The organism is Paenibacillus sp. OK060, assembly GCF_900101205.1.
In the GTDB taxonomy this organism is placed as follows: Bacteria; Bacillota; Bacilli; order Paenibacillales; family Paenibacillaceae; genus Paenibacillus; species Paenibacillus marchantiae.
The window spans coordinates 173,014-230,684 of record NZ_FNFR01000008.1 but is presented as its reverse complement, the minus strand read 5'-3'; the positions used below and the strand labels follow the sequence as shown (position 1 = coordinate 230,684).

The 57,671-nt window shown below is 47.3% G+C and carries 44 protein-coding genes; 32 read left to right on the top strand and 12 right to left on the bottom strand.

The genetic code is table 11. From position 1 onward, the window contains the following. Positions 1-154 precede the first annotated feature (154 nt). Positions 155-796: an NAD(P)-dependent oxidoreductase gene (locus BLS14_RS26335; protein ID WP_090954683.1), complete on the top strand. Its 642-nt coding sequence runs from the start codon at positions 155-157 to the stop codon at positions 794-796. Positions 797-892: 96 nt separating this feature from the next. Here the strand turns inward: BLS14_RS26335 and BLS14_RS26330 are convergent, their stop codons facing one another. The 3 genes from BLS14_RS26330 to BLS14_RS26320 form a co-directional block, all read right to left on the bottom strand. Further along, positions 893-1,402 (bottom strand): hypothetical protein, encoded by a 510-nt coding sequence (locus BLS14_RS26330; RefSeq protein ID WP_064635715.1) that lies wholly within the window; start codon positions 1,400-1,402, stop codon positions 893-895. Positions 1,403-1,889: 487 nt separating this feature from the next. Continuing rightward, the gene (locus BLS14_RS26325) at positions 1,890-2,870 is read right to left on the bottom strand and encodes a glycoside hydrolase family 53 protein (protein WP_231952713.1); all 981 of its coding nucleotides are present in this window, start codon (positions 2,868-2,870) and stop codon (positions 1,890-1,892) included. 417 nt (positions 2,871-3,287) lie between these two features. Next, the gene (locus BLS14_RS26320; protein WP_072735535.1) at positions 3,288-3,515 is read right to left on the bottom strand and encodes a hypothetical protein; all 228 of its coding nucleotides are present in this window, start codon (positions 3,513-3,515) and stop codon (positions 3,288-3,290) included. 247 nt (positions 3,516-3,762) lie between these two features. On the opposite strand from BLS14_RS26320, the gene ppk1 reads away from it, so the two are divergent. Continuing rightward, the gene (gene ppk1 / locus BLS14_RS26315) at positions 3,763-5,844 is read left to right on the top strand and encodes a polyphosphate kinase 1 (RefSeq protein ID WP_063566111.1); all 2,082 of its coding nucleotides are present in this window, start codon (positions 3,763-3,765) and stop codon (positions 5,842-5,844) included. Here the strand turns inward: ppk1 and BLS14_RS26310 are convergent. Further along, complete coding sequence (locus BLS14_RS26310; protein ID WP_090954681.1) at positions 5,804-7,330, bottom strand: Ppx/GppA phosphatase family protein; 1,527 nt, start codon at positions 7,328-7,330, stop codon at positions 5,804-5,806. The two genes, ppk1 and BLS14_RS26310, sit on opposite strands and share 41 nt — an antisense overlap. A 26-nt stretch (positions 7,331-7,356) precedes the next feature. Further along, positions 7,357-7,611, bottom strand: coding sequence for a hypothetical protein (locus BLS14_RS26305; RefSeq protein ID WP_063566109.1), 255 nt, complete (start codon positions 7,609-7,611; stop codon positions 7,357-7,359). 236 nt (positions 7,612-7,847) lie between these two features. Between BLS14_RS26305 and BLS14_RS26300 the strand changes: the two genes are divergently transcribed. Both BLS14_RS26300 and BLS14_RS26295 read left to right on the top strand, forming a co-directional pair. After that, positions 7,848-8,507, top strand: coding sequence for a YheC/YheD family protein (locus BLS14_RS26300; RefSeq protein WP_090954680.1), 660 nt, complete (start codon positions 7,848-7,850; stop codon positions 8,505-8,507). Positions 8,508-8,862: 355 nt separating this feature from the next. After that, a complete protein-coding gene (locus tag BLS14_RS26295; protein ID WP_024632651.1) occupies positions 8,863-9,006 on the top strand; it encodes a sporulation histidine kinase inhibitor Sda in 144 nt (47 codons plus the stop codon). Between the two features lie 21 nt (positions 9,007-9,027). On the opposite strand, the gene BLS14_RS32360 is transcribed toward BLS14_RS26295, so the two are convergent. After that, the gene (locus BLS14_RS32360) at positions 9,028-9,279 is read right to left on the bottom strand and encodes a hypothetical protein (protein ID WP_072735483.1); all 252 of its coding nucleotides are present in this window, start codon (positions 9,277-9,279) and stop codon (positions 9,028-9,030) included. 84 nt (positions 9,280-9,363) lie between these two features. Then, a complete protein-coding gene (locus tag BLS14_RS26290) occupies positions 9,364-10,338 on the bottom strand; it encodes an NAD(P)/FAD-dependent oxidoreductase (RefSeq protein ID WP_211754064.1) in 975 nt (324 codons plus the stop codon). A gap of 534 nt (positions 10,339-10,872) precedes the next feature. Here BLS14_RS26290 and BLS14_RS26285 point away from each other — a divergent pair. Continuing rightward, a complete protein-coding gene (locus tag BLS14_RS26285) occupies positions 10,873-12,066 on the top strand; it encodes an NAD(P)/FAD-dependent oxidoreductase (protein ID WP_024632649.1) in 1,194 nt (397 codons plus the stop codon). Next, positions 12,063-12,317 (top strand): hypothetical protein, encoded by a 255-nt coding sequence (locus BLS14_RS26280; RefSeq protein ID WP_024632648.1) that lies wholly within the window; start codon positions 12,063-12,065, stop codon positions 12,315-12,317. The genes BLS14_RS26285 and BLS14_RS26280 overlap by 4 nt, the downstream gene beginning before the upstream one ends. 133 nt (positions 12,318-12,450) lie before the next feature. On the opposite strand, the gene hemQ is transcribed toward BLS14_RS26280, so the two are convergent. Further along, a complete protein-coding gene (gene hemQ / locus BLS14_RS26275; RefSeq protein WP_063566107.1) occupies positions 12,451-13,197 on the bottom strand; it encodes a hydrogen peroxide-dependent heme synthase in 747 nt (248 codons plus the stop codon). A 230-nt stretch (positions 13,198-13,427) separates the two neighbouring features. Between hemQ and BLS14_RS26270 the strand changes: the two genes are divergently transcribed. From BLS14_RS26270 to BLS14_RS26250, 5 genes are all read left to right on the top strand, one after another. After that, positions 13,428-13,721 carry a YuiB family protein gene (locus tag BLS14_RS26270; RefSeq protein WP_053783239.1) on the top strand — a complete coding sequence of 98 codons (294 nt, stop codon included), beginning with the start codon at positions 13,428-13,430 and terminating at the stop codon, positions 13,719-13,721. 355 nt (positions 13,722-14,076) lie between these two features. Continuing rightward, complete coding sequence (locus tag BLS14_RS26265; protein ID WP_063566106.1) at positions 14,077-15,612, top strand: replication initiation and membrane attachment family protein; 1,536 nt, start codon at positions 14,077-14,079, stop codon at positions 15,610-15,612. Between the two features lie 86 nt (positions 15,613-15,698). Then, on the top strand, positions 15,699-16,670 hold the full coding sequence (locus BLS14_RS26260) for a helix-turn-helix transcriptional regulator (protein WP_090954677.1): 972 nt from the start codon (positions 15,699-15,701) through the stop codon (positions 16,668-16,670). Between the two features lie 95 nt (positions 16,671-16,765). After that, the gene (locus BLS14_RS26255) at positions 16,766-17,284 is read left to right on the top strand and encodes a DinB family protein (RefSeq protein ID WP_079696667.1); all 519 of its coding nucleotides are present in this window, start codon (positions 16,766-16,768) and stop codon (positions 17,282-17,284) included. Beyond that, entirely contained in the window at positions 17,285-17,941 is a 657-nt protein-coding gene (locus BLS14_RS26250; protein ID WP_090954675.1) for a hypothetical protein, read from the top strand. It begins immediately after the preceding gene. An 88-nt stretch (positions 17,942-18,029) separates the two neighbouring features. Here BLS14_RS26250 and BLS14_RS26245 read toward each other — a convergent pair whose 3' ends face one another. Further along, positions 18,030-20,786: an endo-beta-N-acetylglucosaminidase gene (locus tag BLS14_RS26245; protein ID WP_090954673.1), complete on the bottom strand. Its 2,757-nt coding sequence runs from the start codon at positions 20,784-20,786 to the stop codon at positions 18,030-18,032. Between the two features lie 211 nt (positions 20,787-20,997). On the opposite strand from BLS14_RS26245, the gene BLS14_RS26240 reads away from it, so the two are divergent. The 11 genes from BLS14_RS26240 to dnaI all read left to right on the top strand — a co-directional run bounded on the left by BLS14_RS26240 (position 20,998) and on the right by dnaI (position 42,280). Beyond that, the gene (locus BLS14_RS26240; RefSeq protein ID WP_063566101.1) at positions 20,998-22,827 is read left to right on the top strand and encodes a sensor histidine kinase; all 1,830 of its coding nucleotides are present in this window, start codon (positions 20,998-21,000) and stop codon (positions 22,825-22,827) included. Position 22,828: 1 nt separating this feature from the next. Beyond that, positions 22,829-24,343 carry a response regulator transcription factor gene (locus BLS14_RS26235; protein WP_072735478.1) on the top strand — a complete coding sequence of 505 codons (1,515 nt, stop codon included), beginning with the start codon at positions 22,829-22,831 and terminating at the stop codon, positions 24,341-24,343. Positions 24,344-24,624: 281 nt separating this feature from the next. Beyond that, on the top strand, positions 24,625-26,097 hold the full coding sequence (locus tag BLS14_RS26230) for an ABC transporter substrate-binding protein (protein WP_063566099.1): 1,473 nt from the start codon (positions 24,625-24,627) through the stop codon (positions 26,095-26,097). 75 nt (positions 26,098-26,172) lie between these two features. Further along, positions 26,173-27,102, top strand: a complete 930-nt coding sequence (locus BLS14_RS26225) for an ABC transporter permease (RefSeq protein WP_063566098.1) — start codon at positions 26,173-26,175, stop codon at positions 27,100-27,102. An 84-nt stretch (positions 27,103-27,186) separates the two neighbouring features. Continuing rightward, entirely contained in the window at positions 27,187-28,041 is an 855-nt protein-coding gene (locus BLS14_RS26220; RefSeq protein WP_205525065.1) for a carbohydrate ABC transporter permease, read from the top strand. A gap of 34 nt (positions 28,042-28,075) precedes the next feature. Then, positions 28,076-30,424: a glycoside hydrolase family 3 N-terminal domain-containing protein gene (locus BLS14_RS26215; protein ID WP_176854764.1), complete on the top strand. Its 2,349-nt coding sequence runs from the start codon at positions 28,076-28,078 to the stop codon at positions 30,422-30,424. 4 nt (positions 30,425-30,428) lie between these two features. Further along, positions 30,429-33,536 carry an alpha-mannosidase gene (locus BLS14_RS26210; protein WP_090954671.1) on the top strand — a complete coding sequence of 1,036 codons (3,108 nt, stop codon included), beginning with the start codon at positions 30,429-30,431 and terminating at the stop codon, positions 33,534-33,536. Positions 33,537-33,827: 291 nt separating this feature from the next. Beyond that, positions 33,828-35,147, top strand: coding sequence for a glycoside hydrolase family 125 protein (locus tag BLS14_RS26205; RefSeq protein ID WP_090954669.1), 1,320 nt, complete (start codon positions 33,828-33,830; stop codon positions 35,145-35,147). Then, positions 35,144-38,317 carry a beta-galactosidase gene (locus tag BLS14_RS26200; protein ID WP_090954667.1) on the top strand — a complete coding sequence of 1,058 codons (3,174 nt, stop codon included), beginning with the start codon at positions 35,144-35,146 and terminating at the stop codon, positions 38,315-38,317. The genes BLS14_RS26205 and BLS14_RS26200 overlap by 4 nt, the downstream gene beginning before the upstream one ends. Positions 38,318-38,321: 4 nt before the next feature. Then, positions 38,322-41,099 (top strand): alpha-mannosidase, encoded by a 2,778-nt coding sequence (locus BLS14_RS26195; RefSeq protein WP_090954666.1) that lies wholly within the window; start codon positions 38,322-38,324, stop codon positions 41,097-41,099. A gap of 230 nt (positions 41,100-41,329) precedes the next feature. Continuing rightward, positions 41,330-42,280: a primosomal protein DnaI gene (gene dnaI / locus BLS14_RS26190; protein ID WP_090954664.1), complete on the top strand. Its 951-nt coding sequence runs from the start codon at positions 41,330-41,332 to the stop codon at positions 42,278-42,280. Between the two features lie 116 nt (positions 42,281-42,396). Here the strand turns inward: dnaI and BLS14_RS26185 are convergent, their stop codons facing one another. Further along, a complete protein-coding gene (locus BLS14_RS26185) occupies positions 42,397-42,552 on the bottom strand; it encodes a YqzM family protein (RefSeq protein WP_090810527.1) in 156 nt (51 codons plus the stop codon). 263 nt (positions 42,553-42,815) lie between these two features. Between BLS14_RS26185 and trxA the strand changes: the two genes are divergently transcribed. Then, complete coding sequence (trxA, locus tag BLS14_RS26180; RefSeq protein ID WP_036605788.1) at positions 42,816-43,133, top strand: thioredoxin; 318 nt, start codon at positions 42,816-42,818, stop codon at positions 43,131-43,133. A gap of 350 nt (positions 43,134-43,483) precedes the next feature. After that, positions 43,484-45,574: an excinuclease ABC subunit UvrC gene (gene uvrC, locus BLS14_RS26175; RefSeq protein ID WP_079696661.1), complete on the top strand. Its 2,091-nt coding sequence runs from the start codon at positions 43,484-43,486 to the stop codon at positions 45,572-45,574. On the opposite strand, the gene BLS14_RS26170 is transcribed toward uvrC, so the two are convergent. After that, a complete protein-coding gene (locus BLS14_RS26170; protein ID WP_064635731.1) occupies positions 45,543-47,240 on the bottom strand; it encodes a CPBP family intramembrane glutamic endopeptidase in 1,698 nt (565 codons plus the stop codon). The genes uvrC and BLS14_RS26170 overlap by 32 nt on opposite strands. Positions 47,241-47,715: 475 nt before the next feature. Here BLS14_RS26170 and BLS14_RS26165 point away from each other — a divergent pair, with 475 nt between their 5' ends. After that, entirely contained in the window at positions 47,716-49,050 is a 1,335-nt protein-coding gene (locus tag BLS14_RS26165; RefSeq protein WP_063566174.1) for a TrkH family potassium uptake protein, read from the top strand. Between the two features lie 17 nt (positions 49,051-49,067). Continuing rightward, positions 49,068-49,739, top strand: coding sequence for a potassium channel family protein (locus tag BLS14_RS26160; protein ID WP_063566090.1), 672 nt, complete (start codon positions 49,068-49,070; stop codon positions 49,737-49,739). Positions 49,740-49,794: 55 nt separating this feature from the next. On the opposite strand, the gene BLS14_RS26155 is transcribed toward BLS14_RS26160, so the two are convergent. Next, positions 49,795-50,718, bottom strand: coding sequence for a LysR family transcriptional regulator (locus tag BLS14_RS26155; RefSeq protein WP_063566089.1), 924 nt, complete (start codon positions 50,716-50,718; stop codon positions 49,795-49,797). Positions 50,719-51,030: 312 nt separating this feature from the next. On the opposite strand from BLS14_RS26155, the gene BLS14_RS26150 reads away from it, so the two are divergent. From BLS14_RS26150 to BLS14_RS26125, 6 genes are all read left to right on the top strand, one after another. Beyond that, positions 51,031-51,699 carry a succinate dehydrogenase cytochrome b558 subunit gene (locus BLS14_RS26150; protein ID WP_063566173.1) on the top strand — a complete coding sequence of 223 codons (669 nt, stop codon included), beginning with the start codon at positions 51,031-51,033 and terminating at the stop codon, positions 51,697-51,699. 43 nt (positions 51,700-51,742) lie between these two features. After that, complete coding sequence (gene sdhA / locus BLS14_RS26145; protein ID WP_063566088.1) at positions 51,743-53,485, top strand: succinate dehydrogenase flavoprotein subunit; 1,743 nt, start codon at positions 51,743-51,745, stop codon at positions 53,483-53,485. Positions 53,486-53,951: 466 nt separating this feature from the next. Next, positions 53,952-54,716, top strand: coding sequence for a succinate dehydrogenase iron-sulfur subunit (sdhB, locus tag BLS14_RS26140; protein WP_063566087.1), 765 nt, complete (start codon positions 53,952-53,954; stop codon positions 54,714-54,716). 177 nt (positions 54,717-54,893) lie between these two features. Next, the gene (locus BLS14_RS26135; RefSeq protein ID WP_090954662.1) at positions 54,894-55,835 is read left to right on the top strand and encodes a metallophosphoesterase; all 942 of its coding nucleotides are present in this window, start codon (positions 54,894-54,896) and stop codon (positions 55,833-55,835) included. 39 nt (positions 55,836-55,874) lie between these two features. Continuing rightward, positions 55,875-56,609 (top strand): metallophosphoesterase family protein, encoded by a 735-nt coding sequence (locus tag BLS14_RS26130; protein WP_063566085.1) that lies wholly within the window; start codon positions 55,875-55,877, stop codon positions 56,607-56,609. A gap of 177 nt (positions 56,610-56,786) precedes the next feature. Continuing rightward, positions 56,787-57,419, top strand: coding sequence for a GNAT family N-acetyltransferase (locus BLS14_RS26125; RefSeq protein WP_090810516.1), 633 nt, complete (start codon positions 56,787-56,789; stop codon positions 57,417-57,419). The last annotated feature ends 252 nt before the right edge of the window (positions 57,420-57,671 follow it).

Genomic DNA, 57,671 nt, shown 5'->3' with positions numbered 1-57,671 from the left:
TTTTGCGTGGTGGCTTGGTATGTATTTTGGTTGTTCATATTAAGAGGGCACCTGGACGCTTTTTTATAGAGAGGTGAAGTTGACAAGTTATGTTGTAACTAATATAGTTACATTATGAAATTTAACAGAGCCTAATCACAAAGGAGAGATTATGATGAAGATTGGAATCATTGGCGCGACAGGCAAAGCAGGGAATTTGATTTTGAAAGAAGCGTTGGATAGAGGGCATGAAGTGACAGCGATCGTTCGTAATGCATCCAAAGTGGAAGATAAAAGTCTGAACGTACTTGAAAAAGATGTATTCGACCTCACGGCAGAGGATGCCAAATCATTCGACGTGATCGTCAATGCATTCGGTGCGCCAGCCGGGAAAGAGAATCTGCATGTGGAAGCAGGACAAGCCCTGATTAACGTTCTGAAAGAGGCGCCGAATACTCGTCTGATCGTTGTTGGTGGTGCAGGCAGTCTGTTCACAGATGAAACTCAAACCTTGCGTGTTGTAGACTCCCCTGGATTCCCTGATGCATACAAAGCAACAGCGACCAACCAGGGTAAAAACTTGCAGGATCTGCAAGCTTCTTCAGGTATCCAATGGACGTTCCTGAGCCCGGCGGGATTCTTTAATCCAGAGGGTGTACGAACAGGCAAGTACGAGTCTGGTAAAGATCTGATTCTGGTGAACAGCGAAGGAAACAGTTACATCAGCTATGCTGATTATGCCATCGCTTTGGTCGATGAGATCGAAAACCCGCAGCATAAGAACGAACGCTTTACGGTTGTAGGCGAAGCGAAGTAATTGAATTGAAGTTGAAGATGAAAAATGGACGCCAATCATTATACTGATTAGCGTCCATTTTTTTCGTATGAAGTTGAAGCTCTAAAATCCTCGATGCTAGGAAGGTGTAACGTCATCTGTATTTGGATTTTCTATCAATTCTACGGACTCTGCCGACTCCATACTTTCAACACCATCTACAACCTCAACGAGTCCTACAGCCAATGTAGTGACTGCCGCAGCGGCAATTAGATTCTTAGCCCCGAGCTTGACTCTCTCCATGTCCTCGTCTTTCATGCCGACAACAACATCTTTGCCACCGTTATACACATACTTAGCTGATACCACTACACCTTTAGCTGTATTGGAAACAGCTCCTCCAATATCGGCAAGTCCGGCGTCTAACGTTGTGTTGTCTTTTCTGATCACACCACTCGCCATATCATATGTACCGCTGGCAAGTTGTCCTACGGTTTTCCCTGTATTAATCGTAGCTTTTTCTACGCCATTACCAATTTCTTTAATGAATGGACTGCCTGTAAGTTCTCCAGCCACTCGGACAGTGCCGCCGAGTACTTTTCCGGTAACTTCTCCAGCAAACTGACCCAGTTCTTTTAAAAATCCCATATATTCCCCACCTTTGAAATAAGGTTGCACATGTGCTGTCTGAATTCTATATCTTATATTATATAAGTATATGAGCGATAAGACTATTTACGTTCAGATTCATCAAGCGTTCCTAATTAACATGAAACCAATTCAACGAATTCGATCTAACTGAGTTGAAGAAGCAAACCACCTAGCCTAGCTTAAAGCATCCAACCCAAACAACTCACTACAACTCTCAAAAAAAGGCGCTACTCCCCAACGGAAGCAGCGCCTTTTCTTTTTACTACCCCAAATTCCTACTAAACACATTTTAGAAGTGTCTCATAAGCAGCGAGCGTAGTGGAGGGACGGAATCGATTCTGAAGAAGCGGTAGCGTTCGCCTTTATCCCCGGATTTTGTCCTATGAAATAGGACATTCAAAAAAATCCGGGGATAACAGCGATCAGAAGAACGATCCGTACCCGTAACGGCCACCTACTGCTCACCAGTCACTTATTCCCGTGTTTAGTCGATAAATCCTTCCAACATTACGGTCGGCAAGCCGTTAGACTGCCATGCACCTTTGCTGTAACCACCGTTGTAGCCCGGCGTTGCTTCAGGCTCCCAATAGAATACGCCTTTACCTTTGCTGTTTGGCAGGTTGCGGAATTGCGTTTTCATCGCTGCGACAAAACTTTTACCGGCTGCTGGTTGCGTATTATCCATCCCGATTTCCGATACGATAATCTCCTTACCATACCGGTTGATCAGATCCTTGGCATTGTTCACAGCATTGGTAACAGCCGTGTTCCAGCCGGAAGCGGAAGGATAGAGGGACATGGCAATCATGTCAAAGTTGGCACCATTATCGATCAGACCACCGATATTCCATACATAGAGGGCATTATCATCTCCGCCCGCCAAATGAACAATTGTTTTGGTGCTGGTGCTGATGGATTTTACGGCATTATGGCCCGTATTCACCAGCCACGCATAATTTTTCATGTTGGTGGATGCTTTTCCATCTTCCCATAACATACCGTTGCTTGTTTCGTTACCGATTTGTACCCAGTCCGGGGTTACGCCTTTGCTCTGCATGGCCGTCATAACTTCACGCGTGTGATTCCATACAGCATCCATCAGCTGCTGGAACGTGTAGTTTTTCCAGGCTGCAGGTTTCGTTTGTTGACCCGGATCAGCCCAGGAATCACTGTAATGCAGCGTCAGCATGACACTCATGCCTGCATTTTTGGCACGCAGGGCCAGCGCAGCTGCACGATCTTTGTTCATGTAACCGTTACCATAATCGTTCGAAGGATTAACAAAGACACGAATACGAACGGAGTTGATCTGGTAATCATTTTTCAAAATATCAATAATATCACGCTGTACGCCGTTTTTGTCTTTCCATTTGTAGCCTTGCGCTTCCATCCCGGGCACCCAACTGATGTCGGCTCCTTTGGCGAAGCTCGGTGCTGCACTGGCATGCTGGCCTGCGGGCAGCATAATGGAGGTGAATAACAAAACAAAGACCAGAGCGATGGATGTTTTGAAACCCCTTACATTTTTGAACATTACAATATGCCTCCTCGAATATGGGTTGAGTTGCAACCTAATTATAGCGAGCATTGTTTACTCAGCTACAGGGTCCATTTCCAATATTTTGGTTGTTTTTTCAACCTCTCCCCAAAAAAGACAAAACAAAAAGCCGTCCGAAGACGGCTTTTCTACCCGTGGCGCTTTTTGAAACCTTGATCCGTATCCCGCGCCTCCACCAGAATCAGTTAATTTGAGCTAGTGGATCGGGTAAGGGACACGTTCAACATGTGATTAGATATGTTGACGCACCTCCTTTCCTTGTGCCAAGAGTATACATCACTCTTTTACGGAAAGCTAGTCTTTTTTTTCATATTTACGAAAAATTTATTTTTCGGTTTGGAACATCGTGATATCCCGATCATAATGACTCTTTGTACCGTTATCGTTGCGAATTCTCACGCTGTCTTCGCTGATCTGCTCTACGATGCCGCGACCCACTTCACAATATACGCCAGCTGGATCTTCCTGCCATGCGGTTACCGTGCATTGGGATAGTGCAGCCGTGAAAAACTCTATATTTTTTTGTAACGTTCTAGGTTTGTTCGATTTCATTATATACTCCTTTAACAAAAACAATTTTAGAATGTGGACAGCAACCGGACATTTTACACTGTAAATCACTTTACTCTGTCTCCTGCTCTTTGTAAAGGGATGGAAAAAGTTATCGTCATGAGGTATCATTTACATAAATTTTACATAGCGTTTACACTACGCTGACGCTTGTAGCCAATCACGAATAGTACAATTAGTTCATAACATCTAACCAAGAATAGATATGTAACAAATTCGGAGGCCATACATGCATAGAGATGTCAAAACAGGTAACTACGTTAACCGTGATTTAAGTTGGGTAGAATTCAATCGCCGTGTGCTCCAGGAGGCACAAGATCCAACAACACCTCTGCTGGAACGCATGAGGTTTCTTGGTATTGTCGCCAGTAATCTGGACGAGTTCGTAAGTGTAAGGGTAGCGGAGACGAAAGAGAAGATCAAGGCTGGATTTACGCAAAAGGATTTTACGGGCTACACCCCTGCCGGATTGTACCGTAGATTGATTAAACGAACGGGGACCATGGTCGCCGAGCAATATAAAACCTATCGGGAGCTCATTCGTCTTCTCGCCAAGAAAGGCGTGAATTTCCAGGAATATACCGATCTGAATATGACCCAACAGCGAGCAATGGACCAGTATTTTCATGAGATCATTTTCCCGGTTTTAACACCGATGGCTATCGATTCGAGCCGGCCATTCCCACTGGTACACAATAAATCTGTATATCTGTCCGTGATGCTGCAGAAGGAAGAAGAGCAGGAGGGCGAGCCATTTTTGGCTATCGTTCAGGTGCCTTCCAATCTGCCGCGCGTAGTTCAGGCGCCTTTAAGGGCGAATAGTAAAAAGAAAACGTTCATTCTGATTGAAGATCTCATCAAACATCATATTCATACCTTATTCAGCGGATATGTGCCGCTGGCTGTACAGGAATTCAGAGTGACCCGCAATGCGGATCTTTCTATTAATGAAGAAGAAGCTGAGGATTTGCTTGAGGCGATTGAGAAGGAGCTGCGACGCAGACGCCGGGGAGCACCGGTAAGACTGGAAATTTGTAAGGATTTCCGCCCGGATGCGTTGCTAGAGTTGCAGGAAGAGTTCGATATTCAAGACCCTATGTATGAGATCGATGGACCACTGGATTTGAGCTTTCTGGCCGGGTTTGTAGATAGTCTGGAAGGCTTCTCTCATTTGAAATATAGTCCGGTACAGCCTGTGTATCCTCTGGAGTTCCTTCCTCGGGAAAGTCACTTTGAACTGCTGCGTAAACGGGACGTGCTCGTGCATCATCCATACGAATCGTTCGAACCGGTAACGGACTTTATTGTGGAAGCTTCGGAAGATCCGCGTGTGATGGCGATCAAGATGACGTTATATCGGGTGAATGGGGATTCCCGTCTCATCCCCGCACTGGCTCATGCAGCTGAGAGCGGCAAACAGGTGACGGTTGTTGTTGAATTAAAAGCCAGATTTGATGAAGAACGGAATATTGCATGGGCCCGCACGCTGGAGAAGTCAGGTTGTCATGTCGTATATGGATTGGTCGGATTAAAGACTCATGCCAAGATTATTCTCGTCGTACGCAGGGAACAGAGTGGTCTGAGAAGGTACGTGCATGTTGGAACAGGTAACTATAATGAAAGTACGGCCAAAATATACACTGATGTAGGACTGTTTACCTCCAATCCCATCATTGGTGAGGATGCATCGGAATTGTTTAATGAGATTACCGGATATTCAGGACCCAAAGCGTTGCAGGCATTCCGCGTCGCCCCTGACGGCATGAAGGATGAACTGTTCGCGCTCATTCGTCGGGAAAGGGAGCATGCCTTCAAGGGAAGACCGTCCAGGATTATTGCCAAAATCAATTCCTTATCCCATCAGGATATCATTGATGAATTGTATCTGGCATCTCAAGCTGGAGTACAGATCGATCTGATCGTGCGCGGTGTATGCTGCTTGCGTCCCGGGGTAGAGGGGCTTAGTGAGAATATTCGGGTGATCAGCATCGTGGACCGGTTTCTGGAACACTCCAGACTGTTTTATTTTGAAAATAGCGGGAATCCGGATGTGTATCTATCCAGCGCAGACTGGATGACCCGTAATTTGAAGCGGAGAATAGAACTGATGTGTCCCGTGTTTGATCCGGAGTTGAAGAAGATGCTGGTCGATATATTGAATCTGTCGCTCATGGATAATGTGAAGGCAAGAGAGCTTATGCCTGGCGGCAATTATGTTTTTGTACAAAATGAAAAGCCCCCGCTGAGAAGTCAGACGGAGGCGATGGGCATTATTCCCTGGAAGCCTGCTGAATGGAGTGCGTTAACGTAACTCCCCAAGCTTCCTGTAAATCCTTGACGGCATCGTCAAGGCCACTGAGTTCCAGTAACGGCTCGGCTGTACAGATGAATTGTATCTGCAGCGAGTCGTTTTCTTTTGCCGCCTTTATGGCGGTTATACTTTCAGATCGATTAATCGCTTCAGTCACGCGCAGCAGAGAGCCCAAACGATGGGCATGCCGTTCGTCCGAATCCTTGAGAATGTCCTTGTGCTTATGCAGCAGCTGGGGCGTTCTTTTTTTGGGATGATAATCGGCTGCAACAGCACTCAGGATGGTCTCCCGGTGAGATAGTCCGTAGATGCTTGCATTCATGATCCAATAAGCCGAGTGCTGGGGATACCGGAAGTAGTTAATCTGTTTTCCAGCCATGTGCAGCATGGAGACCGTATACAGAATTCGGGCATCCGCTGGATCGGGAGCATTACCTTGTAGGGCAGTATACAGAGTAAGCGCATCATGATGAATCCGATTCAGACGTTTCTCCGGAATGGGTGGACCAAAATGAATGAAGTTGCGAATGCTGTCCCGCAGCGCATCTGGCACGACTGGCTTACCTTCAGCAAGGAGATCCCTTAGCAAACCATCGCGTAATCCCGCTCCGCTCACGACATAACGATCCCCTTGGATGATTCGGAAGACCGTCCGCAATATGAGTACACCTGGAACAATAATGTCGGCACGATCCTTGGCAAGTCCGGGTACTTTCTTGCGTTGTGCCGAGGTTAGATGTGGCAAAGAACGAGCGATATTTTCCATCTCTTCTGCACCGATTTCATAATGATGCGTAACCGGTAGTGAGTATTGTGTTCTCTTCTGCTCCACTTTGGCCAGTGTACGCATGGTGCCACCAAGTCCAATGAGAGGTAGTCCGGGATGCTGTGTAACCCAATCCTGATCGCTTAATGCCTGTATAACTTCATTACATAGTGCAGCCGCATTTGCCTCAGTCCACTGATCTTCCCCACCATAACGGGCATGAGAGTTAACCGCACCAATAGGCAGAGAGATGCTGTGCAGTCTTTTTCGATTACGGAATACAGTGATCTCGGTACTGCCGCCGCCAATATCCACGACATAACCATCCGCCAGATCAATCGATTGAGTGACACCTAGGAAACCGTAATAGGCTTCCTGATCACCGGATACACATTCGATGGTAAGTCCCGTCTCGGCTTCCAACCAACCTATAATTTCTGGGGCATTACCTGCATTCCGAATGGCAGCCGTAGCTGCAGCCCGGATAAGCTTGGTTTGATATGCTTCGCAAGTAGCCCTGAATTGTCGCAAAATCGTAATGGCCTTATCCAGTGAATGTCGCAGGATGGTTCCGTCTTGTTCAACCACATTGCTTAGACGAGCGGCATATTTGTCTTCATGAATGATGCGATAGGCTCCATCCTGGTCGAGTTCATAAATAACCAGACGAATGGAATTGGAGCCGATATCGATGATTCCGAGTATTTCGTTATGTGTCATAAGCATCTCCTTCTACAGAGGTTAATCTACCCGACTTTTAGCAAGGCAGCCATGGCTTCCGGTGAACCCGGAGGCGTCGAGGAGAAGGGCGTGGTCAGCATGACCACAATGATGAAGACGATAAAGCAGGCAAACAGAATACAACTTACAGCAAAACCGCGATTGCTTTTCTTCATAAACAGTCGAATACCTGTAACGAATAGAAGTACCGTAATGGCTACCAGAACGATAGAAATTGCAAAATAGGCTACGCCATACAGTGATTTGAAAAATGATTCCATGTCTTCTGAACGCTCCTTAGATCCTCATATTTAAGCCTCTCCAAACCATTCCTTAGTAGCATACGATAGATTGATGCGTTTGAAAAGCAAACCAGGCGCCTGTTCCGGCCTTGAACCAAGCTGATGGACTATATCAACGGAAAAGGGGCCCCAGCCTTGGACAGACATCCAAGAAAGCACGGCTTCTGTTGAGTATGTATAAGGAAGGACTATTGTTCACGAAAGGAGATCAACCCATGTCGAGACAGCTTGCAAGCAAATGGCTGAAGACAGCGGCGCTGTTAAAATATCCGGTAGCTGCTGTCCACATTCCACAGACGAAGGCGTTCAACTCGGGGAATCTGCTAAACATGCTTAGTCATTATGGAATGGTGTATATCAAACCTATTGTCGGTGGTGGAGGTTACGGTGTCATTAGAGTATCAGCAAGCGGAGGAGCCTATCGTTATACTCATATGAAGATAACCCGTTCATTTACTCAGTTTGATCAGATGTACCGCTCCCTAATCCGTGTAAAAGCCAGACGGAGATACCTTATTCAACAAGGCATTCATCTCGCAACCATTCAAGGCAGACCAATCGATTACAGAGTCAAAGTTGTCAAGACGGAAAGAGGCTGGGTATTTCGTTCTATGGTGGGACGGCTCGCTCGTCCGGGACTTGTCGTGACCAATCTTAGCAAAGGAGGGACGATGCTGTCCGGTAGGAGAGCGCTCGCTCTGTCCTTACCTCATATTTCCGGTAAACATAAACGTCGCGAGATGCGTTCACTGACACTCACCTGTACACATATCATGGAAAGTCAGTTCCAAGGTGTGGGGCAGCTCGGCTTCGATTATGGACTGGATCATTCAGGCAAGATATGGATTTTGGAAGTGAACACCAGACCGCAATGAAAATGGTTAAAAAAGCTAAAAAAATCCAAAGAAAATCCGATAGTAATATAGTAGGAAACTAGATGGAAAACGTTTGAAATTTAACAATTAAGGGTAATTTACTCGCATCAACTCTTGAAACTATGAATTTATTCTAAAAAAAATGCTCTGATAATCGTTCTGTTCGGTAAGCTACGATCCTGTGTATAAATACTGTCCACACTATCCACGTTGATCAATCAACATTTTTACCATTTATCAACAAACTATACACAGGATTTCCACATAACGTTGTGGATAACAAGAACGCTTGTTCTCTTTATAAATCTCTGATATGATAGTTTTGAGGAAAAAAAAGGAAAGGTTGTGGCGGGAAATGGCTATGTTATCCGATGAGATGTTGTTGGATTCCTACCATAAGGCGATTGAGTTGGATCTCGAACGAGATTTCATCGCACTGCTGTTGGCAGAAATCCATAAGCGCAAACTGGGTACCGACGTATCTGCCATTCTTCACTAGAGATCCTCATTGCAGGCAATGCTACAGGTTTCCGGACATGTCCCATAGATTGACAGGCCATAGCGTGCTTGTCTGACAATGGTGACAGTACATCATATGATTGCAAACGTTTTCGGCTTCGTCTGCCGTGTCAGAGGAAGTGTGAATGACGTAGGGGCTGTATGGTCCGGTGTAATCGTCCAATTTGCCGCATTCTGACAGTCCCTGAAGGCAGTGGGGACAAGCCTGCTCCGGTACAACCAGACCGTTACACAGCGGGCATATATAAGACAAGGGTATCCCTCCTGATGTTCAATTCATTCAGGAGTAAGATACCCTTTTTTGTGTCTTTTATGTTCTATTTGATTCCATAAGGAATTAGCGCTTCATGTTACTGCTGTGTCCCGGGGACAACTTAGCATCTGGGTCGAAGTAAACCTTGGCATTGTTCACTGCGGTTGGTGCTTCACCGAATCCGACAGCAATCAGCTTCAGCTTGCCTGGATAAGTTGTAATATCTCCGGCAGCATAGATACCCGGAATCGAAGTTTCCATGCGGGAATCGACCACGATGGAATTGCTATCAATTTCGATGCCCCATTCTGCAATAGGTCCCAGGGAAGAGACAAAGCCAAAATTGACGATTACATCATCGACTTCAATTTCCTGTGTTTCCTTGGTTTTAACGTGAGCCAAAGTAACTTTGGTAATGCTGTCCTCACCATGAAGCTCCGTAATTTCGGTAGGTGTAACGATGTTCACCTTGGAATTCATCAGGTTTTCGACACTGTGCTCATGCGCGCGGAATTTGTCGCGGCGATGAATCAGGGTTACTTGCTCAGCGATTGGCTCAAGCATAAGCGCCCAGTCTACAGCGGAGTCACCGCCACCGCTGATCAGTACTTTTTTGCCTGCAAAGGCATTCAGGTCACTGATGAAGTAGTGCAGATTGGTTTTTTCGAATTTGGCCGCACCCTCAAGCTCCAGACGACGGGGTTCGAATGCACCCACACCTGCAGTGATAATTACGGCTTTGGCGTGATACTCATTCACATCGGTTTTTACGACGAAGTGACGTTCTTCTAATTTCTCTACGGATACAACCTTTTCCTCAAGACGAATGTTCGGGTTAAAATGGCTCATTTGCTCCACCAAGTTATTCACCAGCTCCTGAGCGGTAACTTTCGGGAACCCGGCTACATCATAGATGAATTTTTCGGGATAGAGGGCGGCAAGTTGTCCACCAAGTTGTGGCATACTTTCAACCAGAGTAACAGATGCCTGACGCATCCCTCCGTAAAACGCGGCGAACAGACCCGCAGGGCCGCCACCAATAATAAGTAAATCGGTCATGTCATGACCGGCAGTTTGTGCAGTCAAGAATCAACAACACCTTTCTTATTTTAATAGGTAGTTAACAGAAATAATAAAGCCGGGTACGTATGGTAACCAGCGTTTGTTGCTGAACTGTCTTTCTCATTATAAACGGTGTAAACTGGGTTGCAAAGTTGGCAGTTTGATGAATCTGGGAACAATAGATGAAGATCAGGTGAGAATAGGATGAAATTGGAAATGAAAGGTTATGAAAAATAACAAAAAAAACCTTGATCTTTGCCAGAAATACAGATATCCTTGACCTGTACTATGTGTTTTTTTGTCTAATTTAGCCCCAATTTGTAATGTGAAGACAATACCCGCGTTTTGTTGAATCTTGTGTATAATTTCACAATTTTAATCGATAACTTGCATGCAAAAAGTTCAAATAAATTCGCGAAGTTAACATTTGTCGTCATAATGGATAAGACCTCATCAATATGGGTAAGTAAGAGCCTTTTTACAACAAAACAATCGAATGGCTGATGCAACGAAACCGGAAGGGGTATAGACATGAGCAGTATTCCCAAAATCGTCATCCTCGGCGCGGGCTATGGCGGGATTCTGACAGCCCAGCGGCTGCAGAAGGAATTGAACTATAACGAGGCCGATGTCACATTGGTGAACCGGCATGATTATCATTATATCACTACACATCTACATATGCCGGCAGCCGGCACAGATACCATTGAACATGCAAGGGTCCCGATTTCGAAGCTGATTGACGAGTTCAAGATTGATCTGGTCAAATCTTCGGTGAAAGAGATCCGCCTGCAGGATCGGAAGATTATTCTGGAGGATGGCACGTTATCCTATGATTATCTGATTATTGGTTTGGGTGGGGAACCGGAGACCTTTGGTATTCCAGGCATGCTCGATCATGCCATGACGATTCGCAGCATTAACTCGGTCAGAATGATTCGCGAACATATCGAATATCAGTTTGCTATGTACAAAAACGATAATAAACGTAACCGCATTCGTTTTGTTGTGGGTGGGGCTGGCTTCAGTGGTGTCGAATTCGTGGCTGAACTTGCGGATCGAATTCCTCAGCTTTGCAAGGAGTTCGACGTGAATCCCAAAAATGTGCACATCTATAATGTGGAAGCAGCGCCTTCAGCTCTGCCGGGCTTTGATCCAGAACTGGTTGAACATGCAATGAACGTGTTGAAGAAAAAAGGTGTTACTTTTAAAATCGGTGTTCCGATCAAACAATGTCTGCCAGACGGAGTCATTGTGGGTGAAGGAGAAAAACTCGATGCAGCAACGGTTGTATGGACCGGCGGTATTCGTGGAAACGCCCTGCTTGAGCAGGCAGGTCTTGAAGTGATGCGCGGACGGGTGAAGGTCGATGAATTTCTTCGTGCCCCAGGGCATGAGCACGTATATGTCATCGGTGACAATTCACTGGTGTTCAATAACGAAGGGCGTCCATATCCACCAACAGCTCAGATCGCGATGCAGCAAGGTGTTAACTGTGCCAAAAACGTTGTCGCTGCCATCCGCAAAAAGCAGCCTCAACCTTTTGTGTTTACAAGTAAAGGTACGGTTGCGTCACTGGGGAAAGGTGAAGCTATCGCCGTCGTAGGCGGTAAGAAATACAAGGGATGGAAGGCGGCTCAGCTGAAAAAGCTGGTGGATCTCCGGTACTTGTTTATCATCGGTGGCATTCCTTTGGTTCTGAAGAAAGGGCGGTTTTTTGGATGAGACATTGCAGTGTTCAGGTCAGAGGATTACTCACACGCGAAGAACTGGATCGTTACAACGCCCTGATGCAGGTTGGCGGTTATCTGGAGGAACAGGATCAGTATGATCTGGCTTATATCGTTCAGAAGGAAGTTGATATTCTCATTTTGCCTGCCATTGAGCGGCTTAAGGAGAAGGGACGTGACCGTGACCGGGCAACGGCTGAGTTTTTGGAATCTCTGAAAGCGGTTGATGAAGAGGATCAGGATTAAGCATTCACGTTATCCAAAAGAACCTGAGTCATCCATTTATTATTAAACATTTCATATTCATTCGAAAAAGTAAAAGCACCGCTGATCCTCTCCTTAATGGAGGTATCGCGGTGCTTTTTGTAATTTATCCGATTTACAGCTTGAGCATCTCTTCCAATGTTCCTTCGTTCAGCAGGCTTCCTACATAGAAAGAGCCGAATTCGCCATAACGGGCACTGACTTCATCAAAACGCATCTCGTAAACGAGCTTCTTGAACTGAAGTGCATCATCCGCAAACAACGTAACGCCCCATTCCCAGTCGTCGAAACCAACGGAACCGGTAATGATTTGTTTCACTTTGCCAGCGTAACTGCGACCAATCATGCCGTGGCTGCGCATCATCGTACGACGCTCGTCCATCGACAGCATGTACCAGTTGTCGTTCAGCTCGCGTTTTTTGTTCATCGGGTAGAAGCAGATGTATTGCCGCTGTGGCAGGACCGGTTTGAGACGGGCGATAATTTCCGGGTTCTGCATAGGGTCTTCGCCCTCTTTGCCAAGATAATTGCTCAGTTCCACTACACTGACATAAGAATATGATTTGGTGGTGTACTGGGCAAACATCGTTTTGTTAAACGCGTTCTCAACGGCTTTCAAATCTTCCAGCGTTTCACGCAAGTGCATCATGACAAGGTCAGCCTTCTGTCCTACAACGGTATAAACGACAGTGCTTCCTTTGGATGAATCCTCTACTGCTTTCCATTCCTTCCAGAATGCCTGAAGCTCGTCCAGTGCTACGGCGCGTTCCTCATCATCGGCTGCTTTCCAGGCGGCCCAGTTAATCGAGCGGAAGTCGTGCAGGGCGTACCAGCCCTCCAGTGTTGATGCGGCTTCGTTCATTGAATTGATTCCTCCTGCAGGTTATATTTCCAAATCCCGGTAAGGGACGGTTGAGTACTTTATCGTCTTCATTGTATCCCAACAGGAAGCAGAAGGGCAAATGAAGAGAAGGTGAATATAGGGAAATTTGTCCAGAAAGTTCGTTGCTTCGCCACATTTTTTGCGGTACACTATCTACTATCCGTAGTAAGAGAAACCGAGTCAGTGAAAGAAGAGGTGAACGTCACCCGATGCAGTTTATACCTGTGCTGGTATTAATGGTGTTATTTTTCGTTATGATGTTTGGTATCGGTTTCATTCTGAATATGCTGATGAAGACAACCTGGTTTCCTTCCTATCTGTTCATTATTGTCATTCTGCCTGTCGTCGTGTATTCCTTATGGGATCATACGGCATCGTTGATGTCGCATTTGGGTTCTTTCCATATTGTAGACTATATGACGGGCGTAGCTGGACTTGCTGGAGCGGTCATCAGTGGCTGGGCCATTCGCAAACTTCGTCTGGGTGGGTACAAAATGTTTTAATCGGCTAGCCAATTTGGCAGCAAACGCTGGACTGCATTTTCCGTAAAGGTCTTGCCTTTGTCGTAAACGCTTACGAGTGCAAAGGGAAGGCTTTTTGGCATGCATCAAAAAAATGTGCATGATAATTCGGACATGTCTCATATATATCTGGATAACATTTCTCCATATGTTTACTTGTGTTCTAAGGCTGTAGCTTTTATAGTAATCTAGCAACTCTGCGAAAACGTGAATGTTGTCGACCTAGGACGAAACGGAGCGAGAACAGGTCCGTTTTTTACCTGTTTTTGAGCATTTGAGGATCGGACATTTATGATAGAATAGATAAACATACTTTTGGGGAGAAGGAGATCAAGCTATGCGCATGAAGAATTTGCACCATTATACTGAACATCATCGCTACTGCGTATACAGGGAGTTTGGACTTAGTGCTCTGGATGACCGCATGCTCACCGGAGCGTATCAGCCAATGGTAGGTGCCTTTGCGATAGGCTTGTATCGACTGCTATTTCAGCATCTTCCCGGTGAACAGGTCGGTTACTCGCCGCTTGAACAGCAACGGAGGCTGTTCATGACGTTGGGACTCGAACCCAGCGAGAAAGGGCGCAAGTATTTGGTGGAGCAGGCATCCAAGCTTGAAGCCGTTGGTTTGCTTCAGACTTCACGGCTGTATATTCCGGAAAATGACGACTACATTTATGAATATGAGCTGCAACCTCCGCTCTCTCCGGCAGAATTTTTCCGTACACAGCATTTGACACTGTTGCTTCGTGACAAAATCGGCAAGTTCGCCGTACTCTCACTACGTTCCGGTTTTTCGGCGATAGAGAGCGGTGACGCGCCTTACCCAGCAGCGAATAAAGAGAATATTTCCGTTCCTTTTTACGATATATTTGAATTGAATACCCATGTCATTGATTATGAACTGGAACAAGCGTTGTCGGAAGTTTCGACTTCGGCTCAGCGCAGCGGGATAAGTGGTGCGGCCGAAGAGAACAGCCTGAATTATGCCGACATTATATTGCGTTTTCCGCGTGAGTCGGTCAATCGCCGTCATGTGGAGCAATTGCGGTTCGATCACGAACAGCTCGGCATTGTGAATTATGTGGTGAACAAGTTCAATCTCAGCGTACAGGATGTATGTCGTTTGTTGGATGAAGATGATATCTTTAACCCACAGGGGCAGCTGGTGCTGGATGATCTTCAACACAAGGCAAGCCTGCAGTTCAGACAGACCAAGAAGCGACATGAGCAGCAGACGGTGCAGGCAGCGAAGGTTGTTGCTCTCAGACAGCATATGGAGGAGCCTGAGCATAAAGAGGATTCCGGTGAACCGCCTGTCGAACATGTGGTACAGATGGAATACTACGTCGAAGTGCCTCCGCAATTTTCGACCAAGTGTGATATTCATCAATACAATATGATGCTGCGTAATGAGCCTTACACACGATTGCTTCAGACGTTCTTCCCTGGTGCCGTACCGGACAACCTGGTGGACATTTTTGAGAAGATCGACCTCAGTTACAAGTTGCCTGGTGAAGTGATCAATGTGCTGATTCATTATTTGATGGCATTGCTTGTATCCGGCGGTGAGCAAAGAATTAACCGTAACTTTGTTGAGGCTATTGCCTCCAACATGCTGCTCAAGCAGGTGAATTCCTATGAGAAGGCGGTACAATACATTCGTGACCAAGCCAAGGTCAAAGGCAAACAGGCTGCTGGTGCAGCTGGAACCCGTTCCCGTACATACGGCAAAGGAACCAAAGCCAAACCCGAAATTCCGATTGTACAAGACATAGGCGCCGACGGCGATGCCGTATCCGAAGAAGAGTTCGAAGAGATGATGAGGTTTGCCCAGCAGATGCAGGCAAGCAAACAAAAGGGAACTTCATAATTTTCATAATATACATCCAAAAGGCGAGTCACCTAAATTAAAGGAGACTCGCCTTTTATTCTTTCAAGAAAAGAGGGGGACTCCCGATGGCGAAATGGGATAACATGCTGTCCATGCTTTGGATGCTGCGATCCGGAAGAAAGCTCACCGCCTCTCAGATCGCAGACAATTTGGAGATTAGCGTCCGCACCGTGTACCGATATATCGACGCATTATGCGCAAGTGGCGTGCCGGTCGTTGCGGAATCGGGCCATGATGGCGGTATTCGTATTCTGGAGACTTTTAAGGAAACGCCATTGTTCTTCAACTCTGTAGAGTTGAAGGCACTTGTGGATGCGTTTAAATTTGCCCAAGGTGCTGGTTATCCGTATGTGCAGGAGCTGGAGTATGCGTTGAAGAAGGTGGAGAACGGACTGCACGAGGAGCAGCGCCACGATCTGTCTCGCCAGCAGAGCAGCTTGGACGTCGTTTTTTCAGCGCGTGCACCTTCTGTAGTTCCGTTGTTGCGGGACTTGGAACAAGCGACGAAAGACGGGCGAACGGTCCGTATGGTCTATCGCAAAGCGAATGCGGAGCAGGCTGACGAACGTGAAGTCGATCCATATGGGCTAGCGTATGACCGAAATGAATGGTACGTTGTCGCGTTCTGCCATCGGTCGCAGGCGATGCGGACGTTTCGCGTCGAACGAATCGAACAGCTGGAGTCAACCGAAGCGAGGTTTGACAAGCCGGAGTCTTTCTCTGCGTCCGCGTTTTTCTGTGAGCAGTCCAACCAGAGACGGGAGGCAGAGGGGCCGTTAACCGTTATCCGTATCGAGGGACAGTCTGACACGCTTAATGCGGTTTGCAACCACTGGCATCTGCGCCACTATTTGACGGAACGAACCGATCGGGAGGCACGGTTTCTGATCGATGCTCCGACGATGAACAAGTACCTTCCGACATATCTCCTGACGTTCGGCACGGCCATTCGCATCCGCGAACCACTGGAGTTGAAGCGGCGGATTCAGGAAAAGGCATACGGTATCGCCAAACATTATGAAAACGATCCGAATTGAAGTTTGCTGACAACATTTGTCAGCGAACTTGTTATATGATAAAGACACAGCAGCGGCAGCCAAACCATGCGAAGAAGGGAAAGGTGAATTCATTGATGCTTCAACAACCATACCAACAGTATGACTATCATGTTTGGGCAAACGATCGATTGTTTGCACACCTGGAGCAACTCCCGGAGGAGGTATTCCATGCGGAAGTGACGAGCGTGTTCCCATCTGTATCACAAACATGTGCGCACATGTATTTGTTCGAACAGCTCTATATGCTCGTGCTCGCGGAAGTTCCGAACGAGGAGATCTTCCCGAAAATCTCGGGCTGGACAGAGGAAGCGCAGGGTAAAACTGTGAATGAGATGCAGGAGCTGTTTGGCCGCGTTGCTGAACGTTTCCGCGATTTACTGCGGAATACGCCTGAACCGGACAAGAAGATGACGATCGAGCATCCGAAATACGGTAAAATGGAAACACGTTTTTCCGACATCCTGCAGCATGTTGTCAACCACGGGACGTATCATCGGGGCAATGTGACCGCGATGTTGAGACAGCAAGGTTACACCGGTGTGCCAACCGATTATATATTTTATTTGTTGGAACAGCAGAAAGTTCAAGGGTAAATGAATCAGATTAGAGTGAAGAGCGAGTCAACCACAAAACAAAGAGGTGTATCGATAGGGTATGCCATGCTGATCGGAGTTATCATGGGGGTTGCAGCCAAAATTGTTGATGCTCCGGGAATCAATCCTATATTTGATGATATTGGTGGACGTCTGGGCGTATGGATATTTGTTGCAGCGATAATAGCGGTTTTTAGCTATTCTCCAAAATTGGCGACAGTAAAAATATTCGCCTTTTTTGGATCAATGCTGACCGTGTATTATGTTTACACCGTGTTATTTCTACATTTTTATCCAGAAAGAGCTATGGTTTTTTGGGGGATATGCGCGGTGGTATCTCCGATCTGTGCTTATATTATGTGGTATGCACGTGGGAGTGGGCTGTTATCTAATGTTGTTGCAGCTCTCCCCATTACATTATTACTGTCAGAAGGGTTTCAATTACGTCACGCTTACTTACCCATTCACACTCATTACAATCTAATTCCAGTCCTTATGATAATATATTTAATCATGATTGTTGTGTTGTTGCTGATCATACCGATAAATAAAAAACAATTTTTACCCATTCTATCGCTAGCAGTTATATTGTCATTTATTATGATCTATTTTAATGTTTTAGGTCGGATATTTGGTGGGATGAACGGCGTATTGTAGGGTTAAATTAAAAGTGCCAAACATCAATCCAGCCCTTTCGACTTCCTGTAGGGAAGCGAAAGGGCTGGATTGATTTCTTGTGAATCTTTTATCGCAGAATCGTCGTTGCTTTATTGCCAGCATAATCTTCGATAACGAGCTTCAGGGAGCTGGTACTAGACGAAGGCGTGAAGGTCAGTTCACCCAGCTTCGTTCTGCCCCGAATGATATAAGGGAATTTTTGCGAAACGTAAGTTACTCCGAATTCGCGTGGTACCTCATTTTCATAGATATAGATTTTGTACCAATCCTCCAAATCAGGCAATGCGAGGGTATACTTTCCATCCTTTACCGTAACCTTTTCCTTGGCATATGGTGTAATCTGAGTATCTGCCAGTTGTCCGGTCGTAGTGACTGGATTCTGTTTGCCAATGGCAATATCCAGGACGTAATGTTCGCCATTGGTCGGAAGACCTGTCAGAATGGCAGACTGTTTTTCTTTTTTGACCTGAAGTGTCTTGGTGAAAGGTTCCTTCGTATACTCCGTTTGGAGTGTAAGCTGGATCGGCTCTTTACCTGGGTTCCTCTTCGGGTTTTTCCAACTGACAATAGCATCGCCATTGTTCTTGAATTTCACATCAATGTCCTGAACAGCTGCATTCAGATCATAGGACAGGACGGTTGCTTCACTTTCGATACCATCTGCGCCTACAGCACGAATGGACAATTCGCCAGCGGGATGTTTGAGCGTTTTAATATAAAATGTGGAGTCATACACGCCGCCGACATAAGCGCCGTTCTCATACAGATTATATTGCTTAACCTTTGAATAGTCCTCGATATCCCATTCGACAACCAACTCATCGGTGTTGGTCAGTGCTTTGGTAATATGGAATCCGGTTGGAGCATTCGGTTTGGCGGCAGAACCGTCGGATATACGAATTTCACCAATGTTCATCTGATATTTTTCAATCGTAGTACCATTAGGGTCGAAGGATAGACCAAAAGCTGCGACGGTCTTCCCTTGGTGTGCACTTAGATCGAGTGAAGTAGTCTTCCAGCCTGCCGTGTGCTGACCTGAATCTGGCACTTTGACTTTGACTACTTTGGTTGGTTCATCCTCAAATATCAGTCCGACATACATGGAGGAAGCGTCGTTGACAGACGGTTTATTATAGGTGAGTTCCAGTTTGGATTGGGCGTTGATCGACAGATCCGTCTTGTACAGACGCAGGAAATTGTCCGCATTTAGACTTCCGTTCACCACAAGAGAACTGCCGCCAGTGAACGCACCAACGGAATCATACGTATAACGAGCACCTTTTTCATAGGTTGGACCATAGTCAAAATCAACAGTGAGTTTGTCACCTTGACTATCCATCCACCACTGCCAGGTGACTGGGATATCCTGAATATTAATATTGGACCATTCGGTTGCATTGGAGACGGTTCCGCCCTCATAATATTTCAGACCGTGGCCTGTATTGAAATTGGTCACAAAATTGGAGCCGTGAATAACGGAGCGTTCGGTGAGATAAGCGGCGATGCCGTCCCACTTTGCACCAGAAGCATACACATCGGACAGATCGACGGATGCCGTACGGCGTGCGTTGGTTGGGTCCTGATTTGGACCTGACCACCAAGCGCGGTCACGAACAAAGGTCATCCATTGGTACTCATCATCGGCTCTATGATTCGTGCTGCCATCGCCCATTTCTTCATCCAGGGCATTATGGGTAAAGTCAGCACCAAGTGTTGCAATACTGTTCATCGGTTGACCGTTCTCGTCCAGATTGTTACGCAGATCGTAGAGCTGCTTCCAACGGCCAAACTGGTCATTCCCACCTTCGACACCGGCAAATACCGTTTCCAGTGGGTCAAGTCCCAAACCAATGGCATGATCGCGTGAATCACGCAGCATGTCATGGTTCCACACGTAATTCAGGAAGATCGAATCCGAGACTCTGCCTAAAGCAGAATCTTGCACAAAAGGACTGTTGAGTCCGTTAAACTGGTTCTGGTATTGAATTTTGCCCGTTGTATTGATGGTGGAGTCATACCACTGAACATATAGTCCTTCGTTTTTTAAATATTTCATGAATTTCTTGTAGGAAGCGATGTCTTCAGGCGCAACGCCTTTGGCAACCTCTTCCTGATTGAAGAAGTATCCGTCGTAATTATAATACTTTGCCATCTCGACCAGCTTTGCAGCAACAGGGAAGTTCCCTTTTTCATCCTGCACAAGCATCTGCTTGTAGGTTTGTGGTCCACGATCATTGTCTGAGAAGAAGATGTTGGCGATGGAACGGACACCGTTTTTGTGTGCAGCATTGGTGTAGGCCGGATTCGGAATGTTCAAAATGCCAAACTCAAAGTACTTTTCCGTCCATTCCTTATTGGGGTCATACAATTCCTCAGGCACGCCAGCAGAAGCCATACCATGCCAATAGCTATAATAGTCTGTGTACTGCCAATAATTAAAGAGGTACTCGCTGAATTCATTCGTGTAAGGGGTGCTATCGAAGAATGAATTGCCATAATCGCCACTCATCGTAAACAGCTGGGTGTCCGGGCTGAGTTCGGGATAAGCCTGCGTGGCCGCAAAGGAATCGTTACGTGGTTGCAAAGGTACATGAGCACGAAGCAGTTCACCATGGATATCACTTTCGGGTGTCCAATTCAGAATCTGGGCAGCGGTGTAGCCATGCTGATAAGGCTGATTTACTCCCTTGGCGCTGTCACCTGTGTAAGGAAGCGTGTCTCCGGCATAAACGGATGAGGCAATGACTTGTCCAAGCAGAGCCGAAGTGAGAACCATTGCGGTTACTTTGGGGATAAGGCCTTTGGGTTTGTGTTTGCGTGTCATGTTGTTCCTCCTTCAAGTCGAATGAATGTAAGGTATTCTTTTACACAAAAATAAACTTATGGTTAACGATAGGGCATGAAAGCATTTTCAAATAGGGAGAAATTAAAGAAAGGAAGGTATAAACTAAAGAAAAGTTCGAGGTGACAAGTTAATGTTAGAAGGCAAATGATATACTTTAGACAGGAAAACAGCATCGGGGGGAACATGTGACTTGAAAATTGTTAGCGTTTACAAAAATTTCTTTAAAAATAATATGTTTATGAAGATGCTGTTCATCTTCTCCATGATCTCAATTGTAACGATTATTACCTTATCCTATATCATTTTCCTGTCGGTGTCCGATGCCACAATTCGCCGAGAACTGGCGATCCAGAAAGCGGCCATGGAGAGTGTTGACCGATATATTCATCAGCAGTATGAATCGGTGCAAAACATGGTGAGGGACATGCATCAGAATGAGGCCTTATCAGCCAATATCACCTATCTGATGAACCACACGTACGCCGAGTATGTACAGCATCTGACGAATGGCTATTATGCGAATCAGGATGATTATTCAGCTGATGTACTGAAACATTTTCAAAATATCATGGATCGCAATTCGGATATCAATCAAGTGATGTTATATAGTGCCGAGCGGCAGGATCTGTCCTCCTTCAATCAACATAAGCAGTTCAGAAAGCTGAACACCAATGTGGCTCATTCCTATATTCCTGACGTGATGGCGATGGAGACACCGAATATCAGCGCACCAAACTATTGGATTCGTAAAGAAATTGATCAATGGGACCCGGCGCTGTATGCGATTCGGGTGCCTATCAACGATACACAGACCCTTCGAAATTTGGGTCAGTTCCTTGTTTTCTTTGACTCAGCAGGTATTGGCAACGCTTTGGATAGTTACGAAAGTAATCTCAAGGGAGAAATTGTGGTGCTGTCAGCCAAAGGTACAGTATTGTTCGATTCCAACAGTAACTATTACGGCAAGAAGTACCCCTATATCAATGTGGCCGATTCCCTGTTTGATCAGACGGATATGGACTCGATGAAAAAGGAGCGAAATATGTATGTGAACAAGTTTGTCTCGGCGGATCAGGGCTATGTGGTCGTTGGCACGGTTCCTGTGGATGAGATGGCTGAGGCCTATGCGGGTACACGCAACACAATCGTTTCGATTAGCATCATATGTATCCTGTTTGCAGTGTTGGTTCCGGCGTTTTTCATTATTAATTTTGCCAAACGCACCCGCAGAATCATTCGTTTCACCCAAAGGGTGAAATACGGCAACCTGACAGCACGCATCGATGATGCCCGTGATGATGAGCTTGGACAGATCTCACACAGTTTCAACGATATGCTGGATGAACTTAATCAATATATTGAACGCGTCTACAAAGCCGAGATCAAACAAAAGGAGACAGAACTGGTCGCTCTCCAGGCACGGATTAATCCTCACTTTCTCTATAACACGTTGGAGGTCATCCGAATGAGGGCAATTTCGCAGGGGGCGAAGGATGTCGGGGAGATGATCTACAGTTTATCCGTGTTATTCAAGAGCCTTGTTCAACAGAAGAAAAATTATACGCTCAAGGATGAGATGGAAGCTTGCCGTCTGTATCTGGAATTGTTCCGAATCCGGTATAAGGATATTTTCATGTACACGATTCAGTTGGACCCTGTGCATAATCAGCATCCGGTGGTTAAGCTGTCCCTACAGCCAATTATTGAGAACTATGTGGTGCACGGCATTCAGACAGAACGTTCGGATAATCAATTAGCGATTGTTGTTGAGGAACTGGGCGACGCTTTGCAGGTAGAGGTTAGAGATAACGGTAAAGGCATTGATCCTGAGCGCCTGACTGAAATTTTAGAAGAACTGGAACGTCCGGAAGAGTCGGGTAAAATGTTCGGACTGCGCAGCGTACACACCCGTTTGCGTTTCCTGTATGGACCGGAATTCGGCATCACGATAGAAAGTACACTCGGAGAAGGAACCCTGATCAGGGTTCGTTATCCTCATACAGAAGGGACAGGTTTTTAATATGTACAAGGTATTTATTGTGGATGATGAACCGTTCATCATTGAAGGATTGTACGATATTTTGGATTGGTCGTCGTTTGATATGGAAATTGTAAGTCATGCCGGCAATGGACAGGCCGCATTAAACGCCTTGTCTGCGCAGCCTGTGGACATTCTGATCACGGATATATCGATGCCATTCATGAATGGTCTGGATCTGATTCGGGAAGCAAGGCAGTTGCAGCCTGAGATCAAGGTGATTATTTTAAGTGGTTTTAATGAGTTTGAATATTTGAAAGAGGGCATGCAGCTAGGCATCGAAAATTACCTGCTCAAACCGATCAATGTGGAAGAGCTGGAGTCGACGCTTCGCAATACGGCTTCCAAGCTGGACCATGCGTTGTCTCCTCAAACGGATGATGCTTATGGTGTTCAGATTCTGAAAGACAACATCCTTCACCGATGGTTGACGGGACAGATTGCCGCCACGGAATTCGAGGAACGGGCTCAATTCTTGAACCTTTCGCTGGATGCACCCGATGTTGCAGTAGCTATCCTGCGAACTAAAGGGGAAGTATCCGGCATGTTCGAGCGAGTGGAGGACATGCTGAAGGATAAGTCCTATGTGAATATATTTCATGACATCGATGGGGACATCGTCATCGTTGCCAATGTGCATGCAGGCGAGGACGAGAAAGAGAAGTTTATGGAGTGCCTTCAGGCATTATCCGCTGCGCTATGTGAGACACATCCTGCTGTTCTGATTGGGGTAGGAAGTCTGATACGTGGACTTCACCATGCGCCGACAAGCTATCAGGAGGCGAAAAAGGCTCTCCAGTATGTGATGATCTATCCCGATCTCAAAGTGATCGATCATGCCATATTGGAGAAGGGTGGAAGCTCTGCTTCTTCCTTCTCGATCGATTGGAAGGAGTACGCGAAGCTCATTCTATCCCGTAATGCAGAGCTGCTTGCGGAGCGGATTCGGGTCGATTTTGAACAGCACCGCGACGGGGTTACTCCGGCTGAGTTGCAGAACATCGCACTGGAAGTGGTCATTCGCTTCAAGATGGAATTGGAGGGCATTAAACATTCCGATGAATCGCCTATTTACCAACGTGGACTTCGCCTTGTATTGGACAGCGGAACGTTTGACGAACTCGTGCAGGCGTTGCAGCAGGTTGGTTCGGAGACGATTCAGTCTCTGCTTCAGGATTTAAAGAATCCGATCGTCAACCAGGTGCTTCAACATATTGACAAACATTACGCAGAAGAGCTTTCCCTGAAGCTGCTGGGTGCTCACTATCATCTTCATCCGGTATATTTGGGACAACTGTTCCACAAGGAGACCGGGGAGACTTTTGCCGAATATATCAATAAATATCGGATTGAACGTGCCAAGGAACAGCTGCGCAATTCGAATCTGAAAGTACATGAGATTGCAAGGAATGTCGGGTACTGGGAGACCGGATATTTCTATAAACAGTTCCGCAAGTATGTGGGAATTTCACCAACTGATTTTAAGGTTTTTGGATAATGTTCAGTGGATCACCGATTGGACCAGTGGACTGAAATGAATGAGACATTCTGGGGACAGGAGGGCATGCAATGGAGTGATGCCAAATGTTACTCAGCATGTCTTTTTGATGTAAGCGATTTATTCAAATAGGTACAAATTAATGAATCAGTACAGATTTCTCTTTAATTTGTACCTCGAAATATTAAGTTTATCTTCTTTTTGAAAATGCTTTCATTCGATAAGGTTAAAGCAGTTAGTTTGTAGAGCTAAAGGGAACACGAAAAGGGAGGATCAAGGAAATGAGTAAACAAAGAAAAAGTTTTTCTCTCGTACTTGCATTATTGATGGCGGTTACACTCGTTCTTAGCGCCTGTGGAGGAAGCAAGGATGCTTCAGAATCAGGGGAAGCAGGAGAGGCTCCTGTCGAGCTGATCTGGTACACCATTGGTACCCCTCAGAAAGATGTTAATAAAGTGATGGAAGAAGTCAGCAAGTACACGAAAGAAAAAATTAATGCCACAGTAACGATGAAAATGGTTGACTGGGGTGACTATCCGCAAAAAATGCAAGTTAACGTAGCATCCGGCGAGCCAATGGACATCCTGTTCACCTCTTCCGGCGGATTCGATTATGTTCAAAATGCCAGAAAGGGTGCATTCCTGGAACTGGATGACTTGCTCCCTAAATATGGTCAGGACCTTATTAAAACGATTGATCCTGCATTCCTGAGTGGTTCGAAAGTAGACGGACACAATTACGGAATTCCGGCCAACAAAGAGCTGCCTCAACAAGAGGTATGGCGTTTCAACAAAACGCTGCTTGATAAATACAAAATGGACATCTCCAATATCCGTACGTTGGACAGTCTGGAGCCTTTGCTCAAAACAATCAAGGAAAATGAGCCAAGCGTGACTCCATTTGGAATGGATAAAAACTTCGTTCCTTATGTTCCTTATGACTATGTCATTCAGAATTTGCCAATGGCGATCAAACTGGATACAACGGATTACAAGATCGTGAACATTCTGGATACTCCGGAAATGAAAGCAGCACTCAAAACGATGAGCAAATACTATAAAGCTGGTTATGTATCTGCAGAGGCAGCAACAACAGGCTCTACCAATGACCTGACTACATCAGGCAACTGGTTCCTGGATCGTGCACAAACTCAACCGCTTGCAGACAACCAATGGTCGGCAAGTTACGGATATCCGGTAGTTTCCACACCAGCTAGTGATGCGATCATCACTAACACGTCTGTACAAGGTTCGATCATGGCCATCTCGGCCAACTCCGAATATCCGGAGAAAGCAATGGAGTTCCTGAACCTGTTGAATACAGATCCAGTTCTGCGCAATATGGTTGATTCCGGTATTGAAGGCGTTCACTACAAAAAAGTGGATGACACGCACATGGAAAATCTCGCTGAATCCAAGAACTACGATATGCCTTCTTACTCCCTCGGTAACAACATGTTGTTGTATCTGAACAACAATGACCCGGATAACAAATGGGATGAGTTTAAGAAGTTTAATGCAGAGGGTGTAAATTCCCCAATTCTGAGCTTTAACTTTGACTCAAGTAAGGTGTCTTCGGAACTGACAGCTGTGCAGAATGTCAAAGAGCAATACTGGGCCGCATTGATGACAGGTACGCTGGACCCAGAGAACAATTTGGAGCAAGTGATTGAGAAGTTCAATCAAGCCGGACTTGAAAAAGTGATGGCTGAAGCCCAAACCCAGCTTGATGCCTGGAGAGCGGCAAATAAGTAAGGGTAAATTCAGGGATCGGGCCGCTGCTTGTTGCGCCCGATCCTTTTTCATTCAAGCCTGAAGGAGGATCTTCATATGACCGCATTTTTGAAAAATCTGATTAGAAACCGAGTCATGCTGTTCATGGTGCTGCCAGGCGCCATCTGGTTCTTCTTCTTTTCCTACTTGCCATTGGTTGGTACAGTAGCAGCATTCAAACAATATCGTTTCAGCCGCGAAGGCTTCTGGGCCAGTCTGATGAAGAGCGAATGGGTGGGTTGGGATAACTTTAAATTCCTGTTCAGCACTAACGATGCTTGGCTCATTACTCGAAACACGCTTTTTTATAACCTTGCCATTATTATTCTGGGGCTGGTATTCGCTGTAGGTTTGGCAATTCTGCTCTCGGAGCTGGTCAATAAACGATTAGCCAAATTGTATCAAACAGGTATGTTCCTGCCGTATTTCCTATCCTGGGTTATTGTCGGTTATTTCGCGTTCAGCTTCCTGAGCATGGATCGGGGGATGTTGAACCAGATTATTGGGTGGTTCGGTGTGGAACCGATTCAGTGGTATTCGGAAGCGAAGTATTGGCCGTATATCCTGGTGTTTGTAGCTTTGTGGAAAACGATCGGGTACAACAGCATTGTCTATCTCGCTTCCATTCTGGGGATTGATCGGTCGCTGTATGAGGCAGCGATGATCGATGGCGCCAATAAATGGCAGCAGATCCGCAACATTACGATTCCTTTGCTCTCACCTATCATTATTATTATGACGTTGCTGGCTGTGGGTCGCATCTTCTATGCCGACTTTGGTCTCTTCTATCAGGTTCCAAGGGATTCGGGTACGTTGTATGCCGTTACCAATGTTATTGATACCTATGTGTATCGTGGCTTGAAAACAAGTGGTGAGATTGGCATGAGTACCGCTGCCGGATTGTATCAATCCGTTGTAGGCTTCGTGCTTGTTATCATTTCCAACTATGTTGTACGCAAAATCGATAAAGATAGCAGCTTATTCTAGGACAAGGGAAAGGAGTGAACCACTGTGGCTCAAATCGTAAAAAAACGCGACTTCCATCATGTATCCAATGGCTGGAACGTCATTATGAATATTTTGGCCGGACTATTCGCTTTAATCTGTGTATTTCCTTTCGTGTTTGTAGTGATCATCTCGTTCACGGACGAGAAAGCACTGGCCCGTGACGGGTATCGACTGATTCCGAAGGAATGGAGTCTCGCAGCCTATCAGTTTGTGTGGCAGAGTGGAGACACGCTGCTGCGTGCTTATGGGGTAACCATTTTGGTGACGGTGCTGGGTACCATCATAAGTCTGATTCTAATGTCGCTGTATGCTTATGCAATTTCCCGCAAGAGTTTCCGTTATCGGAGATTTTTCTCCATATTTGCCATTCTGACCATGTTGTTCAACGGCGGGATGATTCCGACCTATATGGTCGTATCCCAACTTCTTCATTTAAAAGATAGCATATGGGCACTGGTTCTGCCGCTTGCAATGAATGCCTTCTATATCATGATCCTACGTACATTCTATTCAACCAGTGTACCGGATGCGGTCATTGAATCCGCGAAAATTGATGGAGCCGGAGAATTTTATACGTTTATGAAGATTGTTATTCCATTATCGTTGCCAGGGTTGGCGACAATCGGATTGTTCAGTACGCTCGGTTACTGGAACGATTGGTTCAATGCGCTGTTATATATCGATAACCCCAACCTCGTACCTCTGCAATCGATGCTGATGCGGATTGAGTCCAGCATCCAGTTCATCCAGCAGAACTCGGCGAACAGCTCGATGAGTCTGGCGGCGATGCAATCCATCCCGCAGGATACTTCACGGATGGCCATGGTGGTTCTCGCTACATTGCCGATTATTTTCGCTTATCCGTTCTTCCAGCGTTACTTTGTACAGGGTCTGACGGTCGGAGCTGTCAAAGAGTAACCGAATCACTTCTATAGGGTGGAGGTATCGAAGGATGATGATATATAAGGACAAAAGTAAATCCGTGGAAGAGCGAGTAGAACATCTGCTGAGCTTAATGACGACGGAAGAAAAGGCGGGTCAACTCATCCAGCCTTTTGGTTGGCAGACATATACGAATGATCAAGGGAACATCACGCTGAATGAATCCTTTAAGCAGCAGGTGGAAAACGGGGGCATAGGCTCCCTGTACGGTGCACTTCGTGCAGATCCATGGACGGGTGTTACGCTTGAAAATGGACTGTCTGCCAGAGAAGGGGCAGAAGCAGTAAACCTCATTCAGCGCCATGCTGTAGAGCATTCCAGACTGGGGATTCCCATTCTGATCGGAGAGGAATGCTCTCACGGACATATGGCGATTGACGGTACGGTCTATCCAGTTCCCCTTCTCTTAGGAAGTACTTGGAACGTGGATCTGTACCGTGACATGTGCCGGGCGGTCGCTCGCGAGACGCGTGCTCAAGGCGGTGCAGTAACGTATTCTCCGGTGCTGGATGTTGTACGTGATCCACGCTGGGGGCGTACCGAGGAATGCTTTGGTGAAGACCCGTATCTCATTGGTGAGCTAGCTGTTGCTTCCGTGCAAGGACTTCAGGGCGAGCGTTTGGACCAAGAGGATGCGGTAGCGGCTACACTGAAACACTTTGTCGGTTATGGCAGCTCGGAAGGTGGACGCAATGCGGGACCGGTGCATATGGGCTGGCGTGAGCTGCTGGAAGTAGATCTGTATCCGTTCCGCAAAGCTGTTGAAGCAGGCGCTCAATCCATTATGCCGGCTTATAACGAAATCGACGGTATCCCGTGTACGGTTAATACGGAACTGCTGGATGACGTTCTGCGAAAAGACTGGGGCTTTGACGGTCTGGTGATTACGGACTGCGGAGCCATCAACATGCTCGCAAGTGGGCATGATGTGGCGGCAGATGGATTGGAAGCATCCGTACAGGCCATTCAGGCTGGTATTGATATGGAAATGTCCGGTGAGATGTTTGGACAATATCTGGTGCAAGCGATCTCGGAAGGCAAACTTGAAATGCATGTACTGGATCAAGCTGTCCGCCGTGTGCTGGCACTGAAATTCAAGCTGGGATTATTTGAGCAGCCTTATGTGGATGCCGATCGAGCGGCAGAAGTCATTGGCAGTGAAGAGCATATTCAACTGGCACGCCAATTGGCTGCAGAAGGTGTGGTATTGCTCAAAAATGAAGCTGCAACGTTACCTCTGTCGACGGCAACAGCGGGCCGAATTGCTGTCATTGGTCCTAATGCAGACCAAGCCTACAACCAGTTGGGCGATTATACTTCCCCCCAACCGAAGTCCAAAGTGGCTACGGTACTGGATGGCATCCGCAGTAAGCTTGCTGTAAGTGAGAGTGGGCACGCAGGGGAAGGCTCAACTGGACATTCGAATAGTGAAAATCAGGTTTTCTATGCACCGGGATGTCGCATCAAGGGTGATTCGAGAGAAGGGTTCGAGCACGCAATAGAAACTGCACGTCAGGCAGATACAGTCATCATGGTCGTTGGCGGCTCGAGTGCCCGTGATTTTGGTGAAGGAACCATCGATCTGAAGACAGGTGCTTCCAATGTGTCCGATAACTCATGGAATGACATGGAGTGTGGAGAAGGCATTGACCGCATGACGCTTGGGCTTGCCGGAGTCCAGCTGGAGCTGATTCAAGAGATTCACAAACTTGGCAAAACACTTGTCATTGTTTATATCAACGGTCGCCCGATCACCGAGCCTTGGGTGGATGAACATGCCGATGCCATTCTGGAAGCATGGTACCCAGGCCAAGAGGGTGGGCACGCCATTGCGGACATTATGTTCGGCGAAGTGAATCCGTCCGGTAAACTGACGGTATCCATTCCGAAGCATGTGGGTCAATTACCGATTTACTATAATGGCAAACGTTCACGCGGCAAGCGTTATTTGGAAGAGGATCTGGAGCCTCGTTATCCATTCGGATATGGGCTCAGCTATACTACTTTTGATTACAGTGAGCCGAAGCTAAGTACAGAATCGATGACGGCCAACGAGACAGTCACCGTATCAGTGGAAGTCACCAATACAGGGTCTTGCAGAGGTGCAGAAGTCATTCAGATGTATGTATCCGACGTGGTTAGCCGTGTGGCACGTCCAGCTAAAGAGCTGAAGGGGTTTGAAAAAGTGAATTTGGAACCTGGAGAGACGAAGACGGTAGCCTTCCATATTGGAGCGGAGCAGCTGCAATATATCGGTCGTGATCTCACGCCTGTCGTTGAACCAGGACAATTTCATATTCATATCGGAAGACATGTGAAAGATACGCAGTTCGCCGAGCTGACGGTAGAGGAGGCGTAAGGAATTGGAACGCATCAGACGATTTATTCGCGAGTTGTCCGAACGTCAGTGGTTGGAGCAAATGGAGCTGCGCAGCTGGGACATCACCCGCGCTTATTATAAAGTGCCAGGACAATATGAAGATCAGAAGGCTTATCCAGAAGGCGAGGGGTTGAATCGTTTCCCGAGTGATCAGGGAACGACCTATTTCTTCCGGACACGGTTGGATGTACCTGCCTCCTGGCAGAAAGAACCTTACGGACTTGTATTTGAATCCGGTGGGGAAGGCTTGCTTCGGGTGAATGGACATTCCTATCAGGGGCTGGATCGTAATCATACGTATGTAACACTCGACCCTTCCCGAGTAGGGGCTCAGCCTGAACTTGAGATTGAGTTATTCGATCCGGTACCCGAGCCTGTAGATCCACTGAACCAACAAGCGGTTATTCAGCCGCCGATTACATCAATTAGCAGTTTGTTGGTGCGACCGAATGAACCTGTCCGCAGCCTGATGTACACGGTCACGATTGTGCGTGATTCCGCAGTGCTGCTGCCGGAAAGTGATTTTCGCCGTGTGCGACTGTTGGAAGCGATCTATCGGGCGATGGATCAATTCGTAGGTCTGACAGAAGACGCTGTCAAGCAGGGGAATGGCATCCACAGTATCGAAGAAGGATTGATCCATGAAGTGCGTGAGATTGGTGGAAACGCCGAAGGCTTGGAGCATATGGTGGGGCAATCGCACATTGACATTGCCTGGCTGTGGCCTGTACGTGAGACGGTGCGCAAGACCAGTCGTACATTCTCCACGGTGGATGCACTCATGAATGAATACCCGGAGTATGTTTATTCCCAGAGCCAGCCTTTGTTGTACGCTTTTCTGAAGGAACATGATCCCGAGCTATATGAACGGGTGAAGAAGCGCATTGCCGAAGGACGCTGGGAACTGGTTGGCGGGATGTGGGTTGAGCCGGATCTGAACATTCCGAGTGGGGAATCCCTGATTCGTCAGATGTTATATGGTCAACGCTTCTATATGGAGGAGTTCGGCAAAACATCACAGATTGAATGGCTGCCAGATACATTTGGTTATTGTGCTTCCCTGCCTCAGATTTTGAAGCATGGCAATGTGGAGTACTTCATGACGACCAAGCTCGGATGGAATGATACGAACGTATTTCCATATGACCTTTTCCACTGGGTAGGTATTGATGGCACGTCCATCCTGTCTTATCTCAATCATGGTGTTAACGAGCATACGCTGCCGAAGGACATTCATGATCATTGGCAGTCTTACCGCGAGAAGGCGGCGCATCCTGAGCATATGCTTCTGTACGGGCATGGCGATGGTGGCGGCGGCGTGACGCGAGAGATGTTGGAGTACGTGGATCGTTCTGAGTTGATGGTGGGCCAACCGAAGAATGGTTATAGTACCGCCGGTGCCTTTTTTGACGGAATCGAGAAGGCGCAGCCTGATCTTCCGAAGTGGCATGGCGACTTGTATTTGGAGCTTCACCGGGGTACCTATACGACCCATGGTCGCAATAAGCGCAACAACCGGAAGGCTGAGGTGCTTTATCGCGAAGCGGAGCTTTGGAACACACTTGCCTTACCGGATATGGAGCCGCAGCAGGATGCTGAAGTACGTTCGGCGCTGCATGATGGATGGAAGCTGATTTTGCTGAATCAATTCCATGATATTATCCCAGGCTCTGCAATTACCGAATCGTATGTAACTTCAGACGAGGAATATGTCCGGGTATTTGAATTGGGTAGAGCAGGTTTGAATCAAGGGGTAGCCGCTTTAACGAGGGGAATAAACACGCAGGGGCCAGAGGGTTCTATACCTTATGTTGTGTTCAACAGCCTTGGTTGGAATCGAATTGAAGTCGTTCAACTTCAAATGCACGATGGATTGGATCGTTACGTCATCGATGAAGAAGGTCAGCGTTTGCGCATGGATCGGGAAGATGGCCAAATTTCGGTTCTGGTGACGGATATTCCAACGTTTGGTCATAAGACGATTTGGCTCGTACCGGAAAATGCAAGGGAAACGAATGTAAGGGAAATGGCGAGCATTGCCGGGCAAAAGAACTTTACAGATACATGGGAAACCGCGTATTACCATGTTCAGTTTAACGAGCGTGGCGAGATATCCCGCTTGTGGGACAAGACAGCAGAACGAGAGATTCTGAAGCCAGGTGAGCACGGCAATCAATTTCACTTTTTCCATGACCGTCCGACGCTCTGGGATGCCTGGGATATCGACAGCCGTTATGAGGCTCAGGTTGCTGGAGAAGTGGAGCTCTTGGAGAAAAAGCTGGTTCTGGCAGGTACTACGAAGGATGTACTTCGTTTTCAGTGGAAGCTTCACCAGTCTGTGATTACACAGGATATGGTGTTCTATCATGACAATCGACGGATCGATTTCAAGACCCATGTAAGCTGGAATGAAGATCATAAATTGCTCAAAGTGGGCTTCCCGATCGATATAGTGACTTCCAAAGCAACCTATGAAATTCCATTCGGTGCATTGGAGCGTCCAACTCATCGCAACACGAGTTGGGAGCAGGCTCAGTATGAAGTGTGCGGACACCGCTTCGCAGATGTCGCCGAGCACGGATATGGCGTCAGTCTGCTTAATGATTGCAAATATGGATACGACGTACAGGGAAGCACGATTCGCCTTTCCTTGTTGCGTGCACCGAGATGGCCTGACCGGACTGCGGATATTGGAGAACATGACTTCACCTATTCCCTGTATCCACATGAAGGCGACTGGAGAAGTGCACATACGGTACGTCAGGCAGCCGAATTAAACCATGAAGTGCCTGTGCATCAGGTGGACCAGAACGCAGGCGTACGCCCGGCAACTGGATCATGGATTGAATTCGATAGCAACCATGTCATCTTGGATACGGTCAAACCGGCAGAGGCAGGAAACGGTACAGTACTCCGTTTCTATGAGTCTTCGGGCACACGTGAACGAGTGACGCTGCAATGGCCGCATGCATTTGAGCAAGCTTATCTCTCCAATGCTTTGGAAGAAGCAGGCGAGCCTTTGGATACCACCAATGGTCAGATTACATTATCTTTTAAACCTTACGAAATAAAAACCGTGCTATTACGGTAAACCTTTTTGAAATATATTGAGCTATGTAAGATGAACTAAAACATGTACACGACAACGGAGAGTGCAGAACCAGATGGAGAAACGAAGTGTTCGCCTAAAAGCTTTCTGAAAGAAAGCTACATCGGAAGCATACGCTATCCCCGGATTTTCCCATTGGAGAAGGGAATCAAAAAAATCTGGGGATAACAGCGATCGGAAGATGGTACTGCAATCGTAGTGTCCAGTGTACAGTTAATGAGTTTATCTTGCTACGGCTACACCATTCAATTTGTTTAAGGAGTGCACTCATTCATGGAACAATTCAGACTACCCAAAATACCGATGCCACCTGTTGCATTGCCACAAGCCGTACAGGCTGTAATGGAAGAAGCAGAGCAGAAGCTGTCACATCGACCGAAGCTGCTTCAACTATTCAAGAACTGTTTCCCGAATACGATTGAAACAACAACGAAATTAATGGATGACGGCACGACCTTTGTCATCACTGGCGATATTCCAGCTTCCTGGCTACGGGATTCCGTAGAGCAAGTGGTGCATTACATTCCATTTGCCAAAGAAGATCAAGACCTGCAACGCATTATTGGTGGTCTGATCAAGCGCCACATCCAGTACGTTCATATTGATCCGTATGCCAACGCCTTCAACGAGACAGCCAATGATTGGCACTGGAACACCACCGACGTGACCGAGATGTCACCTTGGGTGTGGGAGCGCAAATTCGAGATTGATTCCTTGTGCTTTGTTGTGCGTCTCGCTTATTTATATTGGAAAGAAACCGAACTGACCGATATTTTCGATTCCAGCTTCAAAGCCGCAATGCGCAAAATCGTGGATTTGTTCCGGGTGGAGCAACATCACATGGAGAAATCACCATACAGCTTTACCCGCAATAACGGCATTGCTACGGATTCAATCCGCAATAACGGACGAGGCATGCCCGTCAATTACACAGGCATGATCTGGTCCGGTTTCCGTTCCAGTGATGATGCGTGTGATTTCCACTACAACATTCCAGGCAATATGTTTGCCGTCGTTGCCCTGCGTCAGATGCAGGAGTTCGCGGAGTGGGTATTCCGGGATATGGAGTTCCTGCAGGAGCTTAAGGATCTGGAAGCCGAAGTAGATCATGGTATTCAGCTGTACGGTATTTACCGTCATCCCGAGTTTGGCCCGATCTATGCCTATGAGACGGATGGTTTCGGCAACTACTGCCTGATGGATGATGCGGGTACACCCGGACTGATGTCCATTCCTTATCTTGGCTACGTCACAGCGGATGATCCGATCTATCAGAATACGAGACGTTTTGCGCTCAGCAAAGAGAATCCGTTCTATTATGAAGGCAAAGTTGCCAAAGGAATCGGCAGCCCGCATACACCGCCGGATTACATCTGGCATATGGGTCTGTCCATGCAAGGATTGACGGCCCAGTCTGCTGAAGAGAAGCTCGAAATCATTCGGATGCTGGAAGCAACGGATGCGGATACAGGATATATGCATGAAGGTTTCCATGCCGATGATCCGACGATTTTTACGAGAAAATGGTTTGCTTGGTCCAACAGCCTGTTCTCCCAGTTGGTCTATAAATCCATGAAGGATGGTTTGCTATGAGTAGCGCACAGGTGAAGAGAACCAAGTTGATTATTTTCTCTGATCCAACGTTTCCAGTGGAGGGTACTTTGCCAACGCAAGGTGCTCTTGATTCATGGAAAGCATCGGAAGAGATCATCGTTGTGGGCGCGGATGATTTGGCTTCGGCTTTGAGCACAGCGGCAGGTGAAGGGTGTTTCGTGAACCTGCATGCGCCTTATTTTCCTAAATCCGCTTGGACCGAAATCGCAGCTTTTCTTCATCAGGGGGGGAGTCTGATCAGCATTGGTGGCGCACCATTCAAACGTCCTGTTCGTCAGGAGAATGGGGCATGGAATTCCGAGTCGGAACAAACGGCGTATCACCAGGAACTTTACATTCATGAGGCGTTAAAGGTATCCGCAGCCAAAGTGGATTCACTAACTTCCTCAGAAGATATTCCACTCCTTGCAGGCAAAGAGAGACTGTTCGAGAATGCGGATACGTGGAATCTGGTACCTCATACAACCAAAACAAGCGATTTGCCACATCAGATGGGTTCCTCAGGTCCGATGAGCACGCAGATTTCTCCGCTGCTCCGCGGCCGCAGCAAGGATGGTCGCAACATCGCTGCCCCAATCGTATTATGGGAAAACTCCCGCAGTACGTTTGCCGGTTCGCGCTGGCTGTTTGTGCATCTGCCTTTGACGGCTACCTTCTGGGATCAGAACGGAGCAGCCGAAATCGTGAACTGGGCGCAGTATTGCGCCAAAGGTGTAACCGAGCTATCTCTGAAGCCGAACTATGCTTCGTATGAATTGGGTGAACGAGCTTCACTGATCCTCCAAACTCAAATTCTACAGCGTGCGGGAAGCAGACGAAGTGAGCCGGAGCTGTGGACGTTTGATTTAACCATTGAACGGGAAGATCGCACAAACAGCACGGTAGAGAAGGTATGGAATCATCAACTGGAGCTGGAACTTTCCGGCGAACAGCGTTTTGAACGCATTCTTCTTCCGGTTTCAATCAAGAGCGGGCTGTACCGAATCGTGGGTCGTGTTCAGGCACCGGATGGCGAAGTTCGCATACTGCGGCAAGGCTTCTGGGGTCAGGACGCAGCTTTGTTGGCAGAAGGGGAAGTCATTACACGCAGCAGAGATTATTTTATCAAAGACGGTCGTCCATTGCCTGTGGTTGGTATGACCTACATGACCTCTGATGTGGCACGGAAATTCCTGTTCCTTCCTAATGCGGATGTATGGGATCGGGATATGGCACAGATGGCGAAGGCCGGCATTAACTGGATTCGGACCGGAATCTGGACTGCCTATCGCAACATGATGCAGGTGGATGGTCATATGTCTGAGGATGTACTGCGTGCTATTGATGCGTTCCTGTTAACGGCAAAACGGCACGGCCTTCAAGTGACGTTCACCTTTTTCTCCTTTACACCCGAGACGTGGGAAGGAACAAATCCATATTTAGACCCGCAGAGCGTAGATGCACAGAAACGCTTCATCCGCAGCATTGTTAGTCGTCACAGACATTCCACACATGTGGACTGGGACTTGATTAATGAACCGTCGATGTTTGATCCTGTGCGCATATTCTCGGATGGGCCACGTTCGGCAAGAGATTCATATGAGCAGCAGGCGTTTATCGAGTGGCTTCAGCAGCGACATCAGACGATTGAAGCGTTGCAGGAGGCATGGAACATGTCACCTAAACAGCTCCCTGACTTCACCGCAGCAGTCATTCCTGAACCGGAAGAGATCAATTTCGATGTACAGGACATGCACAAGGCTAAAAAAGGAACACGCTGGCTTGATTACTGTCTCTTCTCGATGGAGATGCATAATGTTTGGGCGAGAGAGCTTGTAGGCACGATCAAGGATCTTGTTCCCCATCATCTGGTTACCGTAGGGCAGGATGAAGCTCTCGGAGCACAGCGGCCTTCACCGTTCTTCTATGAGCGGGAAGTGGATTATACAACCGTGCATTCCTGGTGGCTCAACGATGACCTGATCTGGGACGGCATTTTCGCCAAAACACCACATAAACCCAATCTCATTCAGGAGACAGGCATCATGTATGTGGAAACCCCGGATGGCCGGGCCAAACGCACAGAGGAAGAGCTTCACAGCATTCTGGAGCGCAAATACGCCTATGCCTTCTCAACAGGCGGTGCAGGAGCAGTGCAATGGATCTGGAATACGAACTTCTATATGGATAATGCCAATGAATCTCATATTGGAGCGCTGAGAGCGGATGGTACGGAAAAACCTGAAGCCGATGTGTCTTACGATTTTGGCCGATTCATGGAGCAGATTCGGGACTTGTTTACCGATCGCGAGCTGGAGGAGATTGCGGTGGTCTTCCCGTATTCCAACGATTTCTCGAACCGTTCCCTGGCTTACGATGCAACTACAAAATTGACCCGTGTGATGGCTTATGAGCTGAAGCAGCCATTCCGGGCTGTATCCGAGTATCATCTGGAAGCATTGAAGCAGCAACCACCGAAGCTGATCATGGTTCCGAGTCCGCACAACATGGACAGTGATGCCTTAAGTGAGCTATTCAACTTCGCGGAGAATGAAGGAGCTACGCTGCTTATTACTGGCCCGCTCGGGTTGGATGCTTATTGGAAGAGAAGTGATCGAGCAGATCATCTTGTTGGCCAGCGCAGTCTGGGCAACGTACAGCGAGAAGAAATGCTGAATATTAACGGGGTGGATCACCGCGTCACGTATGGTCGTCGCCGGATTGCCGAGGTGGCGAAGGAAACGTTACTTCATGCGGAGAATCATACACCTGATGAAGTAGAAGTACTGCCATTAGGCAAAGGCAAGTTGATCTGGAGCCCGCTGCCGCTGGAGCTGAATGGCCGGGATGAGCCGCTGGCTGACCTGTATCGATATGCGTCAGAAGTGGCTGGTATTAAAAATGAACTGGAATGGATATCTGGCGGTGATCTGGCAGGGATTTATGGCCGGAAGCTGAGCTTCCCGAAAGGCAATCTGTACGTATTTGTATCGGAGTTCGCTTTGAATCATGAGGTGAAAGTCAGAGATACACGTACGGGAGTCATATATACGTTCCTGTTGGAGAAAAATCGCTCGGTGCTGTTTGCCACAGATGATGCCGGACAGCTGCAAGCCGTATATCGTCCGGATGAAGTAGAGATTGTACAACAAGAGGTAGAGGGGGAATAATACAATGACCAAACCAACAAGCAAATCGAAAAGAGCGCATATTATTTCTCACACGCACTGGGATCGGGAATGGTATTTGCCGTATGAGAAGCATCATATGCGATTGGTGCAACTGGTGGATGCCTTGCTGGATCAGCTCGATCAGGGGCCAGATTTTAAAAGCTTTTACCTGGACGGCCAGACGATCATCATCGATGACTATCTTCAGGTTAGACCTGAGCAGAAGGAACGGTTGGAGAAGCATATTCGTGATGGCCGGATTGTCATTGGGCCTTGGTATATTTTGCAGGATGCCTTCCTGACCAGTGGTGAAGCGAACGTTCGTAATATGCAGGTTGGACATCGGGATGCCAAACGTTACGGAACACCTTCAAAGATCGGATACTTCCCAGATACGTTCGGACTTGTAGGACAGACACCGCAGCTTATGCTGCAATCGGGCATTGATAATGTCTTTTTTGGGCGAGGCGTGAAGCCAACGGGCTTCAACAACATGGTGTCTGACGATGGATACGAGTCCAGTTTCTCAGAGCTGATGTGGGAAGGTCCGGATGGATCTAAAGTGCTCGGTGTTTTATTTGCCAACTGGTACTCTAACGGGAATGAAGTTCCGGTGGACGAAGCTTCAGCTCGTAAGTTCTGGGAAACCAAGCTGGCTGATGCGGAGAAATATGCATCGACGAATGAATTGCTGTACATGAACGGATGTGATCACCAGCCGATTCAGAAGGATCTGCCTGAAGCCATCCGTATGGCTGAACAATTGTATCCCGATATCGAGTTTGTTCACTCCAACTTCCCGGACTATCTGTCAGCGTTGAAAGCATCTGCGGTTCAGGAGCTGTCTGTTGTAAAAGGAGAGCTGCGCAGCCAGCGTACTGATGGCTGGGGCACTCTGGTGAACACGGCTTCCGCACGCGTTTATCTGAAACAGATGAACCAACTGGGCCAAGCCATGTTGGAAAAAGTGGCTGAGCCCCTGGCTTCGTTCGCGCATCTGCTGGGTCATTCATATCCGCATGATCAGTTTACCTATGCCTGGAAAACGTTGATGCAGAATCATCCGCATGACAGCATCTGTGGCTGTAGCGTAGACGAGGTACATCGCGAGATGGTCACACGGTTTGATAAGAGCCGTCATGTCGCTGAGGCCCTGATTGAGGATAGCACCAGCCAAATCGCTGCAGCTGTGGATACTTCAACCTTTGAACGATATGGTGATGAAGCCCGGCCTGTGGTTGTGTTTAACACTTCGGGATGGGAGCGCAGCGGTGTGGTTCAGATTGAACTGGATGCGGCCCGTCTGTACTTCCGCGACGGTTTCTCATTGGAAGATATGGCAGCTAAAATGAACGCCATCGACCTGTCAGGTCGTATATTGGTGGATGAAGAAGGAAAACCAGTGCCGTGTACGGTAGAGGATATGGGTCTGCAATTCGGCTATGATCTGCCGGATGATCGATTCCGTCAGCCATATAGCTGCCGTAGGGTCAGTATTACATTTGAAGCAGAGAACGTGCCTGCACTTGGCCTGAAGACGTATGCTTTGGTTCGCATGGACAGCAATGCTGCGAATTCAGATACACTGCTGCGTGGTCAACGTGGCATGGAAAATGAATATTTTATCGTAAATATTGCAGACAATGGATCTTTTGCACTTAAGGATAAACGGACAGGCCGAACGTATAAAGATCTTGGCGTGTATGAAAATGTCGGTGATATCGGCAATGAGTACATGTTCAAGCAACCGGAGAACGAAGTAGCACTGACTACGAAGGATCTTCGGGCAGAAATTCGAGTTATCGAAGATGCGCCTTACAGAGCTTCGTACGAAATTGTTCATCATTGGGAGATTCCTGAATCCGCCGACGAAACGCTTGATCGTGAGCAGCGGGAACTTATCTATTATCCGCATCGTAAAGCTCAACGTTCCAAACAAATGGTTACGCTCAAGATCCGAACCATTGTGTCGTTAAGCCGCAGTGGAAAAGGCATCAAGCTCGAAACAACCTTCAACAATCAGGCGAAGGATCATCGGGTGCGGGCACTCTTCCCGACGGATCTGACAGCTGCTGTTCATCACGTTGACTCGATGTTCGAAATTGCTACTCGCGATAATACGCCTGCACCGGAATGGCAGAATCCGAGCAACACCCAGCATCAGCAAAGTTTTGTTGATGTGAGCGAGGATCAGGCTGGGTTGGTTGTAGCCAATCTCGGTCTGAATGAATATGAGGTTCTTGAGGATGGACGGAATACGATTGCGGTGACATTGCTTCGTGCCGTGGGAGAGCTTGGAGACTGGGGATTGTTCCCGACACCGGAAGCTCAGTGTCTCGGCGAGCATTCCTTCCAACTGGAGATTATCCCTCATGACGGGAACGGAGCAACATCCGGAGCGTACATTGAAGCTTATCAGTTCCAGATTCCATGGACTTTGGCTCAGACGAACGTACACCCGGGATTCCTGACGCCAAGCAACACACCTGTTGAGTGGCAAGGGGAAGGTCTTGCGTTTTCTTCACTGAAGGTGAACGAGGATTCGGGTGATCTGATGTTGCGTTGGTATAATATGGGGTCGAATACAACTGAGTTGAAGTTTGCTGCTTCTGAGTCCATCCCGCAAGCATTGGAAGATGCATATCAGAGCAACATTCTGGAAGAAGATACAGGTAAACTGAATGCTTCGATAATACATGAATCTTCCACTGCCTTAATCAGCAAAGAATGGGCTCTTCAAGCGGGACCTTGTGAGATTGTTACGGTGGGGCTACGTCGTTAATTTTCCAAGCGTGATCGTATATATTTTTTGTGTAGTGTCTAACCGAAGTTCTGCGCACTGTCATGGAATGGATAATGCTTTTTCCAGCTGAAAATGTTGAGTTATTCCTCAAGTTTATATAGAATGAACAGTAGAATTACAAGCGATCGAAGGTTACCCTGCCATCATGATGGTCATCGTAAAATTCAATTGTTCATTCTATATTGAAACTATTAAGGGGGCTTGAAGCCATGGAATCCTTGGGAGGACTGCTTCAGCAGCTGAATCCTTCCTTTCGTGAACAGTCGCGGCGGATTGCGGCGGAATTGATGGAAGATCCGTACGTACGCGAATTCCGCGCAGGTCATCCTGAACTGAAAGATGCACAGCTTATTACCGATCTGAGCAAGCTGTATCAGTATGCCAAAGATTCGAAGAACTGTGCGAACTGTCCGGGGCTCGACAACTGTCCTAACGATTTCCAGGGTCACTTTTGCAAACTGGAAGTAGAGCATTTTAACGGTAAACCCGAAATTATAGATAAAAAAGCACCTTGTTCCAAACATGTCGCCCGGCAGAATGAGCATGTTATCAAGCAAAGAATCCGCAGCTTCTATGTGGACGAGCGTGCGCTCAATGCAGGATATAACGATGTGGAAATTATGGGCAAGGATCGGATGCGTGCTCCGGCGGTGAACCAGGTTCTGCGTTATATTAACGACACCAAGGAGAATGGATTGTCTCCGCAAGGACTGTTTTTGGAAGGATCATTTGGAACGGGCAAGACGTTTCTGATGTGTTATTTGCTGCATGAACTCGCGGTTGTGGGCCACACAGGTGTTATTATCTACATGCCTGATTTTGTGGAGGATCTGAAATCCATGATCAGTGAGGGAAACAAGCTGAAGGAAACGACGGATATTCTGAAAAGCTGTGATCTGCTCATCTTTGATGATATTGGGGCAGAGAATCTGAACCCATGGGTTCGAGATCATGTGATGGGTTCCATTCTGAATTACCGTATGAATCGCAAACCTACATTTTACACGTCAAACTACAACTTGGATGGGCTGGAGAAACATCTTAGCTTCACCAGTAGGGACGGCGAGGAAATGAACAAAGGCCAGCGTTTGATGGACCGGATTCGTCCGTTTGTTGATGTCATCTCGGTTCGGGGTGAGAATCAGCGGGGCAAACGTTAATTTCTATTTAGGTTACCGATCTGATCTATTTTTTACTCATATAGTCCCAAAAAAAGCCTGGCTTTCGCATTGTCGCGAAAACCGGGCTTTTCTGGCCTGCGTGCAGCCTGAAGATCCTATTCGGTGATAAATTTGAAAATCACCATTCCGAAAAAGATAACCGTCATCAGGCCGGCCATGCCAGCAACACCCGCAATCAGATCAAACAGATCGTTACGGGGTTCCTCGTTCACATGTTCACGCGGGTCGTTGATCCGCACATTTGCATCCATGGTATTGCCTCCTTATGGGGATAACAGCTTGCCCTTACAGGGAACTGAAGCCCGGAGTAATTTTAGTATACTTGGAAAAGAAAGCGTTTGTAAAGATTTTGCAGTGAACCTGCTAGTTCCCCAATTGTGAAGATTTGATGTTGGGAAGATGAACATTGATGCGTTCATTTCACAACATTAGAGTTGCTGTGTTATACTGGAAGTGTCGTTCGCGACGTTACAGGTTAAAATAAACCGTAAGTATATATAAGGAGGACAATTTCATGGCTATTGTTAACGTATCCGATCAATCCTTCAACGCTGAAGTCGAAGGCGAAGGAACGGTTCTTGTTGATTTCTGGGCGCCTTGGTGTGGTCCTTGTAAAATGCTCGCTCCAATCTTGGAAGAGCTGTCCACCGAAGTTGGCGATGCAGTGAAAATTGCTAAAGTCAATGTGGACGAAAATCCGGAATCCGCTTCCCGCTTCGGCGTAATGAGCATTCCAACATTGATCTTCTTCAAAGATGGTCAACCGGTTGATAAAGTGGTTGGTCTGAACTCAAAAGATGCTCTCAAAGGAATTATCGAAAAACACCAATAATTAACCAAGATTTCACATACGCCTCCGGTTATGCGCCGGGGGCGTTTTGCGTCGAATACTTTCATATAGGACAATATAAGATATACTATTTATTATAAGGTGAAACTGAAATTTACATGAACAACGGAGAGGGCAGAAATGACTTGTAGAAACGAAGTGGTCGCCTAAAAGCTTTCTGAAAGAAAGCTACTTCGGAAGCATGCCCTATCCCCGGATTTATACGTTATAAGAAAAGAATCAAAGAAATCTGGGGATAACAGCGATCGAAAGGTCATTCTGTCATCGGAGTGCCTCATGTAAGGTGAAGCTATCAGCTTTCTCAGTAATCGGGAAGGAGGACCCACCGAATTATGGATGAATTCATTACAAACGTGCAGGAGCAGGAGAAGGCACTAGAGCAGATTCGCCACAAGCTGGCTTTGCTGCCTGACATGTCCGGCTGTTACCTGATGAAAAATAGTGAAGGTACTATTATCTATGTAGGTAAAGCCAAAGTGCTGAAGAATCGCGTAAGATCATATTTTATCGGCAGTCATAATGGGAAGACACAGCGCCTGGTGTCCGAAATCCGTGATTTCGAATATATCGTTACCGGCAGCAATATGGAAGCACTCATTCTGGAGTGTAACCTGATCAAGAAACATATGCCGCGGTATAACGTGTTGCTCAAGGATGATAAGACGTTTCCTTACCTTAAAATTACGAATGAAAAACATCCCCGACTCGAAGTGACCCGGCGGGTGCTCAAAGATAAAGCCAAATACTTCGGACCTTATCCGAATTCATATGCGGCACACCAAACGAAAAAACTGCTTGACCGGATGTATCCGTTACGCAAATGCGGCGTAATGCCGAAGGAAGTATGCCTGTATTATCATATGGGACAGTGCCTCGCTCCCTGTGTGCAAGAAGTGGGCAAGGAGCAGTATGATGAGATCTCCCAGGAGATCAGTTCATTTTTGAGTGGCGGGCATGAGGAGATCAAAAAGGATTTACAGCGCAAAATGCAGGAAGCGGCTGAGGATCTATATTTTGAACGTGCCAAGGAACTTCGGGATCAGGTCATTGCCATTGATGCGATGATGGAAAAACAGAAAATTACGATGGCGGATGCCAGAGACCGCGATGTGTTTGGTTTTGCCATTGATAAAGGCTGGATGTGTGTCCAGATTCTATATATGCGTCAGGGGAAAATGATTGAACGACACGTGTCGACGTTCCCGTTTTACGGTGAGGCATACAGTGACTTTATGTCTTACGTGACCCAGTATTACAGTGATAATCCAGCGTTGCCACAGGAGATTTTACTGCCGGAAATGCCAAAAGATATGGCAACTGATGACGGTGGTGCGGATGATATATCCGATGGTGATGGAGCGGTACCTGCGGCGGTGACAGCCGAGTCAGAAGAGACAACGCGATTGGCGCAAGATTCTGTGGTTGAGCTACGTGTTGCCGAGGCCCGTGCATCTTATGGTGATAGCCAACCCGAAGCAGAAGCGGAAGAAGCTACGATGGTTATCCTGGAAGACGCTGTTGCTCAGGAAGATGTATCGGCTGATAAACAGCCCCCAGGTCTTGAAGATCCTTCTCAAGTCGCAGCAGCATTGCAGGAATGGCTGGAAATCAAAGTCCACATTCCGCAGCGTGGATTGAAACGCCAGATGATCACCATGGCCGTGGATAACGCACGTGTGGCACTGGAAGAGAAGTTCCGCCTAATTGAGCGGAATGAAGAACGGACATCGAAAGCTGCTGAAGGACTGGGACGTTTTATTGGACTGGATCAGCTTCACCGTATTGAAGCGTTTGATAACTCGAACATCCAGGGTACCAACCCGGTATCTGCCATGATCGTATTTACCGATGGTAAACCGGATAAGAAGGAATATCGGAAGTACAAGGTCCGTTCGGTTGAAGGACCGGATGATTATGAAACGATGCGAGAAGTTATCCGTCGCCGTTACGAGCGGGTGTTGAAGGAAAACTTAACCCAGCCTGACCTGATCGTGGTTGATGGAGGCAAAGGGCAGATCTCAGCAGCCGTGGATATTTTGGAAAATGAGCTGGGGCTGTTTATTCCGGTATGCGGTCTGGTGAAGGATGCGAAGCATAAGACTTCACAGTTGATGATCGGCAACCCACCGGAAGTCATCTCCTTGCCTCGGGATAGTCAGGAGTTCTACCTGTTGCAGCGGATTCAGGAAGAGGTCCACCGTTTTGCGATTTCGTTCCACCGCGAGCAGCGTGGTAAATCGATGGTGACTTCCCGTCTGGATGCCATTCCGGGGATCGGAGAAAAGCGGCGCAAGCTGCTGCTGAAGCATTTTGGCTCTTTACGCAAAATAAAAGAGGCCAGCGTCGAAGACTTCCGGCCTCTATCTATTGGTGACAAGCTTGCGAATCAAATTATTGCAGCACTTCGTGATGAGGAGTCGTGACATACGGCTTCTCTTTTTGTTTTGGATTCATCCTATAGATGACATAACCAACGATGGCCGGAAGCACAATCCAGAAGAGTCCTGCGGAAATGTTCAGTGCATCACCCATGAAGATCAGGCTTAACCCCATCAACAGGCTGTCAAAGATAACATGCGCGAATACAACGGCGATGAAGCCGTGGCGCAGCATGATCAGACTGAACAAAAGTCCGATGACAGTAAGCTCTATTGGACGTGTGATCACCGGATAGATCGGGTACAGGGTGTGTCCCAGAGCCCAGATCAATGTTGGGATAAGGCAGGCGATGAACGTATTTCGTACCACCTTCTGCATCATGCGAATCCCGAACAGGCGATAGACCGTTTCCTCACCGATCCCGGCCATCCAAGCCATAATCGGGAAGATCCAGGCATAACTCATGTTGTATGTGGACTGGTCAGCCGATGTTGTTGACCAGCTTCCAATACTGCGCTCCAGAATAAAGAACAGTACGGATTGCACACCCAGTAGAATCAACGCCCATAAGTAGCCTGTATACATACTGTGCAGTACATATTTGCCGTATCCGGGTTCTTTGGCCCGAGGCCAAGGATTCAGACCGATTTTGCGCCACATGCCGTCACCGGCAACGAGCGACAGATAGATGGTTGCACTCATAACCAGCGTTATCCCAGCTTGCATCACCATCAGGAAGGTCAGCATAAAATTAGATAGCCCCTGCGCCTGAAAGAGCGGGATCATGTTCAGTGTGCCAATCACGGAAGCCGCAAAGTATACCAAGGACAGAACGATTCCGCGTTTGAACGACGTGTTTGCCCTCGTCAGAATACTGTAGATGATCGCGAGCACGCCAAGCACAAAGGTCAGGAAAGCATAACCGCCGTAAGTCATCCAGTTGGCTTGCCGAGTCTGATTTTCTACATAGTCAGTATGGGAGTCAGGGACTGAGAAGACCGATTCGAAGGAGCGAACGGCTCCGTTTTCAAACGTAAAATTCAGTTCCAGCTTGGAATCTCCAATTTGCTTTTCATTATCTGTGTATTGCAGCCCCGCTTCTTCTTCACGGGTGTCCAGTTGAAGTTTCGGTACAGTATACCCGAATTCGCCAAGGACGCTAGCGGCAAGCTGCTCTTTTTCATTTAGAGAAAGGTTATCTTCAGCTAAACGTTGGGCAGCATTCACTTTGCTTTTGTCCTGCTCAGCCTCAATGGATGCATACAGGGAAGAAGGCAGTTCGCGCTTGAAACCGACAACTTTTCCTGTTCTCATATGTACGTCAACATTCAAATAACCGCCTTTGTCCTGATCGGGCAAACGAACGCGGTACACATCGTAAGGATAGGTTGTTTCCCATTTCTTGTTATAGGTTTCTAACTGTTTGGTTTTGGCCATATACCCATAAATATCGGAATGGGTTTGGTACGTCACCAGCTCGTTTCCGGTATCCGTCGGAAGGGTATAATCAGGTAGAGAAGCTGCAAAAGATCGTGCCGACTCCGCCGCTTTCTCCTTGCTTATGAAGGAAGTAGACTGGATATCAGTCGTTTGCGATGAGGTGGCAGGAAAGATTTGAAAAACGAAAAACAGAATCAGACCAATCGCCGCAAGCAACCCTAAACGCTTGAAGTTAGCTTTGAGTACCAAAGGCTGCCCTAAGGGATTCATTTAATATTGTTCCTCCTTTATTAATGTGGATATTAAAGTAAAGATAGCACAGCCCAAGCCCCGAATGCCAATGGCGAAACGAGAAGTGGTGCAAATGCATGAAAACGAATGAAAATGATCGAAACAATCTGATCTATCCGTCGCCATATCTGAGTTTTTCCCTTTTTGACGGAATTCGATGCTATTTACACAAAAATCGTTTTGTGTACAAACGTCGCAGCGCTTATAATTTTGAATCAAATGTCCAATATTCCGCATGTCTTTAGGCTAACAAGGGAACGAATAGAAGGTATAAAAGGCATTCCAACCTAATGTATATGTATTACAGCGAAAATCATACATGTTTACGCTCCGAAATAGGGCTTTCCAAGGGCTTGGCTATTCCGTCAAGTGATATGGAAAAGCACTTCGGAGAAAGGCTCCACGTCGTGGGGTCATTTTCTTTTTGGCAGAGGTGGATGATACTCAAGTGAAAATGAATGTTCAATGGATGCGTCTATCGCCACCCCGAATTCTGGTCCTAGGGTTCGCGGGTATTATATTGCTCGGGACACTTCTGTTGATGCTCCCGACATCCAGTCGAAGCGGGGTCAGCCTTCCTTTTATTGACGCACTCTTCACTGCGACTTCTGCAGTCTGTGTAACGGGGCTGGTTGTGGTGGATACCGGTACTCATTTTTCGACGTTGGGTCAGATTATAATTGCAATCCTGATTCAAATTGGCGGTCTTGGCTTTATGACGATGTCGACACTGGTGGCGATTGCATTCAAACGGCGGATCTCTCTGCGTGAGCGGTTGATTTTGCAGGAAGCGATGAACCAGAGTACGATGGAGGGGATTGTCCGCCTTATTCGCAAAGTTGTGATCTACTCGCTCATATTGGAAGGCATATGTGGCACGTTGTTCGCCATTCGGTGGTCGTTTGATATGCCAATGGGGCAGGCCATCTATTATGGATATTGGCATGCCATCTCCATGTTTAACAATGCTGGGTTTGATATGTTCGGGGAATTCCGCAGCTTAACCGGGTATGTGTATGATCCGCTCGTGAATTTTACTGCCATGTTCCTGATTATTGCAGGCGGTATCGGTTTTGTTGTTCTATCTGATCTGGTGGAGTATCGGAGGACGAAGAAGCTTTCGTTGCATTCCAAAGTGGTATTGCTGACGACAGGTTTGTTAATCGTATTTGGCGCACTGGTTATTTTTGTTTTTGAATTCAGCAATCCCCGGACACTGGGTGGTTTGAACTGGGGTGGTAAAATTCTCGGTTCGTTCTTTCAGTCGGTTTCCCCAAGAACAGCAGGGGCGAATACGGTAGACATTGCTGGCCTGAGACAGGCAACGCAATTTTTCATCATTATATTAATGTTTATTGGTGCTTCCCCCGGTTCTACTGGAGGCGGCATTAAAACAACCACATTCATGATTATGGCCGGAGCTGTCTATGCCATGATGCGTGGACGGGAAGATATCGTCTTTTTCAGATATCGGCTCCTACAGGAACGGATTTTCAAAGCACTGACGATTACACTGCTTGCCCTGTTGCTCATTATTGCCGTTACGATGGTGCTTAGTACGACGGAAGACAGCAGTTTTTTGATGATATTATTTGAGACGACATCCGCCTTCGGTACCGTTGGTTTATCTATGGGGCTTACACTGAAGCTGACCACGATCGGCAAGCTTTTGATCTGTTTCACCATGTTTGCAGGACGTCTTGGACCAATTACGCTCGCGTATGCACTCGGACAGAAAAAGGGTAAAGAGTTGTACAGGTATCCGGAAGGCAAAATGATTATTGGATAAGGGGTTCGTGAAGAACAATGAAAACACAGCAGTTTGCGGTAATTGGGCTAGGGCGCTTTGGCTCCAGTCTGGCACAGGAATTAATGGAGCTTGGTTATGAAGTGCTGGGTATCGATAAAAATGAAGAAGTCGTCGAAGACATGAGTGAATTGGTCACCCATGCCGTCGTCGCGGATTCAACTGATGAGGAAGTGCTGCGCTCCCTGGGCATCCGTAATTTTGACTGCTGTGTTGTTGCCATTGGGGCTGATATCCAGACCAGTATTCTCACTGCTATTTTACTGAAGGAACTCGGTGTAAAAACAGTTGTGGCCAAAGCCATTTCAGTTCTTCATGGACGGGCACTGGACAAGCTGGGGATCGATCGTGTCGTTTATCCTGAGCGTGATATGGGAATTCGGGTTGCCCATCAGCTCGTCACCCCGAATCTGCTGGATTATATCGAATTGTCCGATGATTACAGTATTGTGGAGATGAAGGTTCCAGCCTGTCTGCATAATAAAACGCTGTCCACTCTGAATGCTCGAGTACGCTTTGGTTGCAGCATTGTAGCTCTGCAAAAGGAAGCCGGGGTTATCATTGCCCCGACTGCACTGGACTCGCTTCAGATGGGTGATATCATGGTGATTATCGGCATGAATGATGACATTGACCGTTTTGAGGAAGAAGTGATCAGCCAAGAGAGCTAGAGCTGAGTCTATTAAATGAAAGCAGAGCGTTGAGCTCGGCTGATTAATATGAATGCTAAGGCGTCGTAGTCCTTCGTGAGGGCAGCGGCGCCTTTGCTGTAAAGAGAGCAGCCGTTTCCCTGACCCACTGTCTGGAGGTTTGGCTGAGGTCTTCCTTTTCCCCATAGATCATGCAGGTTGTGCGCCGGGTCTGTTGCAGTTGCGGCAGATATACCGAGACAAGATCATTGTCCGCAAGCAATTGAGGGCGGAGATACGACTTGGGCAACAGGGCTGCTGCTTTGCAGGTAGGCAGAAGACGGACAATCGCTTCAAAGGAATCAATCTCCATGCGAATATCCGGCATCACGGCGCAGCGCTGAAACAGGTCGTCGGTTAATTTTCGATACCAGGTTCCTTTGGAGAACGTAATCATCGGCAGATCTTGCAAATGTTCCATTCCGGCTTCTTTACCTGATAGGGGATGCGTTAAGGGCACAACCAGCTCCAGATGATCATCAAAGAGCGGCACACAGTTTAGCCCGGCTTCACTTATAGAAGAGGCAACGATACCTACATCAGCTTTTTTATCCCGCACAAAAGAGACAATTTCATGTGTTTTCCCCGTCACCAGCTTGATTTCCGCATTCGGATGTTTCTCCATAAAGGCATTTACCAGCGGTGGCAAAGTGGTTTGAAGCGTTGTCAGACTGGCTCCAAGCGTAATGGAGCTTTGTTCTTCGTCCTTGTACTGGGCCAGCATGGTCAGAAATTTTTGTTGCTGCTGTTTCTGCTCTACCGCGAAAGTATAGGCGAACTGGCCTACGCTGGTTAATTCAAGTCGTTTACCACGGCGATGAAAGAGCGCTACGCCGAGCTCATCCTCCAATTTGGAGATTTTGCGAGACAGCGCGGGTTGTGACAGATTCAGCAATTTCGATGCACGGTTCAGACTGGACTGCTCTACAACCGCCGCAAAAGCGTTTAATTCCTCGAACATGAGCACTAACCTCTTTTCTAATGAACGTATGAACGTACTTTGCGTGAGGCATCTCCTTGTCAAATATTTCTCCATGTTGTATGGCCTGCACGACCGATGTTTATAACTTATACCTATAGGTTATAACATTTAATAATTATATTGCAATTCCCTTATAAGAAAAAAAGGAGTAACATGAATCGTGACACAAGTTGTTCACACCTGAAGAAAACGGAACAATTTGTCGAACCTTTCCTTGGGAAAGGTTTGTGTCATGATAAGCGAATTTTATTTATGAAAACGTTGTATTTAGCGAAAGGGGATCGACATTTTATGAAAGGGTTTTACTCCAGAAAGCTGCACTCCTTGCTTGGCGTCATTCCGCTCAGTCTGTTTTTCATTGAGCATATGGTGACGAATTTCTCGGCAGTTGAAGGCGGCAAAGAAGGCTTTAACGATGCAGTTGCATTTCTGAATGGCCTGCCGCTCGTGATTGTACTTGAAACGCTTCTCATCTGGTTGCCGCTGTTCTATCACGGTGTATATGGTTTGTACATTGCCTATCAGGCCAAGCCTAACGTGGGACGTTTTGGCAATGAGCGCAACTGGCGCTATACGTTGCAGCGCGTCAGCGGTGTCATTACGTTTGTGTTCGTCATCTGGCATATTTGGGAGACTCGTTTCCAGGTTGCGCTGGGGAATGTCACACACGAAGAGCTTGGCGGTGTCATACATGGCATCGTGATGAACCCGGTAACGTTTATTTTATATCTGATCAGTGTGGTTGCGGCATCCTATCACTTTGCGAACGGTTTGTGGTCGTTCCTGGTTAGCTGGGGAATTACCGTCGGTCCGCGTGCGCAGCGTGTATCTTCGTACATCTGCATGAGCTTGTTTGCTATCGTAGCCATCATGTTTATTGTATCGTTGCTTGCTTTCCGGAGCATGGATTTCCAGGTAGCCACTTCGATGATTGACGCAGTTAAGACAGTTCTGATTTAAGCATTTGGACTTTAAATGCTGACTTATAAGGGAGTGAACAGCAATGGCATCATCTAATGTAATTATTGTGGGCGGAGGTCTCGCGGGATTGATGGCGGCGATCAAATCGGCTGAAGCCGGAGTCCATGTTCATTTATTTTCACTGGTTCCCGTTAAAAGATCCCATTCCGTATGTGCCCAAGGCGGTATCAACGGTGCGGTAAATACCAAGGGTGAGGGCGACTCCCCATGGGTACACTTTGACGATACAGTATACGGCGGTGACTTTTTGGCGAATCAGCCTCCAGTCAAAGCGATGTGTGAAGCCGCACCAGGCATCATTCACCTGATGGACCGGATGGGCGTAATGTTTAACCGGACACCGGAAGGTTTACTTGATTTCCGTCGTTTCGGCGGAACGAAGCATCACCGTACAGCGTTTGCCGGTGCAACGACAGGACAACAATTGCTCTACGCATTGGATGAGCAGGTGCGTCGCTGGGAAGCGGCCGGTCTCGTGACCAAGTATGAGAACTGGGAGTTCCTGCAGGCGGTTATTGATGACGAAGGCATCTGCCGCGGCATTGTAGCACAGGATCTGAAAACGATGAAGGTACAGACGTTCCCGGCTGAAGCAGTTATTCTGGCGAGCGGCGGCCCTGGCATTATTTTCGGTAAAACAACCAACTCGGTTATCAATACAGGTACTGCCGCAAGTGCGGTGTATCAGCAAGGTGTAAATTACGCGAACGGTGAGTTCATTCAGATTCACCCGACAGCCATTCCAGGCGATGACAAGCTGCGTCTGATGTCCGAATCGGCTCGTGGTGAAGGTGGACGGATCTGGACGTACAAGGACGGTAAGCCTTGGTACTTCCTCGAAGAAAAATATCCGTCATACGGTAACCTTGTTCCGCGTGATATCGCGACGCGTGAAATTTTCAGCGTCTGCGTGGATATGGGCCTAGGCGTGAACGGCGAGAACATGGTATATCTCGACTTGTCACACAAAGATCCGAAGGAGCTGGATGTGAAGCTCGGCGGAATCATTGAGATCTACGAGAAGTTCATGGGGGATGACCCACGTAAAATCCCAATGAAAATTTTCCCGGCAGTCCATTATTCCATGGGCGGCATGTGGGTAGATTATAACCAAATGACCAACATTCCAGGACTGTTCGCAGCTGGTGAATGTGAATACCAATATCATGGTGCGAACCGTCTGGGTGCAAATTCCCTGGTATCAGCAATCTACGGTGGTATGGTAGCTGGACCGAAAGCAGTTGAATATATCAAAGGACTCAAAAAATCGTCCGCAGATATCAGTTCTTCCGTATTCGAAGGTTATACTAAGCGCCAAACCGATAAATACGAAGGCATCCTGAACATGCAGGGCAATGAAAATGCCTATGTCATTCACAAAGAGCTTGGCGAGTGGATGACGGCGAATATGACGGTGGTACGTTACAACGATAAGCTGGAAGCGACCATCGGCAAAATCAAGGAATTGAAAGAGCGTTACGGCAAAATCAACATGTACGACACTTCCGGTTGGAACAACCCGGGTGCAGCATTTACCCGTCAGCTGTGGAACATGATTGAACTGGCAGAAGCGATGACTTTGGGCGCACTGCTGCGTAACGAAAGCCGTGGAGCCCATTACAAACCAGACTTCACCGAACGTAATGACGAGGAATTCCTGAAAACAACGATCGCAAGCTGGTCGAAGGAAGGTCCAAAAATTTCGTACGAGCCTGTAGACGTTTCCCTGATCCCACCACGGATCCGGGACTACTCGAAGGATTAAGTAAAGCGAAATTTCGGTCTATTCATAAAGTTAAAGACTTAGCATCTTTAACGGAAAAGCACTAGACACATAGAGGCAAAGCGTACACGGAGCTTCTCAATGTTACTGCCACCAGAATGAATGGAGTGCAGCTTCCAACAAAGTGACCCTGCGTGCACGACGTAGCGGAGGAAGCGGAAATGCCCAGAAGAAGCGAAGCGCTCGCCCTGCTGCATAACATCAAGAGGATTTTATTTTATATTTACATGGTCTAAAAGTTAACACCTGAACGGAGAAGGCAGAAGAATACTGAAGAAGCGAAGCGTTCGCCTTTATCCCCGGATTTCCAACCTTATAAGGTGGATCAAAGAAATCTGGGGATAACAGCGATCGGAAGGATCTTCTGCCAGCGGAGTGACCATGTGTGAACATTGTGGTCTTGTAACGATAGCAATCAATCATCGTCACCAAAGGAGGGGACAACGATATGACGGACACAGCTACAGCAAAAAAAACCGTCAAGTTTATCATCACCCGTCAGGACAACCCGGAGTCATCTTCGTACAACGAAGAGTTTGAGCTTCCGTACCGTCCCGGCATGAACGTTATTAGCGCCCTGATGGAGATCCAGCGGAACCCGGTTAATACAGAAGGCAAGTCCATTGCCCCGGTCTGCTGGGAATCGAACTGTCTCGAAGAAGTCTGTGGAGCATGCTCCATGGTCATCAACGGCAAGCCGCGTCAAGCGTGTGCAGCCCTGATCGACAAGCTCGAACAGCCAGTTCGCATCGAACCGATGAAAACCTTCCCGGTGGTTCGTGACCTCGTCATCGACCGTACCCGGATGTTTAACGCCCTGAAACGGGTTAAAGCGTGGATTCCGATTGATGGTACCTATGACCTTGGTCCAGGTCCGCGGATGCCAGAGAAGAAACGTCAGTGGGCTTACGAGCTGTCCAAATGCATGACATGTGGTGTATGCCTCGAAGCATGCCCGAACGTGAATGAAAAAACAGACTTTATCGGTCCGGCAGCTCTTTCTCAAGTACGTCTGTTCAATGCTCACCCAACAGGGGAGATGAACGCTGAAGACCGCTTGGAAGCACTTATGGAAGACGGAGGTATTGAGGGCTGTGGTAACTCGCAGAACTGCGTACGCTCTTGTCCAAAAGGTATTCCGTTGACTACCTCCATTGCCGAAATGAACAAACAAACAACCAAACACATGTTCAAACGCTGGTTGGGTGTGTAATCTAGTCATATCAAATGCAGAACTTCGGATCTGCACCATTAGAAGAAGTCGTGATCCTTGGCACATATAGCCTAAGATCCCGGCTTCTTTTTCTGTACTCGCAAAGGAACCGGGCTAATCATGCAGAATATGGTATACTAAGGGGATGGATTTGGAGCGGAAGAAGGAGGGGGACGCATGGGAGAAACACCGCGTGAGGGCAGCAAGATCTCGCCGCCCCGGCGCTCACAGAATGGATCTGATTCGCAGGACTCCATTTTTCCCGGAGAGGAAAAGGATCATGATCCCTCCCGGCGCAGTTTTTTGCTGCGCATGATCTTAATGACGGCGAGTGCCAGTATACTCACAGGAGGATATGCCTGGTTATGGGAGCCTCGTCATCTGGAGATCAAGCACGTTGAATTGAAACTGCCCAAGTTTCCAAAAGCATTTGAGGGACTGCGTGTGATTCAGTTCAGTGATGCTCATCTTGGATTCCATACGGGGCAGAAACAAATGGAGAAGCTGGCTGAAACGATAAGGGAACAGCAGCCTGATCTGATTTGTTTTACCGGTGATATGGTTGAACGGGAAGCAGAACCGATGCGTGAATGTATTCCTGCACTGGCTTCAATGCAAGCGAAGTATGGCAAATATGCCGTATTGGGGAACCATGATTATCGAGGCCAGCAGCAGCATGAAGTGGAGCTGATGTTTAAAGAGGCCGGGTTCACGTTGCTTCGAAACAGCCATGTTCTGATTGAACGAGGGGATTCACGTATTGCGATAGTAGGTTTGGATGACGCGCTTACGGGCAGACCTGATCCTGTTGTAGCAATCAAGGGGTTGAGTAGAGAGGTCTGGAAACTGCTGCTTATGCATGAACCTGATTATGCAGACATTGCAGCACCTTACGGTTTCGGTCTACAGCTCTCGGGACACAGCCACGGCGGGCAGGTGCGCTTTCCCTGGATTGGGGCACTGACTACACCGAGAGGGTCACTCAAGTATATTCAAGGGTTATATTACTCTGGGGATAAGCATATGCCAGTCTATGTGAACCGAGGCTTTGGCATGACCCAACTGCCGATTCGCTTTTTGTGCAGGCCGGAATTGACGGTTTTGGAACTAAAGGGTTAACAACATAAAGAATATAGAGCATAAAGGGAGGTTAGCCAGATGGAACGAATTGCGATTGTATCCGATATTCATGGCAACATGACTGCTTGGGAAGCGGTATTAAAAGATATTCGGAGTCGCGGATTGAAGCGAATCTTTTGTCTTGGCGACCTCGTTGGCAAGGGGCCTGATCCAGTACAGGTTGTTGATCTGGTGAGAGAGACATGTGAGCAAGTTATCCGTGGCAACTGGGATGAGTTGGTTGCGGTTAATCAGGACAATGAGAATTTTACTTGGCAAGCGAAGCGGCTGGGTAAGGAGCGATTGGCATATCTGGAGAGCTTGCCGTTTAGCCACCAATTAGAGCTGAGTGGTCGTACGATCCGTCTGGTGCACGCATCTCCCCAAAGTGTATATCACCGTGTACAGCCGTGGGATGAGATTGAGAAGAGGTTGGCCATGTTCGATCCTCCGGCAGATGAACCTGAGCTTGGTATGGCGGATGTCGTGGGATATGGGGATGTGCATAATGCATACTTGCAATTTATGAATGGAAAAATGTTGTTCAATGCAGGCAGCGTGGGTAACCCGCTTGATTTTACCCAGGCTTCTTACTGTATTCTTGAAGGAGAGAACAGCAACGATCGGAACACCCCGTTCAACCTTCAATTTGTAAGAGTGCCTTATGATATTGAGCAGGAAGTAGAGATTGCTCAGCAGGCTCAGGTGCCTTCGCTTGATTTTTATATCCGAGAGCTTCGTACAGGCGTTTATCGCGGGCTGCAAACGGATTAGTTATGTCAGGAATAAACCGCTGTAATGAATTGGCATACTAATGTTCGGGCTACTGAGCGGGTATTGTGGAGTATAGTGATGTTATTGTTTATCCATGTATTTTATTTGCGCCGGATCATCCTCAGAGCATGCTTGTCTTACCGGACTAGAACCCGTTAGGCAAAAGGAGCGATTGTCATGCTGACCCGAAAAATGCTGGGCCAAGGATTGCCTGCTTTATGGACAGAGCGCCTTGTTCTTCGATCATTACGTCAGAGTGATTACAGCACGTTGTCGGAGCTGTTTTCCGACCCGCAGGTGATCCGTTATGTAAACAGGGGGAGTCAGCCCACGCCAATCCGGGCTCGGCGATTATTGAATCAGATCCGCAGCAGTAGTGCCAAGCTGGATTCACTGCATTACGGCATCTGCTGGAAAGGCAGCGAACAGATCATCGGCATCACTTCATTCCAGCATTGGAACGACCAGAATGGTACCGCACAGATCGGATATATTCTGAACAGGTCCTGCTGGGGTAAGGGAGTCGCGACTGAGGCAGTGCAGCGTTTGCTGGAATTCGGTTTTGCCGAGCTTAATTTGTGTAAAGTAGAAGCCCGCTGTTACGAGGCAAATGTATCATCCGAACGGGTTCTTTGTAAAAGCGGTATGATTTATGAACGGACCCTGCCCTCATTTGTTTTGAATCATGAGGATGGTGAGACGCCGGAAACCCTGCTGGATGTTAAGGTGTATAGTCTCTATCGTGAACAGCATGTCCGTTCTCATTGGGAAAATCGCCTGCAAACGTTGGTATCCGACAAGCACGAGTAACATAGAATAGAGTATATTGCATAAATCCAAAGAGCGTATTTCAATCAGAAAAATATAGATCGAAATGTTTCTATTCGTCTATTTTTTTACTCGGAAGCGAGTTGGGTCGGATTATGCAAAATGCTGAAATTAAATGAAACAGCAGAGGTTTGAAACGAACTTCAATTATTTGTTACACAAATGAAATATAGCTGCAATTGAACTCTAACAGACAGCGGGTAAACTTATCTCATGACCCCCTTTTTGATAATA

What these genes read in the sequence shown, in the direction of transcription:
- BLS14_RS26335 (WP_090954683.1), top strand. Translation starts at nt 155, where the DNA reads ATGAAGATTGGAATCATTGGCGCGACAGGCAAAGCAGGGAATTTGATT.
- BLS14_RS26330 (WP_064635715.1), bottom strand. Translation starts at nt 1,402, where the DNA reads ATGGGATTTTTAAAAGAACTGGGTCAGTTTGCTGGAGAAGTTACCGGA.
- BLS14_RS26325 (WP_231952713.1), bottom strand. Translation starts at nt 2,870, where the DNA reads ATGCTGCCCGCAGGCCAGCATGCCAGTGCAGCACCGAGCTTCGCCAAA.
- BLS14_RS26320 (WP_072735535.1), bottom strand. Translation starts at nt 3,515, where the DNA reads ATGAAATCGAACAAACCTAGAACGTTACAAAAAAATATAGAGTTTTTC.
- ppk1 (WP_063566111.1), top strand. Translation starts at nt 3,763, where the DNA reads ATGCATAGAGATGTCAAAACAGGTAACTACGTTAACCGTGATTTAAGT.
- BLS14_RS26310 (WP_090954681.1), bottom strand. Translation starts at nt 7,330, where the DNA reads ATGACACATAACGAAATACTCGGAATCATCGATATCGGCTCCAATTCC.
- BLS14_RS26305 (WP_063566109.1), bottom strand. Translation starts at nt 7,611, where the DNA reads ATGGAATCATTTTTCAAATCACTGTATGGCGTAGCCTATTTTGCAATT.
- BLS14_RS26300 (WP_090954680.1), top strand. Translation starts at nt 7,848, where the DNA reads ATGTCGAGACAGCTTGCAAGCAAATGGCTGAAGACAGCGGCGCTGTTA.
- BLS14_RS26295 (WP_024632651.1), top strand. Translation starts at nt 8,863, where the DNA reads ATGGCTATGTTATCCGATGAGATGTTGTTGGATTCCTACCATAAGGCG.
- BLS14_RS26290 (WP_211754064.1), bottom strand. Translation starts at nt 10,338, where the DNA reads ATGACCGATTTACTTATTATTGGTGGCGGCCCTGCGGGTCTGTTCGCC.
- BLS14_RS26285 (WP_024632649.1), top strand. Translation starts at nt 10,873, where the DNA reads ATGAGCAGTATTCCCAAAATCGTCATCCTCGGCGCGGGCTATGGCGGG.
- BLS14_RS26280 (WP_024632648.1), top strand. Translation starts at nt 12,063, where the DNA reads ATGAGACATTGCAGTGTTCAGGTCAGAGGATTACTCACACGCGAAGAA.
- hemQ (WP_063566107.1), bottom strand. Translation starts at nt 13,197, where the DNA reads ATGAACGAAGCCGCATCAACACTGGAGGGCTGGTACGCCCTGCACGAC.
- BLS14_RS26270 (WP_053783239.1), top strand. Translation starts at nt 13,428, where the DNA reads ATGCAGTTTATACCTGTGCTGGTATTAATGGTGTTATTTTTCGTTATG.
- BLS14_RS26265 (WP_063566106.1), top strand. Translation starts at nt 14,077, where the DNA reads ATGCGCATGAAGAATTTGCACCATTATACTGAACATCATCGCTACTGC.
- BLS14_RS26260 (WP_090954677.1), top strand. Translation starts at nt 15,699, where the DNA reads ATGGCGAAATGGGATAACATGCTGTCCATGCTTTGGATGCTGCGATCC.
- BLS14_RS26255 (WP_079696667.1), top strand. Translation starts at nt 16,766, where the DNA reads ATGCTTCAACAACCATACCAACAGTATGACTATCATGTTTGGGCAAAC.
- BLS14_RS26250 (WP_090954675.1), top strand. Translation starts at nt 17,285, where the DNA reads ATGAATCAGATTAGAGTGAAGAGCGAGTCAACCACAAAACAAAGAGGT.
- BLS14_RS26245 (WP_090954673.1), bottom strand. Translation starts at nt 20,786, where the DNA reads ATGACACGCAAACACAAACCCAAAGGCCTTATCCCCAAAGTAACCGCA.
- BLS14_RS26235 (WP_072735478.1), top strand. Translation starts at nt 22,829, where the DNA reads ATGTACAAGGTATTTATTGTGGATGATGAACCGTTCATCATTGAAGGA.
- BLS14_RS26230 (WP_063566099.1), top strand. Translation starts at nt 24,625, where the DNA reads ATGAGTAAACAAAGAAAAAGTTTTTCTCTCGTACTTGCATTATTGATG.
- BLS14_RS26225 (WP_063566098.1), top strand. Translation starts at nt 26,173, where the DNA reads ATGACCGCATTTTTGAAAAATCTGATTAGAAACCGAGTCATGCTGTTC.
- BLS14_RS26220 (WP_205525065.1), top strand. Translation starts at nt 27,187, where the DNA reads ATGAATATTTTGGCCGGACTATTCGCTTTAATCTGTGTATTTCCTTTC.
- BLS14_RS26215 (WP_176854764.1), top strand. Translation starts at nt 28,076, where the DNA reads ATGATGATATATAAGGACAAAAGTAAATCCGTGGAAGAGCGAGTAGAA.
- BLS14_RS26205 (WP_090954669.1), top strand. Translation starts at nt 33,828, where the DNA reads ATGGAACAATTCAGACTACCCAAAATACCGATGCCACCTGTTGCATTG.
- BLS14_RS26200 (WP_090954667.1), top strand. Translation starts at nt 35,144, where the DNA reads ATGAGTAGCGCACAGGTGAAGAGAACCAAGTTGATTATTTTCTCTGAT.
- BLS14_RS26195 (WP_090954666.1), top strand. Translation starts at nt 38,322, where the DNA reads ATGACCAAACCAACAAGCAAATCGAAAAGAGCGCATATTATTTCTCAC.
- dnaI (WP_090954664.1), top strand. Translation starts at nt 41,330, where the DNA reads ATGGAATCCTTGGGAGGACTGCTTCAGCAGCTGAATCCTTCCTTTCGT.
- BLS14_RS26185 (WP_090810527.1), bottom strand. Translation starts at nt 42,552, where the DNA reads ATGGATGCAAATGTGCGGATCAACGACCCGCGTGAACATGTGAACGAG.
- trxA (WP_036605788.1), top strand. Translation starts at nt 42,816, where the DNA reads ATGGCTATTGTTAACGTATCCGATCAATCCTTCAACGCTGAAGTCGAA.
- uvrC (WP_079696661.1), top strand. Translation starts at nt 43,484, where the DNA reads ATGGATGAATTCATTACAAACGTGCAGGAGCAGGAGAAGGCACTAGAG.
- BLS14_RS26170 (WP_064635731.1), bottom strand. Translation starts at nt 47,240, where the DNA reads ATGAATCCCTTAGGGCAGCCTTTGGTACTCAAAGCTAACTTCAAGCGT.
- BLS14_RS26165 (WP_063566174.1), top strand. Translation starts at nt 47,716, where the DNA reads ATGAATGTTCAATGGATGCGTCTATCGCCACCCCGAATTCTGGTCCTA.
- BLS14_RS26160 (WP_063566090.1), top strand. Translation starts at nt 49,068, where the DNA reads ATGAAAACACAGCAGTTTGCGGTAATTGGGCTAGGGCGCTTTGGCTCC.
- BLS14_RS26155 (WP_063566089.1), bottom strand. Translation starts at nt 50,718, where the DNA reads ATGTTCGAGGAATTAAACGCTTTTGCGGCGGTTGTAGAGCAGTCCAGT.
- BLS14_RS26150 (WP_063566173.1), top strand. Translation starts at nt 51,031, where the DNA reads ATGAAAGGGTTTTACTCCAGAAAGCTGCACTCCTTGCTTGGCGTCATT.
- sdhA (WP_063566088.1), top strand. Translation starts at nt 51,743, where the DNA reads ATGGCATCATCTAATGTAATTATTGTGGGCGGAGGTCTCGCGGGATTG.
- sdhB (WP_063566087.1), top strand. Translation starts at nt 53,952, where the DNA reads ATGACGGACACAGCTACAGCAAAAAAAACCGTCAAGTTTATCATCACC.
- BLS14_RS26135 (WP_090954662.1), top strand. Translation starts at nt 54,894, where the DNA reads ATGGGAGAAACACCGCGTGAGGGCAGCAAGATCTCGCCGCCCCGGCGC.
- BLS14_RS26130 (WP_063566085.1), top strand. Translation starts at nt 55,875, where the DNA reads ATGGAACGAATTGCGATTGTATCCGATATTCATGGCAACATGACTGCT.
- BLS14_RS26125 (WP_090810516.1), top strand. Translation starts at nt 56,787, where the DNA reads ATGCTGACCCGAAAAATGCTGGGCCAAGGATTGCCTGCTTTATGGACA.